37 protein-coding genes, 1 pseudogene and 1 riboswitch are annotated in these 45,718 nt (G+C 69.1%); of the genes and pseudogenes, 26 read left to right on the top strand and 12 right to left on the bottom strand.

Features of this window, described 5'->3' with window-relative positions:
- Positions 1-364 precede the first annotated feature (364 nt).
- Together ACFUEJ_RS20575 and ACFUEJ_RS20580 are read right to left on the bottom strand one after the other, a co-directional pair.
- Positions 365-1,987, bottom strand: a complete 1,623-nt coding sequence (locus tag ACFUEJ_RS20575) for a DUF222 domain-containing protein (RefSeq protein ID WP_388031544.1) — start codon at positions 1,985-1,987, stop codon at positions 365-367.
- Between the two features lie 219 nt (positions 1,988-2,206).
- A complete protein-coding gene (locus ACFUEJ_RS20580; protein WP_259937115.1) occupies positions 2,207-3,130 on the bottom strand; it encodes a manganese-dependent inorganic pyrophosphatase in 924 nt (307 codons plus the stop codon).
- 137 nt (positions 3,131-3,267) lie between these two features.
- Between ACFUEJ_RS20580 and ACFUEJ_RS20585 the strand changes: the two genes are divergently transcribed.
- On the top strand, positions 3,268-4,698 hold the full coding sequence (locus ACFUEJ_RS20585) for an MFS transporter (protein ID WP_388031547.1): 1,431 nt from the start codon (positions 3,268-3,270) through the stop codon (positions 4,696-4,698).
- Here ACFUEJ_RS20585 and ACFUEJ_RS20590 read toward each other — a convergent pair.
- Positions 4,611-5,465, bottom strand: coding sequence for an alpha/beta fold hydrolase (locus ACFUEJ_RS20590; protein WP_259937111.1), 855 nt, complete (start codon positions 5,463-5,465; stop codon positions 4,611-4,613). The genes ACFUEJ_RS20585 and ACFUEJ_RS20590 overlap by 88 nt on opposite strands.
- Before the next feature lie 118 nt (positions 5,466-5,583).
- Between ACFUEJ_RS20590 and ACFUEJ_RS20595 the strand changes: the two genes are divergently transcribed.
- From ACFUEJ_RS20595 to hisG, 5 genes are all read left to right on the top strand, one after another.
- Positions 5,584-6,054 (top strand): CinA family protein, encoded by a 471-nt coding sequence (locus ACFUEJ_RS20595; protein ID WP_137810644.1) that lies wholly within the window; start codon positions 5,584-5,586, stop codon positions 6,052-6,054.
- Positions 6,055-6,118: 64 nt separating this feature from the next.
- On the top strand, positions 6,119-6,919 hold the full coding sequence (locus ACFUEJ_RS20600) for a helix-turn-helix transcriptional regulator (RefSeq protein ID WP_058250424.1): 801 nt from the start codon (positions 6,119-6,121) through the stop codon (positions 6,917-6,919).
- Complete coding sequence (locus tag ACFUEJ_RS20605; protein WP_388031551.1) at positions 6,916-7,671, top strand: HAD family hydrolase; 756 nt, start codon at positions 6,916-6,918, stop codon at positions 7,669-7,671. Before ACFUEJ_RS20600 ends, ACFUEJ_RS20605 begins: the two co-directional genes overlap by 4 nt.
- On the top strand, positions 7,668-7,931 hold the full coding sequence (locus ACFUEJ_RS20610) for a phosphoribosyl-ATP diphosphatase (protein WP_014926729.1): 264 nt from the start codon (positions 7,668-7,670) through the stop codon (positions 7,929-7,931). Before ACFUEJ_RS20605 ends, ACFUEJ_RS20610 begins: the two co-directional genes overlap by 4 nt.
- 89 nt (positions 7,932-8,020) lie before the next feature.
- Positions 8,021-8,866 (top strand): ATP phosphoribosyltransferase, encoded by an 846-nt coding sequence (hisG, locus tag ACFUEJ_RS20615; protein ID WP_058250425.1) that lies wholly within the window; start codon positions 8,021-8,023, stop codon positions 8,864-8,866.
- A gap of 77 nt (positions 8,867-8,943) precedes the next feature.
- Here hisG and ACFUEJ_RS20620 read toward each other — a convergent pair whose 3' ends face one another.
- Both ACFUEJ_RS20620 and ACFUEJ_RS20625 read right to left on the bottom strand, forming a co-directional pair.
- Positions 8,944-9,789, bottom strand: a complete 846-nt coding sequence (locus ACFUEJ_RS20620) for a thioesterase family protein (protein ID WP_068970060.1) — start codon at positions 9,787-9,789, stop codon at positions 8,944-8,946.
- 67 nt (positions 9,790-9,856) lie between these two features.
- Positions 9,857-10,741, bottom strand: a complete 885-nt coding sequence (locus tag ACFUEJ_RS20625; protein ID WP_388031556.1) for a RecB family exonuclease — start codon at positions 10,739-10,741, stop codon at positions 9,857-9,859.
- Positions 10,742-10,944: 203 nt separating this feature from the next.
- Between ACFUEJ_RS20625 and ACFUEJ_RS20630 the strand changes: the two genes are divergently transcribed.
- The 3 genes from ACFUEJ_RS20630 to ACFUEJ_RS20640 all read left to right on the top strand — a co-directional run bounded on the left by ACFUEJ_RS20630 (position 10,945) and on the right by ACFUEJ_RS20640 (position 16,446).
- On the top strand, positions 10,945-11,775 hold the full coding sequence (locus ACFUEJ_RS20630) for a tRNA (adenine-N1)-methyltransferase (protein ID WP_388031559.1): 831 nt from the start codon (positions 10,945-10,947) through the stop codon (positions 11,773-11,775).
- Between the two features lie 201 nt (positions 11,776-11,976).
- Positions 11,977-13,794 carry a proteasome ATPase gene (gene arc / locus ACFUEJ_RS20635; protein ID WP_058250428.1) on the top strand — a complete coding sequence of 606 codons (1,818 nt, stop codon included), beginning with the start codon at positions 11,977-11,979 and terminating at the stop codon, positions 13,792-13,794.
- A gap of 117 nt (positions 13,795-13,911) precedes the next feature.
- The gene (locus tag ACFUEJ_RS20640) at positions 13,912-16,446 is read left to right on the top strand and encodes an FHA domain-containing protein (protein ID WP_388031590.1); all 2,535 of its coding nucleotides are present in this window, start codon (positions 13,912-13,914) and stop codon (positions 16,444-16,446) included.
- Between the two features lie 94 nt (positions 16,447-16,540).
- On the opposite strand, the gene glgP is transcribed toward ACFUEJ_RS20640, so the two are convergent.
- On the bottom strand, positions 16,541-19,135 hold the full coding sequence (gene glgP / locus ACFUEJ_RS20645) for an alpha-glucan family phosphorylase (RefSeq protein WP_247449169.1): 2,595 nt from the start codon (positions 19,133-19,135) through the stop codon (positions 16,541-16,543).
- 67 nt (positions 19,136-19,202) lie between these two features.
- On the opposite strand from glgP, the gene dop reads away from it, so the two are divergent.
- The 11 genes from dop to ACFUEJ_RS20700 all read left to right on the top strand — a co-directional run bounded on the left by dop (position 19,203) and on the right by ACFUEJ_RS20700 (position 31,508).
- Positions 19,203-20,702, top strand: a complete 1,500-nt coding sequence (gene dop, locus ACFUEJ_RS20650; protein WP_058250430.1) for a depupylase/deamidase Dop — start codon at positions 19,203-19,205, stop codon at positions 20,700-20,702.
- A gap of 194 nt (positions 20,703-20,896) precedes the next feature.
- Positions 20,897-21,088 (top strand): ubiquitin-like protein Pup, encoded by a 192-nt coding sequence (locus tag ACFUEJ_RS20655; protein WP_004019064.1) that lies wholly within the window; start codon positions 20,897-20,899, stop codon positions 21,086-21,088.
- Positions 21,085-21,966, top strand: coding sequence for a proteasome subunit beta (prcB, locus tag ACFUEJ_RS20660; RefSeq protein WP_388031564.1), 882 nt, complete (start codon positions 21,085-21,087; stop codon positions 21,964-21,966). The genes ACFUEJ_RS20655 and prcB overlap by 4 nt, the downstream gene beginning before the upstream one ends.
- Positions 21,963-22,754, top strand: coding sequence for a proteasome subunit alpha (gene prcA, locus ACFUEJ_RS20665; RefSeq protein ID WP_388031566.1), 792 nt, complete (start codon positions 21,963-21,965; stop codon positions 22,752-22,754). The genes prcB and prcA overlap by 4 nt, the downstream gene beginning before the upstream one ends.
- Before the next feature lie 75 nt (positions 22,755-22,829).
- Positions 22,830-24,188 carry a Pup--protein ligase gene (gene pafA, locus ACFUEJ_RS20670; RefSeq protein ID WP_004019052.1) on the top strand — a complete coding sequence of 453 codons (1,359 nt, stop codon included), beginning with the start codon at positions 22,830-22,832 and terminating at the stop codon, positions 24,186-24,188.
- 68 nt (positions 24,189-24,256) lie between these two features.
- Positions 24,257-25,249 carry a helix-turn-helix transcriptional regulator gene (locus ACFUEJ_RS20675; RefSeq protein WP_388031569.1) on the top strand — a complete coding sequence of 331 codons (993 nt, stop codon included), beginning with the start codon at positions 24,257-24,259 and terminating at the stop codon, positions 25,247-25,249.
- Positions 25,249-26,220: a YafY family protein gene (locus ACFUEJ_RS20680; protein ID WP_065632213.1), complete on the top strand. Its 972-nt coding sequence runs from the start codon at positions 25,249-25,251 to the stop codon at positions 26,218-26,220. The genes ACFUEJ_RS20675 and ACFUEJ_RS20680 overlap by 1 nt, the downstream gene beginning before the upstream one ends.
- An 83-nt stretch (positions 26,221-26,303) precedes the next feature.
- Entirely contained in the window at positions 26,304-26,576 is a 273-nt protein-coding gene (gene tatA, locus ACFUEJ_RS20685; protein ID WP_065632214.1) for a Sec-independent protein translocase subunit TatA, read from the top strand.
- A 93-nt stretch (positions 26,577-26,669) separates the two neighbouring features.
- Positions 26,670-27,587 (top strand): twin-arginine translocase subunit TatC, encoded by a 918-nt coding sequence (gene tatC, locus ACFUEJ_RS20690; RefSeq protein WP_091344258.1) that lies wholly within the window; start codon positions 26,670-26,672, stop codon positions 27,585-27,587.
- Complete coding sequence (locus ACFUEJ_RS20695) at positions 27,584-30,394, top strand: RNA helicase (RefSeq protein ID WP_159370776.1); 2,811 nt, start codon at positions 27,584-27,586, stop codon at positions 30,392-30,394. The genes tatC and ACFUEJ_RS20695 overlap by 4 nt, the downstream gene beginning before the upstream one ends.
- A 211-nt stretch (positions 30,395-30,605) precedes the next feature.
- Positions 30,606-31,508 carry a DUF4333 domain-containing protein gene (locus ACFUEJ_RS20700; protein WP_159370777.1) on the top strand — a complete coding sequence of 301 codons (903 nt, stop codon included), beginning with the start codon at positions 30,606-30,608 and terminating at the stop codon, positions 31,506-31,508.
- A gap of 70 nt (positions 31,509-31,578) precedes the next feature.
- On the opposite strand, the gene ACFUEJ_RS20705 is transcribed toward ACFUEJ_RS20700, so the two are convergent.
- The gene (locus ACFUEJ_RS20705; protein ID WP_159371904.1) at positions 31,579-32,535 is read right to left on the bottom strand and encodes a 5'-3' exonuclease; all 957 of its coding nucleotides are present in this window, start codon (positions 32,533-32,535) and stop codon (positions 31,579-31,581) included.
- Positions 32,536-32,589: 54 nt separating this feature from the next.
- Here ACFUEJ_RS20705 and ACFUEJ_RS20710 point away from each other — a divergent pair, with 54 nt between their 5' ends.
- On the top strand, positions 32,590-33,756 hold the full coding sequence (locus ACFUEJ_RS20710; protein ID WP_277242857.1) for a Xaa-Pro peptidase family protein: 1,167 nt from the start codon (positions 32,590-32,592) through the stop codon (positions 33,754-33,756).
- Positions 33,757-33,777: 21 nt separating this feature from the next.
- On the opposite strand, the pseudogene ACFUEJ_RS20715 reads toward ACFUEJ_RS20710, so the two are convergent.
- Both ACFUEJ_RS20715 and ACFUEJ_RS20720 read right to left on the bottom strand, forming a co-directional pair.
- A pseudogene (locus ACFUEJ_RS20715) lies at positions 33,778-34,092 on the bottom strand (HNH endonuclease); the annotation flags it as partial.
- A 37-nt stretch (positions 34,093-34,129) separates the two neighbouring features.
- A complete protein-coding gene (locus ACFUEJ_RS20720; protein WP_078112421.1) occupies positions 34,130-34,531 on the bottom strand; it encodes a PPOX class F420-dependent oxidoreductase in 402 nt (133 codons plus the stop codon).
- Between the two features lie 63 nt (positions 34,532-34,594).
- Here ACFUEJ_RS20720 and ACFUEJ_RS20725 point away from each other — a divergent pair, with 63 nt between their 5' ends.
- Genes ACFUEJ_RS20725 through ACFUEJ_RS20740 form a run of 4 tightly spaced genes read left to right on the top strand, consistent with a single transcriptional unit; the run spans position 34,595 to position 38,209 of the window.
- Complete coding sequence (locus ACFUEJ_RS20725; protein ID WP_159370779.1) at positions 34,595-35,392, top strand: SDR family NAD(P)-dependent oxidoreductase; 798 nt, start codon at positions 34,595-34,597, stop codon at positions 35,390-35,392.
- The gene (gene cbiE, locus ACFUEJ_RS20730; protein ID WP_388031576.1) at positions 35,389-36,675 is read left to right on the top strand and encodes a precorrin-6y C5,15-methyltransferase (decarboxylating) subunit CbiE; all 1,287 of its coding nucleotides are present in this window, start codon (positions 35,389-35,391) and stop codon (positions 36,673-36,675) included. Before ACFUEJ_RS20725 ends, cbiE begins: the two co-directional genes overlap by 4 nt.
- A complete protein-coding gene (cobM, locus tag ACFUEJ_RS20735) occupies positions 36,672-37,448 on the top strand; it encodes a precorrin-4 C(11)-methyltransferase (RefSeq protein ID WP_388031578.1) in 777 nt (258 codons plus the stop codon). The genes cbiE and cobM overlap by 4 nt, the downstream gene beginning before the upstream one ends.
- Positions 37,445-38,209 (top strand): cobalt-precorrin-6A reductase, encoded by a 765-nt coding sequence (locus tag ACFUEJ_RS20740; RefSeq protein ID WP_388031581.1) that lies wholly within the window; start codon positions 37,445-37,447, stop codon positions 38,207-38,209. The genes cobM and ACFUEJ_RS20740 overlap by 4 nt, the downstream gene beginning before the upstream one ends.
- Here the strand turns inward: ACFUEJ_RS20740 and ACFUEJ_RS20745 are convergent.
- The 3 genes from ACFUEJ_RS20745 to cobG are packed head-to-tail and all read right to left on the bottom strand — an operon-like array spanning position 38,162 to position 41,572.
- The gene (locus tag ACFUEJ_RS20745; protein ID WP_388031583.1) at positions 38,162-39,763 is read right to left on the bottom strand and encodes a precorrin-2 C(20)-methyltransferase; all 1,602 of its coding nucleotides are present in this window, start codon (positions 39,761-39,763) and stop codon (positions 38,162-38,164) included. The two genes, ACFUEJ_RS20740 and ACFUEJ_RS20745, sit on opposite strands and share 48 nt — an antisense overlap.
- An 11-nt stretch (positions 39,764-39,774) precedes the next feature.
- On the bottom strand, positions 39,775-40,398 hold the full coding sequence (locus ACFUEJ_RS20750) for a precorrin-8X methylmutase (protein ID WP_078112424.1): 624 nt from the start codon (positions 40,396-40,398) through the stop codon (positions 39,775-39,777).
- Between the two features lie 13 nt (positions 40,399-40,411).
- Positions 40,412-41,572 (bottom strand): precorrin-3B synthase, encoded by a 1,161-nt coding sequence (cobG, locus tag ACFUEJ_RS20755; RefSeq protein ID WP_388031585.1) that lies wholly within the window; start codon positions 41,570-41,572, stop codon positions 40,412-40,414.
- Positions 41,573-41,632: 60 nt separating this feature from the next.
- Positions 41,633-41,710, top strand: a riboswitch (cobalamin riboswitch).
- A 71-nt stretch (positions 41,711-41,781) separates the two neighbouring features.
- Between cobG and cobN the strand changes: the two genes are divergently transcribed.
- A complete protein-coding gene (cobN, locus tag ACFUEJ_RS20760; RefSeq protein WP_388031587.1) occupies positions 41,782-45,600 on the top strand; it encodes a cobaltochelatase subunit CobN in 3,819 nt (1,272 codons plus the stop codon).
- Positions 45,601-45,718: the final 118 nt, after the last annotated feature.

Genomic DNA, 45,718 nt, shown 5'->3' on the forward strand with positions numbered 1-45,718 from the left:
CAGGTCAGCGAATACCACACGCCCACAACACAATCAGGCGATCACGCGCCCCAACCCCACCCCACCTGAACTCCTTCCACGGATCCAGGCTGAGGAGCGCCCGGAGCTTGCGGAGGGTGCGTCACGAAGGGTCTTCGCAACCCAACTCACCTGGACCCTTCGTGACGGCCTCCGCAAGCTCCGGCCTCCTCAGGGAGCAGTGATTGGGCTCGCGCCGAGCACAACGGGTTCTTTCGGAGTCCACGACGGCCGGCAGGCCGCAGACACTGAGGTATGAGGAGCGATAGCCGCCGGGCCGAGCAAGCGACGAAGGAGCACGTCGAGGTCGGCGAGCTACGACGGGTCCTCTTGCGTAGCAGCGCAGTCAGTTGCGTGCGAGGAGCTCGGCTAGGAATGCTTCGACGAGGGAGGGTTGGAGCTGTCGTTGGCCGGGTCGGGTTGGTCTCACGTCGATGACGTGGCTGGTTCTCGACCATGAGCGACGCGCGTCGTCGTGGTGCCGGTTGTTCGGGCGCGCGTGATCACCGGACCGCGTTGGTGGTCCGTGGATCTGTTCGCGCACGGTGTTCAGGTGTTGTGTGAATCGCCGGGGTATGTCGGGTCGGCGGTTGAGGCGTTCGGGGTTGGGTGGTGCGCCGGGCTCGGCGTTGAGTCGCCAGAGGCAGCGGCCTTCGTCGGGTCCGGACCGGGCGATGCGGGTGGTGTACTGCCCGGGTTGGTCACCGACCATGCGGTTATGACGGGGACAGGCTGGGGCGAGATCGTCGATGTCGGTGAGACCACCCTTGGCCCAGTCCTTCTGGGCGTGATGAAGCTCGACGTGGGTGGCGGGCTGATCACACCCGGGCGTCGAGCACACCTCGCCGTCAGGGCGGGCGAAGGAGACGAGGCGTTGTTCGCGGGTGGCGAGTCGTTTCCCGCGCCCGAAGTGCAGCGGGACGGCGGTGGCGTTTTTGAAGATCGCCAACCACGGCTGGACCTCACCGGCCATCGCGATCAGGTCCCGGATGGGCAGCACGGTGCCGGTGGCGGTGGTCGCGAGTCCGGCTTCGCGGATGAGGTCGTTGAGGTCGGCTTTGACGATCAGTTGCACGGGCAACCCGCGGTGCGACTTTCCAAGGGTCCCGTCGGCGAAACCTGCGGCCAGGGCGGCGTCGAGCGCGTCGTGATTGATCTGCGCGGGAGTACGGCTGTCACGGTCGGCTGCGGTGGTCAGGGCGTCGGGGTCAGCGGCCCCGGCCGGCCCGCTGGGTGCCTCGGGGTCGTCGGGATTGTTGAGCCCGGGTTTGCCCCATACCGCGAACATCATCGTCAGCCGGGCGGCGAGTTCGGGGGTCAGCGTGCCGGAGATCTTCGCGGTGCCATCAGCGCGTTGGCGGCCGATCCACAGGTTGCGGCGTCGTTTCTGGTCGGTGTCATCAGCCAATGTGCCGTCGGGGTCGAGATGAGCCAGCAGCCGGGCACCGAGTTGAGTGATGTCGGCGGGTGTGTGGTCGGTGGCGATCTCGGCCATCTGCCGTTCGGCCGCGACTTTCACGTCGTGGTCGATTCCGTGGGGGATCTGGTCGAGGACATCGAGGGCGGCCTGCACGTGTGCGGAACCGACCGCTCCTGCGGCGAAAGCCTCGGCCAGGGTGGGGTGTTCGGGTTCCAGTTTGTCGCCGCCGAGGCTGGTGCGGGTGGCGGTGGCGTCCATCTGCTTACGGCGTCGCATCGGGTTGGAGACGCGTAGCCGGTGGGTCATGTACTGCATGAGTGTTCGGCACCCGGCTTTGCGGGGCAGGTCGCGGGCCTCGACCTGATCGATCTGCCGGTCACCGGCAACAGTCAACCGTGCGATCGCTTTCTCGGTATCGGCTGCCACTTCGGCCAACTCGGCATCGGTGCACGGCCCCAGGTCGACCGTCTGCAACTCGTCCACGATGCGGTGGAGGTCGGCAATCAACTCGACGGCACGCGGCTGCGGCGTCGCTGATCCGTCAGACATGGCCACCCCCCCCAAGAACCGTAGCTGCGAATGTACGTTCGAGTGTACACCACAGCCGGCATCTCGCAACTCGAAAGTTTCTGTTGTGCAACGGTATTCGGCGACAGCAACTTGTCGGTGCGTTGTGGTAGGTGGGGGCGCCGGTTTGCGTTGTCCTCGAATTATGTTGTTACGAGTCCTCTCTCGACTGCGGATGTGCGCGGGGAGGCCAGAGACCGCTCAGACGTCCAGCACTTCGGTCAACTGCGGGACGATCTGCTTCTTGCGCGAGACGACGCCTTTGCCGAAGGCGTGGCCGTCGGCGACGGTGACACCCAGCGCCTGCTCGATGGCCGAGGCGGGTTCGCCGACCACGAGCAGGTCCGAGTCGGCCTTGATCACATCGGTGATGAGCAGGAGGTAGAGGTCGTAGCCGGCTGCCTCCTTCTCGGCGGTCATCGCCGTCAGGAACTCGTCGCGACGGTCGAGTATCTCGGCGGAGTCGACCGTGGTGATCTGCGAGACCCGCACCGTCTTCGGCCCCATTTCGAAGCTCTTGGAGTCCCGTCCGATGATCGCCGACACCGGCTCGTCGCCGAGCGCGGTCCCGGCCCGTAGAAGCGCGTCGCCGTACTCGTCGACGTCGACGCCCGCGATGTCGGCAAGCTCGGCGGCAGCGGCGCGATCGGCGTCGGTGCAGGTGGGGGAGTTGAACAAGAGGGTGTCGGAGATGATCGCCGACAGCATGATGCCCGCCTGCGGACGCGGGATCTCGACCCCGTTCTCCGCGTACATCCGGGTGAGAATCGTGCAGGTGCATCCGACCGGCTCGACGCGCATGTACAGCGGCGCCGCCGTCTCGAAATTGGCGATCCGATGGTGGTCGATGACCTTCAGGACGGTCACGTCGGTGATGTCGGCGACGCTCTGCTGGCGCTCGTTGTGGTCGACGAGCATCACCTCCGCCGGCGCGGCCGTCTCGATGACGCGCGGCGCGTCGAGTCCGAAATGCTCCAGTGCGAAGGCGGTTTCGAGACTCGGCCGGCCCAGGGCGACGGCCTCGACATCGCTGCCCAGCGCGGCTTCGAGGTGGGCGAGGCCGATCGCCGCCCCGATGGCATCGGTGTCGGGGTTGCGGTGTCCGAACACCAGGATCTTCGACATGGGAGCTCGGCTTTCTCCTCGGCGGTGCGCGTGGGCCCAGACTACGACGATCCCGGCGCCTCGCGGGTCTCGTTCCCGGTGAGCATGATCCTCAGCCGGTCGGCGCCGCCCCGGGGTCGGGGTTCTACATTGGCTCCATGTCCACGACCGGGCGTCGACGCGTCATCCTGGTCGTCTGCTGTCTGAGCATGTTCCTCGTCGGCCTCGACATCTCCGCGGTCAACGTGGCGCTGCCGTCGATCGGTGCCGATCTCGACGCCACGCCGTCTCAGCTCCAGTGGGTGGTCGACTCGTACACGCTGGTCGTCGCGAGCCTGCTCATTCTCGGTGGCACCACCGGCGACCGGCTCGGTCGCAGACGCATCTTCGGGGTCGGCCTCGCGGTTTTCGGAACCGGGTCGGTGCTCTGCGCGGTGTCGCCGACAGCGGAGGTGCTCATCGCGGCCCGGGCCGTCCAGGCGGTCGGTGGCTCGATGCTGAACCCGGTGGCCCTGTCGATCGTGACCACTGTGTTCACCGAGCCGAAGGCGCGTGCGCGGGCGATCGGGTTGTGGGGAAGTGCATTCGGGGCGAGTCTGGCCTTCGGCCCGGTCGTCGGTGGTGCGCTCGTCTCCGGCCTGGGCTGGCAGGCGATCTTCGTGCTCAATGTCCCGGTGTGCGTGCTCGCCCTCGTTCTCAGCCGGCGGTACGTCCCTGAGTCGAGGGCGCCACAGCCTCGACGGGCCGATGTGGTGGGTCAGCTGCTGATCCTCGTGCTGTTGGGAACCGTGACGTTCGGGATCATCGAAGGGCATGTGCTGGGCTGGAGGTCCGGCGTCATCGTCGGCTGTTTCGCGGTCGCTGCGTGCTCGTCTGCGATCCTGATCTGCTACGAATTGCGCCGCGACGAGCCGCTCCTGGACCCGCGGTTCTTCAGCAGTGTGCCGTTCACCGTCGCGGTCGTGTGCGCGGTCATCGCGTTCGCGGCGACCGGCGGGTTCCTCTTCCTCAACACCCTGTACCTGCAAGAAGTCCGCGGGCTGAGTCCGTTCGGCGCGGGTCTGATGCTGATCCCGATGGCTCTGGCCGCCGCGTGCTGCGCTCCGGTCTCAGGACGCCTCGTGGCCGCGCGGGGGTCCCGGCCGTCACTGTTCGCAGGCGGGATCGGGATGGCGGCGGGCGGAATGCTGCTCCTCGGCGTCGGACCCAATACCCCGTTCACCTACCTCGGCGCGGCCTACCTCGTGTTCGGCATCGGCTTCGGACTGGTCAACGCGCCCATCACGAATGCCGCGGTCTCGGGCATGCCGCGGACCCAGGCGGGGCTCGCCTCCGCGATGGCCTCCACCGGGCGGCAGGTCGGGACGGCGCTGGGCGTGGCGGTGTCCGGTGCCATCGCGTTCTCCGGACGGGTGGAAACTGTGGCCGACGACCTGAGCGCCACCGCACGACCGTTCTGGATGGTGGTGACATCGTGCGGCGTGGCGATCGCCGTGCTGGCCTACCTCGCTACCGGCGCCTGGGCGGAACGAACCGGCGTGCGCACACGCGACCGCGTCGAGTCCCGATCGGGCTCCTGGACGGCGTGAGATTCCCACCATCGCGCGATCAGCTCGACGATCCCGTCAGGCGTCCGCGTCCATCCGAGGTGCGTCGCGACGCCCCCGGCCGGACCGTCGGAGGCCCGGTAACACAGTGCCGACATCGCGTCCTTGTCGAACGCCGCGTCGTAGGCGTCCGCGGCGCGGCCGGACACGACCTCGTCGTCGTGCAACCGGATCGACAACGCCGGCAACCGCATTCGGGAGTCGAGTGCGAACGGCGCCCACCCGGTCAGCACCATGCGCGCCCATTCCCGCATCAGCGTGCGCGGCGTCGGACCGCCGAAGCCGCGTCGTGGCCACCGGCCGAGCACCGCCGCGACCGGCGTCACCGACGCGGCCAGTGCGGCGAGCGGGATCCCGCGTGCGCCGTAGTGGCGGAAGTGGGGGACCGATGCACCGATCGCCACGACCCCGTCGGGAGCTTGGTCGGTCCGTGACGCCACCACCGCCGCCAGCTGTGCACCCAGGCTGTGACCGAGCACCAGAACCCTCACCTCCGGGGTTTCGTTCCGCGCGGCGGTCACGGCGTCGGCCAGGTCGTCCGCCTCGTCGGCATAGGACCAGTCGGAACGTCGAGACGGTGGCTCGCTTCCCTCCTCGATCCCTCGCCGAGGGACGATCACGACGTCGAAACCGGCTCTGGTCAGGGCCTCCGTCAAGCGCCGGTACACACGCGCCGGCACTCCCATCGCCGGCGAGATCAACACCGTCGTGTGCCGTGTGCGAACGGGGTCGTTCTCTATGCGGGTCATGTCCCCAACGTCTCGCACCCACGCCGCCGGCACCACTACCTACCAGGTAGTCGTTTCAGGGCGCGGCCCTGTGGATACCAACCAGCGATGGTCGACGCGGACACGAAGGGAGCGACACATGTCGGATGTGAGTGACTTCTCGGAAACCTGCAAGCGCGTGGCGGACGCCGCGATGGAAGCGGGCGTCCGGATCGCGGTCGCCGAATCGCTGACCGGCGGGAACCTGGCAACCGAACTGAGCAAGGCGCCGAACGCGGGTACGTGGTTCCGCGGCGGGGTCGTGGCCTACCACAAGGACGTCAAGTACGACCTGCTCGACGTGCCCGAGGGGCCGGTCGTGAGCGAGACCGCGGCGCGCGCGATGGTGGCGTCGACCGCCCGGTTGTTCGACGCCGACCTCGTCGTCGCGGTGACCGGTGAGGCCGGTCCCGAACCCGACGAGGCGGCACCGGGAACGGTGTGGTTCGGACTGGATCACCGCGGCCGCGTCAGCGCCTCCCGGGAAGTGTTCGACGGTGAACCCGAAGAGGTCCTCGCCCAGACGATCGGACACTCGTTGGAGTTGATCGAGTCCTGTCTGCGGTCTTGATCGCCGGACGACCGTTACCCGTGAGGTAGTCGCCGCGCTCCCGCCCGGGACCTACCATGACCCCATGACCGTCGAGGTGGGAAGCATGCTGCGGCAGTGGCGCTCTCGCCGCTCGCTGAGCCAGCTGGATCTCGCCTACGAGGTCGGTGTCTCGCCGCGTCACCTCAGTTTTGTCGAGACCGGCCGGTCACGCCCGAGTCCGGCGCTGCTCGAGGCGCTCTCCGAGCGGCTCGATGTTCCACTGCGAGAGAGAAATTCGCTGCTCCTCGCTGCCGGGCACGCACCTCGCTACAGCGAGGAACCGCTCGACTCGGACACGATGGCCCACGTCCGGTCGTCGGTCCAGCGATTGCTCGACGCCCACAACCCGAACATGGGCATGGCGCTCGACCGGACCTGGAACGTCGTGCTGGCCAACGACACCGCGCTCACCCTTCTCGAGTTGTTGCCGCCCGAACTGCAGACCGGACCGGTCAACCTGTTCCGGGTGTCGCTGCATCCGGACGGATTCGCGCGGGCCACGCACAACTTCGACGAGTGGGCGACCTACCTGCTCGAGTTGCTCCGGCGGATGGCGCGGATCACCGGCGATCCGCGCCTCGCCGACCTCGAACGGGAGGTCTCGGGATATCCGACCGTCGCCGCACTCGACGGACGTCTCGCCCGCGACCGTGCCGGAGTCGGGGGACAACCGCAGTTGCTGGTGCCGTTCCGGCTCGCCCTCGGCGACCAGGTGCTGTCGTTTTTCAGCACCCTCACGACGTTCGGCTCCCCACGCGATGTCACCCTCGAGGAGCTGACCATCGAGCTGTTCTACCCCGCCGACGAGCCCACCGAGCGGTGGGTTGCGATGATGCAGGGGTGACCGACACCGCCCCCACCGTCTCCACCGCCGGCCCCACCTCACCGTCGGGTGCGCGACTCCCCGCTGCCGTGCTGTGGGACATGGACGGCACGCTGCTCGACTCCGAACCGATCTGGGACGTCGCGATGGCGGAACTGGCCGCCCGGCACGGCATCGTCATGTCACCGGAACTCCGCGAATCCACTCTCGGGAACTCGCTGGCGGACGCATTGGCGAAGGTGCATGACGCGGCCGGTCTGTCCGCCGCGGAGCGCGATCCCGATGCCGACGGACGCTGGACTCTCGATCGGGTCGCCGAACTGTTCGCCGACGACCTGCCGTGGCGTCCCGGCGCAGCCGAAGCACTCGACCTGGTGGCCGGGGCAGGGATCCCCATGGTGCTGGTGACGAACACGGTGCGGGAGTTGACCGAGGTGGCCCTGGAGACCATCGGGCGTGGACGATTCACCACGACGGTCTGCGGCGACGAGGTGGCGGTGGGCAAACCCGCGCCCGACCCCTACCTGCGCGCGGCGGAACTGCTCGGTGTCCCGTCGGCCGACTGTCTGGCCGTCGAGGACTCGCCGACCGGCGCCCAGGCGGCATCGGCGGCCGGATGTCCGACGCTCGTCGTCGAGTCCGCGGCACCGGTCGAGCCGGGCCGGTTGCGCGTCTTCCGGACCAGTCTTGTCGGGCTGGACCTCGACGATGTCGCCGGTGCATGGACCGGCGGTCTCGCGCGCATCTCCACATGCAAAAATGAGGAATCGTGAAGACTTTCGAGGAGCTGTTCGCCGAACTCAGCGACAAGGCGCAGAGCCGTCCCGAGGGTTCGGGTACCGTCGCCGCCCTCGACTCCGGCGTCCACACCCTGGGCAAGAAGATCATCGAAGAGGCGGGTGAGGTCTGGCTCGCCGCCGAACACGAATCCGACGAGTCGCTCGGCGAGGAGATCTCGCAGCTCGTCTACTGGCTGCAGGTGATGATGATCAAGCGGGGACTGACGCTGCAGGACGTGTACCGACATCTGTGACCGGTTGACCCGGTCCGGACACAGTCCACACGACACAGTTCTGCTCCATCCCCGCGCCCGCAGGCGCACTCCACGAAAAGGACAACGAGATGCTGAGAGTGGCCGTACCCAACAAGGGTGCGCTCTCCGAATCCGCGTCGGCCATCCTCTCCGAGGCCGGCTATCGCCGCCGGACCGACGCCAAGGACCTCACGGTCCTCGACAACAACAACGACGTCGAGTTCTTCTTCCTGCGTCCCAAGGACATCGCGATCTACGTCGCCTCCGGCCGGCTCGACCTGGGCATCACCGGACGTGACCTCGCCCGCGACTCCGGCGCCGAGGTGGGCGAACAGCTGGCCATGGGCTTCGGCTCGTCGACCTTCCGTTACGCGGCTCCGGCCGACCAGCAGTGGGCGGTGGCCGATCTCGCGGGCAAACGCATCGCCACGTCGTACCCGAACCTCGTGCGCGAGGACCTGGCCGGTCATGGCATCACCGCCGACATCATCCGGCTCGACGGTGCGGTCGAGATCTCGATCCAGCTCGGTGTCGCCGACGCGATCGCCGACGTCGTCGGTTCCGGTCGCACGTTGCGTCAGCACGGCCTGGTGGCGTTCGGTGAATCGCTGTGCGATTCCGAGGCGGTCCTGATCTCCCGGCGCGACGCCGACCTCACCAAGGCCGAACGGCAGTTCGTCGCCCGAGTGCAGGGCGTGGTGTTCGGACAGCAGTACGTGATGATCGACTACGACTGCCCCCGTTCGCTTCTCGATCGGGCGTCGGCGCTCACGCCGGGCCTCGAGTCGCCGACCGTGGCGCCCATGGCCGACCCGGACTGGGTCGCGGTCCGCGCAATGGTGCCCCGCAAGGACCACCAGAACCTCATGGACGAGCTGTCCGAGCTCGGCGCCAAGGCCATCCTGGCGACGGACATCCGGTCCTGCCGGTTCTAGCGGAGGCAGATCCACCCATTTCGTCAAACCCACCAGCTGCGAGCTGGTGGGTTTGCCGATTAGTGGTGGGTTTGTGGCTACTGCACCGCGCTGAGCATCACCGTCTGGGCCGACCGGCCGATGTGGCCGGAGGCGTCGTAGAGGTCGGCGAAGGTGCTGCCGAACCCGTCCGGACCGGCGATCATGTGGGCGTCGATGCCGACCCACGGTCCGCTCGGGACGCGCGTCAGGTGCACGGTGGTGTCGGTGTTCATCCACGTCCACCGATTCGGGCGGAGTCGGGTGCCCAACCCGTTGGCGACGTCGATGACGGTGAACATCGATTCCAGGTCCTCGGTCTTCTCGTCGGCGACGAGCGGGATCGCCGGCCGCAGCCATACCGCGGGAGTCGAGCCGTTGCGTCCCTCGGCCCGGACCGACTCGATGGTGCCGATGAACCCGAGGGTGCCCCAGTCGACGGCCTCGCCGTTATCGTCGGAGAAGCCGATCACCGCCTTCGACTCGTCCGGTCCGGGCGTCAGGGGATCGGGACCGTTCGCAATCTCGGCGGTGTCGGCGACGCGGAGCCGCCACCCCACCGAGCGGGCGGCGGCGCGGAACGTCCCGTCGGCCTGCTGCACCTGCAGTTCGGTCTCGACGAGGCTGATCTGGCGGCCCGGCCGCACGACCCGGGCGGCGACCCGGTTGACGCCCAGCCCGACCGGGCCGAGGATCTCGGTGGTCACACGCGTGAAGTGCTGAGCCGGGTCGGGCTCGCACCGCAGCAACGACCGCATCAGGAGGGCCGACGGGGGACCACCGTGCTGCATCGTCGGCGACCACACGCTCAGCGTCGCCTCGGTCGGGCGGAAGTACTCGAAGTCGCCCTCGTCACGGGCAGCATCCGACGGGGCATCGATGGGTTCGTAGTACGAGTTCTCCACCCGAGTCACTCTATGACTGCCGACATAATGGGTCGGGGCGGGGGCGTCCCGCGGACGTCGGGGCTGCTCAGACTGCGAAACCCGCCGGGGGACCGGGGTACGGCGGGATGACGCCCCCGAACTCCGGACACCGGGCGCGGTGCTCACAGAACTTGCACGACCACGACTTCTTCGGCCGGAAGTCGCCCGAGGCCACGGCCGTGCGGATCGCCTGCCAGATCGCGCGCAGGGTGCGCTCGAAGCGGAGCAGCTCGTCACGGTCCGGGCGATAGATCAGCTGTTGCCCGTCGGAGAGGTACATCAGCTGCAACCGGGCGGGAACGACTCCGCGGGTGCGCAGGATCGCGAGCGCGTAGAACTTCATCTGGAACAACGCCTTGGCTTCGTACGCCTCACCCGGCGACCGCCCGGTCTTGTAGTCGACGACGCGTATCTCGCCGGTCGGCGCGACATCGATGCGGTCGATGAACCCCCGCATGAGCATGTCGTCGGCGTCGATCTCGACGTGTTCCTCCACCGCGTCGGCGTCGAAGGCGGTCGGGTTCTCCATCGTGTAGTAGGTGGCGATGAGCTTGTGCGCATCGGCGAGGAACGCGGCCTGGCCACCTTCGCCGATGACCTTTGCGAGCTCGGGGTCGCCCTCGCACATCGCGGCCCAGGCGCCTTCGACCAGCAACTCGGCCGAGTCCTGCGTGCGGAGCTCGGCCGGGAGGTCGAACAGATTCTCCAGCGCGGCATGGACGACGGTGCCCCTGGTCTGCGCGGTGGTGGGGGTCTCCGGGAAGCGGTCGATCGCACGGTAGCGGTAGAGCAGCGGGCACTGCTTGAAGTCCGCAGCGCGGGACGGCGACAGCGCCAGCGGGCGCCCGACGATCCCTCGCGCCTTCGGGTCGGGGCCGCCCGGGGTCCCTGTCGGGGTCGTGCTGGGGGAGGCGTCTCCGACTCCGGTCATCGTGCTCACCCTTCGCAGGGTAGGCGCCGGGCCCGACAGTCCGAGGTCCCGACACTCGGGTCCGCTCGCCGGCCACCCGGGCGGCGCCCTCCCCGCAGCGACACGAGGCAGGACCGGCCCACCTCGTCGGGTAACGTCCACACGGCCCACGAACCCCTGCGCCGAGTCGCGCGGGTTCGGATCGTTCACGAGAGGAAGCACCAGTGCCCACCACCGGACCGTTCGTCGTCGGCGACCGGGTTCAGCTGACCGATGCCAAGGGGCGCAAGTTCACGGTGCTGCTCGACGAGGGAAAGCAGTTCCACACCCACCGCGGTGCCATCTCCCATGACGACCTCATCGGTTCGCCCGAGGGCAGCATCGTCTCCGCGACCAGCGGTACCCAATATCTGGCGCTGCGCCCGCTGCTCGTCGACTACGTGCTCTCGATGCCGCGCGGGGCCCAGGTCATCTATCCCAAGGACGCCGCCCAGATCGTCCTCGAGGGCGACATCTTCCCGGGTGCCCGCGTCCTCGAAGCCGGTGCCGGCTCCGGGGCGCTGACGTGTTCGCTGCTGCGCGCGGTCGGTGCCGACGGTGAAGTCGTCTCCTTCGAGATCCGGGATGACCACGCCGAGCACGCGATCCGCAACGTCGAGACCTTCTTCGGGGGACGGCCGGACAACTGGCACCTCACCGTCGACGATCTGGCGAACGTGGATCGGGACGAACGGTTCGATCGCGTCATCCTGGACATGCTCGCGCCCTGGGAACCGCTCGACGTCGTGCGGACCGTGTTGAAACCAGGCGGGGTCTTGACGGTCTACGTGACGACCGTCACCCAGTTGTCCCGGGTGATGGAGGCCCTGCGCGAGCAGGAGTGCTGGACCGAGCCCCGGGCCTGGGAGACGCTCCTCCGCGAGTGGAGCGCGGTGGGCCTCGCGGTGCGTCCCGAACACAAAATGCAAGGCCACACCGCGTTTCTGATCACGGCCCGGCGCCTTGCCGACGGCACCACCACGCTGCGTCCGCAGCGCCGTCCGAGCAAGGGCTGAGCGCGGCCGCGGAGCAACGGCCAGTCGCCGGGCTGTGCGGTGAAACATCGCGAATACGTTGCGAAGACGCACATTTAACACACCGTCAACACCGGCGATTGCGCGGTGGACGGCGATTCGCCGTCTCGGCCGGTAGCGTAGGGATACGGCGCGAGCATTCCGATCGAGGGATCGGGTGATTGCCGGCGAGAGGAGTCAGCAATGACCGAATCTGACCGCCACGACGCACTGGGGGACCGCGCGGTTCCCGAGGGCGCCAGTGCATCCGACGAGGGCTTCGTCCCCGCCTACACTCCGCCCCCGCCGCGGAGCGGCACCGAGTCGCCGCTGTCGCGGAGCGGTCCGGACTCGTCTGCGCGCGGCGCAGCCGGCCGGCCGGCCGGGGATCTCCAAGAGCGGGTGGACAGCCTCACCGCACGCAACGCGAAGCTGCTCGACACCCTCAAGGAAGCCCGACAGCAACTCGTCGCTCTCCGCGAGGAGGTCGACCGTCTGGGTCAGCCGCCGAGCGGGTACGGCGTCCTGCTGGACGTGCACCCCGACGCCACCGTCGACGTGTTCACCTCGGGCCGCAAGATGCGCCTCACCTGTTCGCCCAACATCGACACCGACCTGCTGACCAAGGGGCAGACCCTGCGTCTGAACGAGGCTCTGACCATCGTCGAGGCCTGCGAATTCGACACCGTCGGCGAGATCAGCACGCTGCGCGAGGTGCTCGGTGACGGCAAACGCGCCCTGGTCGTCGGTCACGCCGACGAGGAGCGGGTGGTCTGGCTGGCCGAACCGCTGCTGGGCGAGGTCGACGGTGAGGACGGTCTGCGTCGCAAGCTGCGTCCCGGCGACTCACTGCTCATCGACACCAAGGCCGGGTTCGCGTTCGAGCGGGTGCCCAAGGCCGAGGTCGAGGATCTCGTCCTGGAGGAGGTCCCGGACGTCGGTTACGAGGACATCGGTGGCCTGGGCCGCCAGATCGAGCAGATCCGCGACGCCGTCGAACTCCCGTTCCTGCACAAGGACCTGTTCCGCGACTACCAGCTGCGTCCCCCGAAGGGCGTGCTGCTCTACGGTCCGCCCGGCTGTGGCAAGACGCTCATCGCCAAGGCCGTGGCCAACTCCCTGGCGAAGAAGATCGCGCAGGTGCGGGGCGACGACGCCAAGGAGGCGAAGTCGTACTTCCTGAACATCAAGGGCCCCGAGCTGCTCAACAAGTTCGTCGGTGAGACCGAACGGCACATCCGGCTGATCTTCCAGCGGGCGCGCGAGAAAGCTTCGGAGGGCACGCCGGTCATCGTCTTCTTCGACGAGATGGACTCGATCTTCCGCACACGCGGATCGGGCGTCTCCTCGGACGTGGAGACCACCGTCGTCCCGCAGCTGCTCAGTGAGATCGACGGCGTCGAGGGCCTCGAGAACGTCATCGTGATCGGTGCGTCGAATCGCGAGGACATGATCGACCCCGCGATCCTGCGCCCAGGGCGCCTCGACGTGAAGATCAAGATCGAGCGTCCCGACGCCGAGTCCGCGATCGACATCTTCTCCAAGTACCTGACCGAGGAGCTGCCCATCCACGCCGACGACATCGGCGAGTTCGGGGGAGATCGCACGGCCTGTGTCAACGCGATGATCGAGAAGGTCGTCGAGCGGATGTACGCCGAGAGCGAGGACAACCGGTTCCTCGAGGTCACCTACGCCAACGGCGACAAAGAGATCATGTACTTCAAGGACTTCAACTCCGGCGCGATGATCCAGAACGTCGTCGACCGGGCCAAGAAGTACGCGATCAAGTCGCAACTGGACACGGGTGCACCGGGTCTGCGCGTCCAGCATCTCTTCGACTCCATCCTCGACGAGTTCGCGGAGAACGAGGACCTGCCCAACACGACCAACCCCGACGACTGGGCCCGGATCTCGGGCAAGAAGGGCGAGCGGATCGTCTACATTCGCACGCTGGTCACGGGCAAGAGTGCGGGCGCGAGCCGGGCCATCGACACCGAGACGAACACGGGTCAGTACCTGTAGCGACAGTGGTCTCGACCGAGCAGACAGCCGACTCCCACGGGGTCGGCTGTCTGCTCGACAGAACCGCGTGAACAGCGCCGTCAAGCACTAGAGTTGTCGGCGATGAACAGCACATCGATGGCGCGTGGACGAGTGATCGTCGACGGTGGGGCGCCGCATCCACTGGGCGGCGCTCCGCGCATCACCCTGGGGCGTGAGCCCGACAACGACATCGTGATCAATCATCCGATGGTGTCGCGTCGGCATCTCGCCATCGAGTGGCGCGGTACGGCCTGGTGTCTCGTCGACATCGGCAGCACCAACGGCTTCTTCTTCAACGGCCGGCGAATGGCCGAGTTCATGGTGCCCGGTACGACCCAGGTACGCCTCGGCGACGTGAACACGGGTCCGGTCGTCGACCTCGTGGTCGACGTGCCCGCATCCGGCGGCCGGCCGCCCTCGAGTGGTCCCGGGCGCAGCGCGCCGTCCCGGCCGGGTCCGCCGGTCTCGCGTCCGATGCAGTCGGGCTACCCGCCGTCAGGTCCTCGCTCGGCGGGGTTCCCGGGCGCGCCTGTCCCGGCCTCAGGCCAGATGCCGGCCCATGCACCGGGCGGGCGACAGTTTCGTGTGGACCCGATGCCGCAGGAAGTCCTGAGCGCGCCGCATCTGCAAGCGCTGCAGCAGAACGTGTCGGCGGTCTACCGCCTGCCCGGGGCGCCGACACCGCCCGAGCGCGAGTCGATCTCGCTCCGCGGAGTCCAGCGGATCGGACGCACGCCCGACAACGACATCGTCGTCAGCGACGTCCTGGCGTCCCGGCACCACGCACAGGTGTCCAGCCGCGGGGCCGCCCTCGTGATCGAGGACCTCGGCAGCGTCAACGGAACGTTCGTCAACGGCCGGCGGGTGTCGAGCGCGCAACTGACCGACGGCGACGTCGTCACCATCGGCAACAGCGACTTCGTGGTGTCCGGCGGCACGCTGATGCGCGGGCAGGAGAGCGCCGCGGTCGCCGACGGCCTCCACGTCCACGGGGTCAGTCTCGTCGTCGACGGCGGGAAGCGTCTGCTCGCCGACGTGGACTTCAGCGCCAGTCCGGGCACGCTGACCGCGGTGATCGGCCCCTCGGGCGCGGGTAAGTCGACGGTGTCGAAGATCGCGGCCGGACTCAACTCACCGACGAGCGGCCTGGTCACCTTCGAGAGCCGCAACGTCCACGCCGAATACGACGCTCTGCGCACCCGCATCGGCATGGTGCCGCAGAAAGATGTGCTGCACCACAAACTCACGCTGCGGCAGGCATTGCGCTACGCCGCAGAACTGCGCCTGCCACCCGACCTCTCGAAGGCCGATCGGGACCGGGTCATCGACGGGGTGCTCAGCGAGCTGCAGCTGACCGAGCACGTCGACACCCGCGTGGAGAAGCTCTCTGGCGGTCAGCAGAAGCGCGCATCGGTCGCGATGGAGTTGCTGACAGGTCCGTCGCTGCTCATCCTCGACGAACCGACCTCCGGTCTCGACCCCGCACTCGACCGGCAGGTGATGGCCACCCTCCGCCGGCTCGCCGACGCCGGGCGTGTGGTCCTCGTGGTCACGCACTCGCTGACCTATCTGTCCATGTGCGACCAGGTGCTGCTGCTGGCGCCCGGCGGCAAGACGTCCTTCTGCGGCCCGCCCGGACAGGTCGAGGGGGAGATGGGCACCTCCGACTGGGCAGAGATCTTCGCGTACGTCGCCGATCAGCCGGACACCGCACACATGCGGTACCTGGACCGGCACCGCCGAGCGCCGAATCCGCCGCCGCCCCAGCGTCCCCCCGGTCCGCCGATACCGGTGCCGCACACGAGCTTCACCCGCCAGTCGTCGACCATCGCCCGACGCCAGGTGCGGCTCATCTTCGCCGACGTCGGCTATCTCGTCTTCCTCGTGCTGCTACCCGTCGTGCTCGGCCTGCTCACCTTGGTGATCCCGGGTTCGAGCGGGTTCGCCCGCCTCGAGGTGATCCCGAACGCGCCGCCACCGAAGGACGGCGCGGAGGCGATCCAGATCCTCGTCGTGCTCGTCGTCGGGGCCGCGTTCATGGGGGCCGCGCTGACCGTGCGCGATCTCGTCGGGGAGCGCGACATCTTCGAACGCGAGCGCGCCGTCGGGTTGCGGCCCGGCGCATACCTTTTCGCCAAGATCGTGGTGTTCTTCATCGCCGCGGTGCTGCAGACGATCATCATGGTCGGCATCACCTTCGCCGGTCGGGGGCTGCCCGACTTCGGCGGTCCGATCCTCCCGCCGCCGCTGGCGTTGCTCGTCGCGGTGGCCGTCCTCGCCTGCGTGAGCACGCTCGTCGGTCTCGCCATCTCGTCGGCGGTCAAATCCAACGAGCAGGTCATGCCGCCGCTGGTCATCGTCGTGATGGTCCAGTTGGTGTTCTGCGGCGGCCTGTTCAAACTCGACGGCATCGGACTCGAACAGCTGTCGTGGATCTTCCCGTCGTTCTGGGGGTATGTCGTCGCGGCCGGCAGCGTGGACCTCTACAACATCAATGTGGCCGCGCCGCAGCGCATCACGCTGTGGGAGACATCGGTCGCGCATACCGCACTCGCATACGGGGTGCTCGCGGTGATCAGCGCGCTGCTGCTCGCCTTCACCTATTCGCGGCTGCGATTGAAGAAGCGCTGACGAGGCCCATCACCGGACGTCGAGCAAGCGAACCCCGGTAGGCGTCGCACATCGTTGCGCCGGACGCAACATCACACGACATCTGCGGACACGCTCAACCGGTCGTCGCCGGAAAGCGTACGAACCCGAGTTCGGACTCCGACGACAACTGCGGATGGCGGGGCAGCACCCGGACGGTGTAGCCGAGATGACCGGAGGCCGACGGCGGCACCAGTGCGGTGAACACCATCCGGCCCGACGCATCGCGGTCGGGTCCGGGGGTCATGTCGGTGAACGTCGGTGCCAGGATCTCGCCGTCGTCGCCGACCCGGCCGAGTACCACCTGCACCGCGACCGACTCGGGCGCGAGATCTCCCAATGCCACATGGGCGGTGATCCAGAGTCCGTCCTCGCGACGCTCGTCCTCGACCCCGGCCACCTGCACCGACGACCATCCGGTCTCCAGGGTCCGGCGATAAGCCGCGAGGTCGCGCGCACCCGCGTAGGAGTCGGCGCATGCGGACTCGTAGGCGCGGGCGGCCGGGCAGTAGAGGTCGGTCGTGTAGTCGCGGACCATGCGCGAGGCGAGTACCTGCGGGCCGAGCCGAGTGAGGGTGTGGCGCATCATCTCCACCCACCGGCGGGGTACACCGTCGTCCGCCCGGCGATAGAAGAGGGGGATCACCGTCTCCTCGAGGAGCGTGTACAGCGCCTGCGCCTCCAGATCGTCGCGACGATGTTCGTCGGTGATCCCCTCCGCGGACGGGATCGCCCACCCGTTGTCGCCGTCGGCCATCTCGTCCCACCAGCCGTCCAGGATCGACAGATTGAGCCCGCCGTTGAGCGCCGATTTCATCCCCGAGGTCCCGCAGGCCTCCATGGGACGGACCGGATTGTTCAGCCACACATCGCAACCGGCGTAGATGAAACGCGCCATCGAGATGTCGTAGTCGGGAAGGAACACGATGCGATCGCGCAGTTCCGGATCCTCGGTGAACCGGACGACCTGCTGGATCAAGGACTTGCCTCCCTCGTCGGCCGGGTGGGCCTTGCCCGCGATGACCAGCTGCACCGGCCGATCGGGATCGGTGAGGATGGCGCGCATGCGCTCGGGATCGCGGAGCATCAGCGTCAGCCGCTTGTAGGTCGCCGCTCGCCGTGCGAATCCGATGGTCAGCACGTGCGGGTCGAACAGGTCGGCGGTCCATGCCAGCTCGGCGTGGGTGAAGCCGCGGTCGAGGCCGCTGGCGAGTGCGCGCCGCCGCACCTCGTCGACGAGTTCCGCGCGCAGCTCCTCGTGCGTTCGCCAGATCGTCTCGTCGGACAGGCCCGCGTACACCTCGGGCGCGGAGTCCTCGTCCCCGTCGGCGAAGTCACGCCACGCCGGGGCCACCCAGGTCGGTCCGTGCACGCCGTTCGTGACCGCGCCGATGGGCACATCGGCGGCGTCGAAACCCGGCCACAGGTCGGCGAACATCTCCCGACTCACCGCACCGTGCAGCTGCGACACCCCGTTGCTGCGTTGCCCGAGCCGAAATCCCATGTGCGCCATGTTGAAGACGCCGGGGTCCGCCTCGTCGCCGAGTTCGGCCACCGTCGCCGCGGCCAGCCCGGGCAGCAGGCGGGATTTGCCGTCGGAGTCGGCGTCGAGGTAACGGGCGACGAGGTCGGCGGGGAAACGGTCGATCCCGGCCGGCACCGGGGTGTGGGTGGTGAACACGTTCGAGGCGCGGACCACCGCTTCCGCGGTGTCGAAGTCGAGCCCGCCGGCCACCAGCTCGCGGATGCGTTCCACGCCGAGGAAGCCCGCGTGTCCCTCGTTCATGTGGAACACCGTCGGCTCGGGCCGGCCGGTGATCCGGACGTACTCGCGGAGCGCGCGGACACCGCCGATGCCGAGCAGGATCTCCTGTGCGATCCGGTGTTCCTGATCCCCGCCGTAGAGCCGGTCGGTCACCGCGCGCAGGGCGGCGCCTTCGGGCTGGTCGTCGTTGCGATCGATGTCGGAGTCGAGGAGCAGCAACGGGATTCGGCCCACCGACGCCACCCACACCTGGGCCGACAGGGTCGCCCCGCCGGGCATCGCGACCTCGACGATCACCGGCTCCGCGCCGTCGCCCGGGGCGAGGAGCGTGAGGGGCAGGTCGGCGGGATCGTTCACGGGATACCGCTCGATCTGCCAGCCGTCGTGATCGAGGCCTTGGCGGAAGTAACCGGAGCGGTACAGCAATCCGACGCCGATCAGCGGCAGCCCGAGGTCGGAGGCCGCCTTGAGATGGTCACCGGCGAGGATGCCGAGGCCGCCGGAGTAGATCGGCAGGACCTCGGAGACGCCGAACTCCATCGAGAAGTACGCGATTCCCGGGGGCACCACCCGGTCATGCGCCGAACCGTCCTGTCCCGATGACTCGGCCGCATACCGCTGGAACCACTGCGGTGCATCGAGATACTGCTCGAGGTCGACGTGGGCCTCGGCGACCCGCGCCACGAAACCCTCGTCGTCGGCCAGCTCGGCCAGACGGGCGGGGTCGGTGTCGGCGAGAACCCGGACCGGATCGCCGGTCGACGACCACAGGCGCGGGTCGATGGTGGCGAACAGCTCCTGGGTGGGGGTGTGCCACGCCCAGCGCAGGTTGTGCGACAACGGCGCGAGGGTCGCGATCGGGTCGGGCAGCGGCACTCGAACGGTGAACCGGCGGAATGCTTTCACGGCGTCGACCGTACTCAGCACGTGCGGTGGTTGCGACCGGTGGCAAGTGAACATCTACCCTCGAAGGATGCAGCGAATCATCGGGACCGAGGTCGAGTACGGAATCTCCGCGCCCGGCGACCCGACCGCGAACCCGATCATGACGTCCACCCAGGCGGTTCTCGCCTACGCCGCGGCCGCCGGTGTACCGCGCGCGAAGCGGACACGCTGGGACTACGAGGTGGAGTCACCGCTTCGCGACGCCCGCGGTTTCGACCTCGGCCGCGGGGCCGGACCCGCACCGATCATCGACGCCGACGAGATCGGCGCGGCCAACATGATCCTCACCAACGGGGCGCGGCTCTACGTCGACCACGCCCACCCCGAGTACTCCGCACCCGAGGTCACCGACCCGATGGACGCGGTCATCTGGGACAAGGCCGGGGAGCGCGTGATGGAGGCCGCGGCTCGTCACGTGGCGAGCGTCCCGGGCGCTCCGAAGCTGCAGCTGTACAAGAACAACATCGACGGCAAGGGCGCCTCCTACGGCACCCACGAGAACTACCTGATGGCGCGGGAGACCCCGTTCACCGCCGTCATCGCCGGGCTCACGACCTTCTTCGCGTCCCGGCAGGTGATCACCGGTTCGGGACGCGTGGGTATCGGCCAGTCCGGCGACGAGGCGGGCTATCAGCTGTCGCAGCGGTCGGACTACATCGAGGTCGAGGTCGGGCTGGAGACCACGCTCAAGCGGGGCATCATCAACACCCGCGACGAGCCGCACGCCGACCCCGAGCGATACCGGCGACTCCACGTCATCATCGGCGACGCCAACCTCGCCGAGACCTCGACCTACCTGAAGGTCGGGACCACCGCGCTCGTCCTCGACCTCATCGAGGCCGGTGTCGACTTCTCCGACATCGAGCTCGCGCGGCCGGTACAGGCCGTACACACCATCAGTCACGACCCGTCGCTGACGGCCACGGTCGCACTCACCGACGGTCGCGAGCTCACCGGCCTCGCTCTGCAGCGCGAGTATCTGGAGCGTTGTCAGAAGTTCCACGACCAGGAGCACTCCGACGACCAGCGCGCCGCACACGTCCTGCAGACGTGGGCGGACGTGCTCGACCGCCTCGAGCGCGACCCGATGGAGTGCGCCGACATCCTCGACTGGCCCGCGAAGCTGCGCATCCTGGAGGGGTTCCGCCAGCGCGAGAACCTGTCCTGGTCGGCACCGCGTCTGCAGCTCATCGACCTGCAGTACTCCGACGTCCGGCTCGACAAGGGGCTGTACAACCGGCTCGTCGCGCGCGGGTCGATGAAGCGTCTGACCGACGAGAACGACGTGCTCGCCGCGATCAGCGAGCCGCCGCGGAACACGCGCGCCTACTTCCGCGGCGAGTGCCTGCGCCGGTTCGGCGCCGACGTCGCGGCGGCGAGCTGGGACTCGGTCATCTTCGATCTCGGCGGGGACTCGCTGGTCCGTATCCCCACCCTCGAACCGCTACGCGGCACCGCGGCGCACGTCGGCAAGCTCCTCGACTCGGTGGACTCGGCCGCCGAACTGGTGGATCAGCTCACCACCTGACAGGCCGCGGCGCCTCGCCGTCTCCGACGGCATGTGCTTCGTTCCGCCACAGTTGTCGTCCCCACAGGTAGTGTGGGAGCACACGATTCCGCAGGGTCGAGACACCGGATCACCGCCGCGACAGCGACACCCGATCCCGACTCCCTCGACCGCGGTAGCCCGCCAAGGGGCGATCGGTTTCAAGGAGGCAGCAGATGGCGCAGGAACAGACCAAGCGTGGTGGCGGCGGCGACGACGAGGGCGTGGGCCCCGATTCCGGCGCCGGACAGGAACGTCGCGAGAAGCTGGCCGAGGACACCGACGACCTGCTCGACGAGATCGACGACGTGCTGGAGGAGAACGCCGAGGACTTCGTGCGCGCCTACGTCCAGAAGGGCGGCCAGTGAGCGACAGGTTCGGTTCACTGCCCCCGCTGTCCCAGTTCCGCCCCGGCGCGTTCGCCGGCGCCGACATCTCGTCGTTCACCGAATTCCTCCGGACGCATGCGCCGGAACAACTCCCGCAGGCCCAGGTCGACCGGGTGGGGTCGTTCGCCGGCGGCGCCGACGGCGCCGGTGACATCCCGCACGGCACGACGATCGTGGCCGTGTCGTACCCGGGTGGGGTCGTCCTCGCCGGGGACCGCCGGGCCACCATGGGCAACCTCATCGCCACGCGCGACGTCAAGAAGGTCTACATCACCGACGAGTACTCGGCGGCCGGGATCGCCGGCACCGCCGGGATCGCGATCGAGATGGTCCGGCTGTTCACCGTCGAACTCGAGCACTACGAGAAGATCGAAGGCGTCCCGCTGACCCTCGACGGCAAGGTCAGCCGGCTGGCCTCGATGGTGCGGGGCAATCTCGGCGCGGCCCTGCAGGGCCTGGCGGCCATTCCGCTGCTCGTCGGCTACGACATCGACCACGACGATCCTAACGAACGCGGACGCATCTTCAGCTTCGACGTCGCGGGTGACCGGCACGAGGAGTTCGGTGGTTACACCGCCATCGGCTCGGGGTCGGTGTTCGCCAAGTCCTCGCTCAAGAAGCTCTACCGACCCGATCTGACCGCCGCCGAGGCGCTCGCGATCGCCGTCGAATCGCTGTACGACGCCGCTGACGACGACTCGGCGACCGGCGGGCCCGATCTGGTCCGCAAGATCTTCCCGATGGCCGCCATCGTCGGCGCCGACGGGGCCCGGGAGGTGGACCCGACCGACATCGAGGCGGCGGCACGTGCCGTCGTCGAACGCCGCAGCGCCGAGCACGAGGGGGGTGCCCGATGACCTTCCCGTACTACGCCAGTGCCGAGCAGATCATGCGCGATCGCTCGGAGCTCGCCCGCAAGGGCATCGCCCGGGGACGCAGCGTCGTGATCCTCACGTTCGCCGACGGTGTGCTGTTCGTCGCGGAGAACCCGTCCAACACGCTCCGCAAGACCAGCGAGATCTACGACCGGATCGGTTTCGCGGCGGTGGGCAAGTACAACGAGTTCGAGAGCCTGCGCAAAGCCGGCATCCAGATCGCGGACATGCGCGGCTACAGCTACGACCGTGCCGACGTGTCCGGGCTGTCGCTGGCCAACACCTACGCCAACGCACTGGGCAGCGTCTTCACCGAGCAGGCGAAGCCGTTCGAGGTCGAGCTCTGCGTCGCCGAGGTCGCCCGTCCGGGCAAGCCGAAACGGTCGCAGCTGTACCGGATCTCCTACGACGGGTCGATCACCGACGAGACCCGCTTCCTGGTGATGGGCGGGGCGACCGAACCGATCGCGGCGGCCCTCAAGGACTGCTACGAGCCCGACATGGAGCTCGGCCGGGCGATCGGCGTCGCGGTCACCGCCCTGACGGCGCCGGCCGACAACGGTGGCGGGACCCCGACCGAACGCCGGGTGCTCGCCGCGGGCGATCTCGAGGTCGCGGTCCTCGACCACAACCGTCCGCGGCGCGCGTTCCGGCGCCTCACGACGTCCACGGTCGAAGGGCTCCTCCCGCAGGCTGCGGCGGCCCAGTCCACGGATACACCGTCCGAGGCGGACGAAGTCCCTGGTGAGACGCCATCCTCCGAACAGTGACGAGAACGCCGCGGCGCGCGGCGGCCGGTGCGTGTCGACCGGTCCGCCGCGGTCCGCGCGAGTAGGGTTGGTCAAGTGCAGCGACGAATCATGGGCATCGAGACCGAGTTCGGTGTCACGTGCACCTTCCACGGCCACCGCCGGCTGAGTCCGGACGAGGTCGCGCGGTACCTCTTCCGCCGGGTCGTGTCGTGGGGCCGGTCCTCGAACGTCTTCCTGCAGAACGGCGCTCGCCTCTATCTCGACGTCGGATCGCATCCCGAATACGCCACCGCGGAGTGCGACAGCCTCATCCAGCTGATCAACCACGACCGCGCAGGCGAACTGGTTCTCGAGGACCTGCTCGTCGATGCCGAACAACGCCTGGCCGACGAGGGCATCGGCGGCGACATCTATCTGTTCAAGAACAACACCGACTCGGCCGGCAACTCCTATGGATGCCACGAGAATTATCTCGTCGTGCGGGCGGGGGAGTTCTCCCGCATCTCCGACGTCCTGTTGCCGTTCCTCGTGACGCGCCAGCTGATCTGTGGTGCGGGCAAGGTTCTGCAGACCCCCAAGGCCGCGACCTTCTGCCTGTCCCAGCGCGCCGAGCACATCTGGGAGGGCGTCTCCTCGGCGACCACCCGGTCGCGCCCGATCATCAACACGCGCGACGAGCCCCACGCCGACGCCGAGAAGTACCGCAGGCTGCACGTCATCGTCGGCGACTCGAACATGTCGGAGATGACCACACTTCTCAAGGTCGGTTCGGCGGCTCTCGTCCTGGAGATGATCGAGGCCGGTGTCGCGTTCCGCGACTTCGCGCTCGACAATCCGATCCGCGCCATCCGCGAGGTCAGCCACGACCCGACAGGGCGGCGCCCGGTGCGCCTCGCCGGCGGTCGGCAGGCCAGCGCCCTCGACATCCAGCGCGAGTACCACGCCCGCGCCGTCGAGCACCTCACCAACCGCCGGCCCGACCCCGAGATGGACATGGTCGTGGACCTGTGGGGACGGATGCTCGATGCCGTGGAGAGCGACGACTTCGCCAAGGTCGACACCGAGGTCGACTGGGTCATCAAGCGCAAGCTGTTCCAGCGCTACCAGGACCGGTACTCGATGGAGCTCTCGGATCCGAAGATCGCGCAGCTCGACCTGGCGTTCCACGACATCAAACGCGGTCGCGGCGTGTTCGACGTCCTGATGCGCAAGGGGCTGGTCGCCCGGGCGACCACCGACGAGGCCATCAAGACCGCGGTCAACGAGCCGCCGCAGACCACACGTGCCAAGCTCCGTGGCGACTTCATCTCGGCCGCGCAGAAAGCCGGGCGTGACTTCACCGTCGACTGGGTTCACCTCAAGCTCAACGACCAGGCCCAGCGGACGGTGCTGTGCAAGGACCCGTTCCGCAGTGTCGACGAGCGCGTCGATCGCCTCATCGCCTCGATGTGAGCGCCGGGTCACCGGCGAACCCAGCGTGCCTCCGCACGCGGTGAACGGCCACGTTCTAACCTGACTCGGTGGCAACCCCCAAAGTCGAGCGTCTGCTCAACCTCGTGATCTGCCTGCTGTGGACGCGGCAGTACGTCACCGCCGACTACATCCGCCGCAACGTCGCGGGCTATTCGGACGACGGGCAGTCCGACGAGGCGTTCAACCGGATGTTCGAGCGGGACAAGAACGAGCTACGAGATCTCGGGATCCCGCTCGTGACCGGCCGGTCGCCGATGGCGGCCGGCGCCGAGGGATATCGCATCGACCGCGACTCCTACGAGTTGCCGGAGATCTCGCTGGAGTCCGACGAGGCCGCGGCGATCGCCATGGCCGCCGCGCTGTGGGACACCCCCGAGGTCTCGACGCTGTCGCAGACGGCGATCCTCAAGCTCCGGGCCGCCGGGCTCGATGTCCGCTCCGAGGACGATCTGGGGATCACCTCGGGCGGGTCGTCGCGATCGCTCGGTTCCGAAGAGGTCATCGCCGGCCTGCTCGCCGCGGTCCAGGACCGCCGTGCCGTCGAGTTCCAGCATCGATCGTCTGCCGCGGCCGCCCCGACCACCCGACGCGTCGAACCGTGGGGGGTCGTGTCGCATCGGGGCCGCTGGTACGTCGTCGGCCACGATCGCGACCGCGACGCCACCCGGACCTTCCGGCTGTCGCGGATCACGGCGGTCGCCGCGGTCGGTGCCGCCGACGCGGTCGTGGTCCCGGCCGGCACCGATCTCCAGCAGATCGTCTCCGCGGCGGTCGATTCCGCTGCCGGTTCGGACGGACGGACCGCGCGGATCTGGGTCGCGGCCGACCGCGCATTCGGCCTCCGCCGGGCCGCGACGACGACCGAACCCGCCGACTGCGACGGCGAACCCGGCGACATCGTGACCCTCGACGTCCACTCGCTGACGGCGGTGGCACGGATGGTGCTGGGTGTGGGCCCAGATGCGGTCGTCCTCGACCCACCCGAGCTGCGCGAGCTCGTCATCGCGAGCCTCGACCGTCTGATGGGGGTGAACGTCTGATGGCCGCGGCAGCGCCGTCGAGACTCAACCGGCTGCTGGCGATGGTCCCGTACTTCCAGGCGCGGCGGGGCATTTCGGTTGCTCAGGCCGCCGACGAACTCGGGGTCACGCAAGCGCAGCTCACGAAGGACCTCGAGCTGCTCTTCGTCTGCGGGCTTCCGGGCTATTACCCCGACGACCTGATCGAGCTCGAGTTCAGCGAGGGTTACGTCACGGTCGGGTTCACCGCGGGCATGGACCGGCCACTGCGGCTGACGACCGTGGAGGCGAGTACGCTCCTCGTCGCACTGCGGGCGCTGGTCGAGACCCCGGGCGTCGTCGACGTCGCGGCGGCCAGGCGGGCGATCGCCAAGATCGAGCAGGCGGTGGGTGCGACGGTGCCGGGGCTCGCAGGCGCGTCCGACACACCCGCCGGCCCGTCGGGGGAGAACCCCACGTACACGACGATCCGGGAGGCCACCAAGAAAGCGCGGGCATTGCGGCTGCGCTACTACTCGGCCGGACGCGACAGCGTCACCGACCGCGTGGTCGACCCCATCCGCCTGCAGGTCATGGACCAGCACACCTATCTCGAGGCCTGGTGCCGGATGGCCGAAGGCGTGCGGTTGTTCCGGTTCGACCGCGTCGACACCGCGACCGCCCTCGACGAGCCGAGTCGTCCGCCGGCCGAGGCGGCGGCGTCGAATCAGTCGGTGCTCGTCGCCGAGGACCCCGACCTCCCGGCCGTCGAGATCGAGATCGACGCCGATCACCTGTGGATTCTCGATTACTACCCGCTCGAACCCCTCGAGACCGTCGAGGACCGGCCCGATCCAGGTCTCCCCGTCCGCGCCCGGTTGGTCTACGGCTCGCCGGAATGGCTCACCCGATTCCTGCTCGGATTCGCCGGCGCCGTGCGGGTCGTCGATGACCCGGCGGTCGCCGCCGCGGTCGCCGACACCGCGGCGGCCGCCCGCGGACGTTATCGCTGAGACCGGCCACGGCTGGGCCCCTCCGGCTCGGCGTGTGTCGGGTAGCATTGGACACTGTCTGCTCCGAACTGAAGGGTGATCTCATGGGCTTCACGTCATGGTGGCACTGGGCGATCGTCGCCATCGTGCTGCTGATCCTGTTCGGCTCGAAGAAGCTGCCGGACGCCGCCCGTGGTCTGGGACAGTCGCTGCGCATCTTCAAGAGCGAGGTCAAGGAGATGCAGAAGGACGACGACAAGGACGCGCCGGCCACCACCGACGCGGCAGCGAACGATCCGGCACGACGCGAGCTGCCCGTGGGTGACTCGACCCAGCCGGCCACGCAGCGCGACGCCGACGCCAAGAAATCGGCTTAGGGGCGCGTCGGAGCATCGCCAGTGCGCACTCTCCCGATTCCCCGACGCCTCGACCCGCGGCAACGCAAGCGAAAACTCAATCCCGACGGCACCATGTCGTTGGTCGAGCACCTGTACGAGTTGCGCACTCGTATGGTCATCTCGCTGCTGGCCATCATCGCCACCACCATCTTCGGGTTCGTCTGGTACAGCCACGGCTTCCTGGGCATCCCGTCGCTCGGCGACGTGCTGCGCGGGCCGTACTGCGATCTGCCCGCGTCGTCGCGCGCGACGCTGACCCCGGATGATTCGTGTCGCCTTCTGGCGACCGGTCCGTTCGACCAGTTCATGCTCCGGTTGAAGGTCGCGCTGACCGCGGGTGTGGTTCTCGCCTGTCCGGTGTGGATCTACCAGATCTGGCAGTTCATCACGCCGGGTCTGCACGCCCACGAACGTCGCTACGGCATCATGTTCGTCGCTATGGCGACGACCCTGTTCGTCAGCGGCGCGGTGCTTGCCTATCTGGTGGTGGCCAAGGCCTTCGACTTCCTGCTCACGGTCGGCAACGAGGTCCAGGTCACGGCACTCGCGGGTGACCAGTACTTCGGCTTCATGCTCAACGTCCTGGTGATCTTCGGCGTCAGCTTCGAACTCCCGCTCCTGATCATCGCGCTGAACGTCGTCGGCGTGCTGACCTACGCCCGGTTGAAGAGCTGGCGCCGCGGGCTCATCTTCGCGGTCTTCGTCTTCGCCGCCATCGCGACACCGGGCCAGGATCCGTTCACGATGCTCGCACTGGCCCTCGCGCTCACCGTGCTGCTCGAGTTCGCGATCCAGTTCGCGCGGATCTTCGACCGACGCAAGGCGAAGAAGGCGCCCGCATGGGCGGGCCTCTCCGATGACGAGGCCAGCCCACTGCCGCCGACGAAACCGATCGCCCCGGCATCGCCGATCCCGGCGCCGGCGAACGCGGTCGCCAACGCCACCCGTACGTCGACGCGGGCACGCGAGACCTTCGACGACGTCCTGTGACCCAACTCGACTCGTTCACGTCGAGACTCGCTTTCCGCCTCGACGACTTCCAGCGCCGCGCGTGTGAGGCGCTCGAGGGCGGCCACGGTGTGCTGGTGTGCGCACCGACCGGCGCGGGTAAGACCATCGTCGGCGAGTTCGGCGTCCATCTGGCCCTGGCCGGTGGCTCGAAGTGCTTCTACACCACGCCGATCAAGGCGCTCAGCAACCAGAAGTACAACGATCTCGTGGCCGTCCATGGGCACGAGTCGGTCGGGCTGCTGACCGGCGACAGTTCGATCAATCCCGATGCCCCGGTCGTCGTCATGACGACCGAGGTCGTCCGCAACATGATCTACGCCGAATCACGGGCCCTGGACGGTCTGTCCCACGTCGTCATGGACGAGGTCCACTTCCTGGCGGACCGGTTCCGCGGGGCGGTGTGGGAAGAGGTGATCCTGCACCTCGAACCGTCGGTGCGGGTCGTCAGTCTGTCGGCGACGGTGAGCAACGCCGAGGAGTTCGGCGACTGGATCCAGACGGTTCGCGGTGACACCTCGGTGATCGTCGACGAACACCGTCCGGTGCCGCTGTCCCAGCACATGCTCGTCGGGCAGCGACTGTTCGACCTGTTCGATCCGGCCGACACCGGTCCGGCCCGCAAGGCCGGAACGCGACCGCGCGTCAATCCGGAGCTCAAACGCCAGATCCGGCACCGGATCCTGATGGCCGACGACGAGCGGGAGTCGTCGCGCGGCCGTGGCCGAGGACGTGGCGGCGCGCCCCGTCGACGCGACGGACGGGGACCCGCGCTCTCCCGGCCGAACCTCGTCACGCGACTCGACCGCGAGGGGCTGCTCCCCGCGATCGGTTTCATCTTCTCCCGTGTCGGTTGCGACGCCGCCCTGGCGCAGTGTCTGCGATCCGGGATCTCGCTTCTGACTCCCGCAGAGATCGGCGAGGTCGACGCGATCGTCGACCGCCACCTCACCGAACTGGCGCCGGCCGACCTCGACGTGCTCGGGGTGCATGAGTGGCGTGAGGGGCTGCGACGCGGACTGGCCTCGCACCATGCGGGGATGCTCCCGACCTTCCGGCACACGGTCGAGGAACTTTTCGTGCGCGGCCTGGTCCGGATGGTGTTCGCCACCGAGACGCTCGCGCTCGGCATCAACATGCCCGCTCGCTCGGTGGTTCTCGAGCGTCTCGTGAAGTACAACGGCGAATCGCACGTCGACCTGACGCCCGGCGAGTTCACGCAGCTGACCGGTCGCGCCGGCCGTCGCGGGATCGACGTCGAGGGTCACGCCGTCGTGGTGTGGACACCCGAGGTGGTGCCGGAGGAGGTCGCCGGCCTCGCCGGCGCGCGGACGTTCCCGCTGCGGAGTTCGTTCTCCCCGGAATACAACATGGCGGTCAACCTGCTCGGCCGATTGGGCCTGGACGGCGCGCGTGAGCTGCTCCATCGGTCGTTCGCCCAGTTCCAGGCCGATCGATCGGTCGTCGGTCAGGCGCGGAAGCTGGACGAGGCGCAACGGGCGCTGCGCAAGCTCGACGGCGAGCTGGCCCGCGCCGCACAGGCGCGGGGGGTGGAACCTGGTGGCGCCGAATCGGATTCGGACGACGGTCCGTACGCGGGCTTCCTCGGTTACATCACTTTGCGCGAGGACATCCGCCGCCGCGAACGAGATCTGAAGTACCGCAAGCGGGTCAATACACACGACGCCATCACCGCTGACCTGGCCGCACTCAAACGCGGTCATGTCATCGGCGTACCCGTCGGCCGGCACCGCGGTCTGGCTGTCATCATCGAACCGGCCACGCAAGCGCAGGATCCGAAGCCGCTCGTACTGACCGAGGACGCCTGGTGCGGACGCGTCGGTACCCGCGATTTCGTCAACCCGCCCGAGGTGCTGGGCAACATGCGGATGCCGAAGAACGCCGACCGACGCAGCGGGCGCGGTCGCCGCGACCTGGCGTCGGCGTTGCGATCGACCGGCATCGAGATGCCGCGCGGACGTCAGAAGAAGCGCGCCGACGCCGCCGACGACACCGAACTCGCGAACCTTCGGCGAACCCTGCGCGCGCACCCGGCACATCAGCTGTCCAACGGTGACGAGCTGTTCCGGCTCGCCGAACGCCGTAACCGGCTGGTGCGCGACATCGTCAACGCCGAGCGGAGCATCGGGGAGCGGACGTCCACCCTCGGGGTCACCTTCGATCACATCGTCGGCGTCCTCAGCGAGCTGGGATATCTCGAGCGCGTCGCCGAGTCGACCGAGTCCACCGGGCACACGATGATGGTGACCGATTCGGGCAAGCTCCTCGGCCGTATCTACAGCGAGAGCGACCTGGTCGTGACCGAGTGCATCCGAGCCGGGGTCTGGGACGAGTTGTCACCCGCCGACCTCGCCGCGGTCGTCGCCGCACTCGTCTACGAGAGCCGGCGCGACAGTTACAGCGGGGTCGACGCCCTGCCCGGCAGCAGCTCGATGCGTGCGGCGATGGCCGCGACCGTCGAGATCTGGTCGCGGGTCACCGCGGTCGAGCAGCGTCATCGGGTCAGTCCGACACGCGAACCGGACACCGGTTTCTCGGTCGCCGTGGCCACGTGGGCGTCGGGTCGTTCGCTCGGCGAGGCCCTGTTGCTGGCGGGCGAACGCGGACAGCTGCTCTCTCCGGGCGACTTCGTGCGATGGAACCGGCAGGTCGTGGACCTGCTCGAACAGATCCGACTCGGGGTGGGCTCCGACACGCGCCTCGGTGGGACGGCGCGGGCAGCGGTCAAGGCCATCCGCCGCGGCGTGGTCGCCGCCGAGCTCGGCTGAACCGCGCCGTCGACCTCCGCCGACGAGTGTGGGCCGGTGTCGGTTCACCGGACGACGCGACGCCGGGCCACGCGCGATGTTCGCTGATAGTCCCAGGCCGCTGAGGTAACGTTCATCCCGCATTCGGTGTCGGCGTGTCCTGCCCCGATACTGCCGCGACGTCACAGTTCGCCGGCACCCGTCCGGGTGAACGGCCGAGTGGGAGGGACTCATGACCGACCCGTACAACCCCAACCCGTCCCAGCCGAATCCCTCCGGTGATCAGTCCGGTCCCGACGGCAAGACCGAGATCGTGAACCTCCCCGGCGCCACTCCGACGGGCGCCCCGCAGGCCGACCCGACCACGATGGCCCCCAACCCGGGCTCCGCCAACCCCGGGTCACAGAACCCGGGTTATGGTCAGCCGCAACAGAATCCGTACCAACAGAATCCCTACCAGCAAAACCCGTACCAGCAGCCGGGTGGGCCGACGGGCCAGCCGCCCCAGTCGGCCCCGTCTCAGTCCCAGCCGACTCAGGTCGGTCATCCCGGCGGACAACCGGGGCAGTACGGACAACCGGCCGGTCAGCCCTACGGGCAGCCCGGCGGTCAGTATGGCGCCGAGCAATATGGAGCCGGTCAGTACGGGAGACCGGGTCAGTACGGGGCGGGTCAGTACGGGGCACCCGGACAGTACGGCCAGCAGCCCGCCGGCCAGGACCCGTACGCCCAGAACCAATACGGGCAGAACCAATACGGGCAGAACCAGTACGGGGGCGGCGACCAGTTCAGCGGAATGGCGACCGGGAAGTCGAACAAGACCGCCCGGACGCTGATGTTCGTCGGCGGCGGGGCGCTGCTCCTCATCGCCGCGATCGTGCTGATCACCGCATTCCTCTTCCCCGGATGGGCACCGAAGAACCTCGATCAGCAGGCGGCGCAGGACGGCGTGCAGAAGATCCTCACCGAGGACTACCAGGCCAGCGACGTCTCCGACGTCCAGTGCCCGTCGGGGCAGCGGGTGGAGACCGGAGCGTCGTTCACGTGCTCGGTCACCGTCGGCGGGCAGCAGCAGCAGGTCACCGTCACGTTCATCGACGACGACGGCCGCTACGAGGTCTCGCGCCCCAGCTGACTCGACCGGCTGTGACGTCCGGCCTCAGCAGGCTGTCACGTCCGGCCTCAGCCGGCTGCTACATGCGGCCTCAGCCGGCCTGGGGCCAGCCGAGAGCCTTGGCCAGCCTCCCCACCGACGCTCCGATACCCAGCTCCTCGACGAGTTCCGCGAGGGCCGCGGGGTCGGCGGGCTCGGCCGGGAGGATGTCCGAACCGCTGTCGATCGTCTCGGCGTCGGTGCGCACGGAGACGACGGTCCGCGCCGCCTGCAGGTACTCGACCGAGGCGAGCAGTGCTTTGCGGCTCCGCGTCGGAACCGACGACGACGGGTCGGCGGCAGCCGTCTCCAGGGCGTCGAGGCTGCCGTACTCGGTGATCAGTTTCGCCGCGGTCTTCTCGCCGATACCGGCCACGCCCGGCAGACCGTCCGAGGGATCTCCGCGCAACATCGACATCTCCGCGTAGCCGATACCCGCGCGCTCGACCGGCACGCCGTATTTCTCGGCGACCTCCACCGGGCCCATCATCTCGGCCTTCGCCAGACCGCGGCCGACGTACAGGATGCGCACCGGGACGGGATCGTCGGCGACCACCTGCAGCAGGTCCCGGTCACCGCTGACCACGATCACCGGATCGTTCGCCTCGTCGTAGGCGAGCGTGCCGATCACGTCGTCGGCCTCACAACCGACGGCGCCCGAGGTGGCGATGCCCGCTGCCGCGAGAACGGCCATGATCATGTCGACCTGCGGGGTGAGGGTGTCGGGTACCTCTTCGACGTCGATGTCCCGGCCCTCGACGTCGGTCCCACCGTCGGGGACCGCGACGCGATGGGCCTTGTAGGTGGGGATCAGGTCGGTGCGGAACTCGGGGCGCCAGTCGAGATCGAGGCACACCACCAAGCGTGTGGGGCGTTCGCGCACCACGAGATTGGCGATCGTGTCGACGAAACCGCGTACGGCGTTGACCGGTCGCCCATCCGGGCTGGTCATCTTCTCCGGCAGCGCGAAGAACGATCGGAACCACAGGCTGGCGCCGTCGAGCAGCATCAACGAATCCGTCACCCCCACACTCTGTCATGAGTCGGCGGTAGTGTTCGTCGCATGGCATCTGGGAGTGGGGCAGCACGGGTCGCGACGGCGGGCGAGGGGACCGGAGCCGGGCCACTCTTCGAGGCGCAGGTCTATCGCGACCGGGTCCGCCGCGCCGCCGAACTCACCCGCGCCGCGGAGTTGGACGCGCTGGTCGTCGCCCCCGGGCCGGACCTGCGGTACCTCATCGGTTCCCGGGCGGAGACCTTCGAACGGCTCACGGCGCTCGTGATCCCCGCGACCAGTGATCCCCGATTGGTGATCGCGCGGCTCGAGGTCCCGTCGCTGTCGTCCTCCGCGGTCGGTGATCTCGACATCGAGGTGGCCGACTGGGTCGACGGCGACGACGCCCACGCTCTCTCATTGGCCGGATTGCCGTCGCAGCCGCGGATCGCGGTCTCCGACTCCATGCCCGCCCTCCACGTCATCCCGCTGGCCCGACACACCGGCGCCACACCGCAATTGGCGACCGACGTGCTCCGCGAACTGCGAATGATCAAAGACGCCGCGGAGGTCGACGCGCTCCGCCGCGCGGGTGCCGCGATCGACCGGGTGCACTCGCGGATGGGGGACTGGCTGATCCCCGGCCGCACCGAACGCGAGGTCGCCGCCGACATCGCCGCCGCGATCCTCGAGGAGGGACACACCGAGGCGGCCTTCATCATCGTCGGGTCGGGACCGAATGGAGCCGATCCCCACCACGAATTCTCCGACCGGGTCATCGAGCGGTCCGACATCGTCGTGATCGACATCGGCGGCCCGGTAGAGCCGGGCTACAACTCCGATTCCACGCGCACCTACTGCTTCGACGATCCGCCCGCCGACATCGCCGACGCCTACGCCGCCCTGCTCGCGGCCCAACGCGCGGCGGTGGCCGCCGTCCGGCCGGGGGTGAGCGCGTCCTCGATCGATGCGGCGGCGCGTGATCTTCTCGCCGAGCGCGGCCTGGCCGATCGGTTCATTCACCGGACGGGCCACGGGATCGGGCTGTCGGTACACGAGGAGCCGTACATCGTCGGCGGCAACGACATCCCGTTGCGCACCGGCATGGCGTTCAGCGTCGAGCCGGGGGTGTACGTGCCCGGTCACTGGGGTGCCCGCATCGAGGACATCGTCGTCGTGACTGATGACGGCTGCGAGTCGCTGAACAACCGCCCGCACGAACTCGTCCGGTTGTAGGCGAAATTCGACCGGTGAACCTCATTTCGACTGCTGGACTTCGATCGAGGTCCAGCAGTCGAGTTGAAGTTCGCTGGTTGGCGGGTTTGAATCCGGGGGCGCGTCACGAAGGGTCCGGCGACCGAGCCTGCCAAACCGTCGGGTGGTAGGTCCGTGGATCTCATCGCGCCCGGTGTTCAGATGTTCTGCGAACCGTCGGAGTATGTCGGGTCGGCGGTTGATGTGTTCGGGGTTGGGTGGTGCGCCGGGTTCAGGGTTGAGTCGCCAGGCGCAGCGGCCTTCGTCGGGTCCGTTGCGGACCACCCGGGTGGTGTATTGGCCGGGCCGGTGCCGGACGGCTCCGCAAGAAGCATCCGACTTCCGACGCGCGTCACTAGCTGAACAGCGACGCCGAACCCAGCACCCGGCTCACGCTGATCTCGATCACGACGCGGCGCGGGTTCGGCCTGGGCTCCCGGTATCGCTGCGCGTAGCGCTGCTCGGCCTCGCGCACGCGCTCGGGCTCACGACTCACCGTCGCGGGTCCCTCCAGGGTCAGCCATCGCGGGCCGTCGACGTTGGTGACAGCCGCGTAGCCACCACGCTCGGTGTTGCGGACCTTCTGATTGCCGTCCGAGGTGATGACCCTCGCCAGGCCGGCGTCGGGATCCCAGGTGAAGCCGACGGCCACGGCGTGGGGGGTGCCGTCGGCGCGCAGCGTGGTGAGGGTCCCGAGGTGGCGTTCGACGAGGAAGGCGAGCGCATCGGGCCCGAGATCGGCGGCGGTACGAGGCATGACACCAAACTAGCCGCGACGCCGCACACGGTCGGTCGCGGGGCCGATGCGATACTGGCAGCCATGGCGTCACGCAGCAGAGGGGCATCAGCGCGTCCGGACACCGACCCGTCCGGTGCCCTCGTGCTGTTCGGCGGCCGCAGCGAGATCGGCGTCGCCACGGCGGCGCGCCTCGCACCCGGGCGGACCGTCGTCCTGGCGGCCCGCCGTCCCGACGACCTCGTGGTCGAGTCCGCACGACTGCTTGATGCCGGTGCAACCGAGGTACACACCGTCGCCTTCGACGCGAACGACACCGACAGCCATCCAACGCTGGTCGCGTCGCTGGCCGAACGACACGGGCCGATCGGGATCGCGATCATCGCGTTCGGCATCCTCGGCGACCAGGCCCGCGCCGAAACCGATGTGGCGCATGCACTTCAGATCGCCCACACCGACTACTACGCCCACATCAGCGTGCTGACCCCGCTCGCTTCGGTACTGCGCACGCAGGGCTCCGGAACCATCATCGTCTTCTCCTCGGTCGCCGGTGTCCGGGTGCGCCGCGCCAACTACGTCTACGGGTCGACCAAGGCGGGCCTCGACGGATTCGCGAGCGGACTCGCGGATGCGCTGCACGGCACCGGCGCTCGCCTGCTGCTGGCCCGCCCGGGCTTCGTGATCGGCGCGATGACCCGCGACCTGATGGCGTCCGGGGTGAAGCCGGCCCCGCTGTCGCGGGATGCCGAGCAGGTCGCCGACGCGGTGGCTCATGCCTTTCGCAAGGGCCGCGGCGAGGTCTGGATCCCGGGGACCTTGCGTCCGTTGTTCTTCGGGATGCGACTGCTGCCGCGTGCCGTGTGGCGGAGACTGCCCCGATGACCTCCGCGGAATCCACTGCGGTGGCGTCCGCATTCGTCGTGGTGGGTATCGGCGCCGACGGTTGGTCCGGTCTGGGCGAGACCGTCCGCAACGAACTTCGGCGCGCTCGCGTGATCTACGGCGCTGCGCGGCAGTTGGCGCTCCTCGACGGCGCGGTGCCCGAACTGGACGCCGAACTGCGACCGTGGCGGTCGCCGATGTCTGAACACCTCGCAGAAGTGGTCGAGAGCGAGGCCGCGGACGCCGTTCACCCGGACACGATCCACATCCTGGCGAGCGGCGACCCGATGTTCCACGGCGTCGGTGCGAGCATCATCGCGCGCGTCGGTGCCGACCGGGTACGGGTGTATCCGGCAGTGTCGAGCGCGAGCCTCGCCTGTGCGCGTCTGGGCTGGGACCTCGCCACGACCCGGATCGTCAGTGCGGTGCGCGCCGAGCCGGGCGTGGTGCTCGGCGAGGTCACCGACGGGGCTCGCGTACTGGTCTTGAGCCGCGACGAGACCACACCCGCCGCACTCGCCGGCATCCTGGTCGACGCCGGTTTCGGTGCGTCCACGATGACCGTCCTCGAGCAGCTCGGTGGGCCCGCCGAACAGATCGCCACCGGTACGGCCGAGACCTGGCGCCGCCGGGCCGGGGACCCGCTCAACATCGTCGCCGTCGACTGCGTCGGACCCCGCCGGTCCCGGCTCCCGGGCCGGCCGGACGACACCTATGAACACGACGGTCAGATCACCAAGTCGACGATCCGTGCCCTCTCCGTGTGCGCGTTGGAACCGGCCGGCGCGCAGGTCCTCTGGGACATCGGGGCCGGGTCGGGCAGTGTGACGATCGAGTGGTTGCGCGCGGACGACCGGGGAGTGGTCGTCGCCTTCGAACGCGATCCCGATCGCGCTGATCGATTGCGACGCAACGCCACCCGACACGGGGTGGCGCATCGGCTCTCGGTGCGGGGCCCGGCTCCCGTCGGCCTGTCCGACGCACCGCAACCGGATGCCGTCTTCATCGGTGGCGGACTGGACGAGGAGATCCTCTCGCTCGTCTGGACCAGGCTGCCGGACTCGGGGCGGCTCGTCGTGAACGCGGTGACCGTGGAGAACCAGACGCTCGTCACGCGCTGGCACGCCCGACACGGCGGTGACCTACGACGCCTGTCGGTCGAAACCGTGGCACCGCTCGGCACGATGCACACCTGGCGCCCCGCGCTGCCGATCGTGCAGTGGGCCGTCGCGAAGACGGCACCCCACGCTGCCGCCGCGGATTCGACGGAGGCGCTCCGTTGACCGTCTACTTCATCGGGGCCGGCCCGGGTTCGCCCGATCTCATCACGGTGCGCGGAGCGCGGCTGCTGGGGGAGTGCCAGACCTGTGTCTATGCCGGGTCACTGGTGCCCCCGGAACTGCTCGACCTGTGTCCCGACGGTGCCGAACTGATCGACACGGCGCGGATGCCGTTGTCGGACATCATCGATGTCATCGCGGCGGCCGTCGGCAAGGGGCACGACGTGGCCCGCCTCCACTCGGGTGACCTCTCAGTGTACTCGGCGATGTCCGAGCAGCAGCGTGAGCTGACCGCGCGTGGAATCGATCATGAGATCGTGCCCGGTGTCCCGGCGTTCGCGGCTGCCGCGGCGGCACTCGACACCGAACTCACCATCCCCGGTGTCGGCCAGAGCCTGCTGATCACGAGGGTCTCCACCCTGTCGACGGACATGCCGCCGGGGGAGGACCTCGCGACCCTGGCCCGGACGGGGGTGACACTCGCGCTGCATCTCGCAGCCCATCGGGCCGAGGAGATCGTGGCGGCGCTAGCCCCGCACTACGGTGGTGACTGCCCCACCGCCACAGTCGCTTTCGCCAGTCGGGAGAACGAGCAGATCGTGCGGTGTCCGCTCAACCGGTTGCCCGAGGCCCTCGACGCCGCCGACATCCGGAGGACCGCGGTCATCTTCGTCGGCCACGTGCTCGGCCCGCGCCGGTCGGACGTCACCGACAGCTATCTGTACTCGCACGCGCGGATGACCAAACTCCGCGCTGATCGCGACTCGACGCCGTGACCAAACAGATCCCGCCGGATCCTGTCCCGCACGTCCTGATCCTCGGCGGGACCGGGGAGGCGCGAGCGCTCGCCTCGACCCTCGCCGACACCGACATCGCGTTCATCAGTTCCCTCGCCGGCCGGGTGAAACACCCCCGCCTACCGGTCGGTCCGGTGCGCATCGGCGGGTTCGGCGGACCCGACGGGCTACGGGAATGGTTGCAGAGCAACCGCATTCAGGCAGTGGTCGATGCGACCCATCCGTTTGCCGCGACGATCACCCGTAGCGCGGCGCGGGCCGCAGCCGATGCGGGTGTGCCGCTGTTGCGCCTGCGCCGGGACCCCTGGGTGCCCGGAGACATCGACACCTGGATCCGTGTGCCCGACCTGCCCGCTGCCGCTCGTGAAGTGGCCGCCCGCGGCAGACGTGTCTTCCTGACCACCGGCCGCCAGGACGTCGGTGTCTTCGCGGGGATCGATTCGGCGTGGTTCCTGATCCGGGTCGTCGACGCCCCGACCGGAGCGCTTCCGCCGCATCACGAGGTGCTGCGCTCGCGGGGGCCCTATGACCACCGGTCGGAGCGAGAGCTGCTGCGTGACAACGACATCGATCTGCTGGTCACGAAGAACAGCGGCGGAACGCTGACCTCGGCCAAGCTGGCGGCCGCGGCCGAACTCGGGATCGAGGTCATCATGGTCGACCGGCCCGCCGAACCCGACACGCCGGTCGTCTCAGATGTCGGTGCCGCCCGGAACTGGCTCGAGGAGCTGTCCGGCTGAGTGGTCGGCGGTGTGATCGTCGCTGTCGACCGGGTGGTGACTGCGCGGCGTGAACACCAACGTTCCGGCCGCGCGCGACACGACCTTTGTCGCCGACGACCCGATGATGATCATCGTGCGCATGTCGACGACCGCGGGATCGAAGTCCGCGACCGTGGTGGTGGTGAGTTGCTGCTCTGGACCACCGACGTCCCGTCCGAGGACGACGATGCGATCGGGCGACACCGTCTGCGAGAGAGTGTGTTTGAGGGCGCCGACCTGCCAGGTGCGGCTCGCCGAGCCCGGGTTGTAGATGGCGATCACCAGGTCGGCACCGAGTGCGGCTCGGATGCGCCGTTCGATGACCGACCACGGCTTCAACCGGTCGGAGAGCGAGATGATCGCGAAGTCGTGCCCGAGGGGCGCTCCCACGGCAGCGGCGACCGCGGTCGCGGCCGTGACGCCGGGCACCACACGGACGGGCACCTCGTGCCACCGGGGCTGTGCGGCGACCTCGGCGACCGCGGCGGCCATCGCGAACACGCCGGGATCACCGGACGAGACGACGGCGACGCGAGCGCCGCGTCGAGCGAGGTCGAGCGCGAACTCGGCCCGCTCGGCCTCGACCCGGTTGTCGCTGGCGTGTACTCGCTGCCCCGGCCGAGGGGTGACGCGCTTGAGATAGGTGGTGTAACCGACGAGGTCGGTGGCCGTGGCCAGTTCGGCGCGGACCTCCGGGGTGGTCCAGCTGTCGTGACCCGGTCCGAGGCCCACGACGACGAGTTCACCGGGCACGGGCTCAGGTTCGAACATCGGATTGTTGCGGCGTCCGGGGACGACGAGGATCGAGAAGTACGGCACCTCCGCGGGATTCACGTCGGCGGCCGGCAGCACCCGCTCGACGGTCGTCGACGCGCGTTCGACGTAGAAGGCCTCGTCGAGACGCCCGGCCTCGCGGAGGGCGTCGCGCACCCGCTCGAAGGTCCGACCGAGTTTCATGACCACGATCGCGTCCGCGGACCGGAAACGGAAGAGCAGCTCCGAGGTCGACGCGGTGCCGGGCACGACGGTCAACGTCTCCTCGCCCTCGACGAGCGGGACCCCGGTCGCCGCGGACGCCGCGCTGACCGAGGTGACGCCGGGCACGATCTCGGCGTCGAAGTGCGGTGCCAGGCGCTTATGCATGTGCATGTAGGAGCTGTAGAAGAGCGGATCGCCCTCGGCGAGCAAGACGACATCGCGGCCCGCACGCAGGTGCACCGCGAGGCGTTCGGCACTCTCGGCGTAGAAGTCGTCTAGCGCGCCCTGATATCCGCCGGGGTGGTCGGTCGTCTCGGTGGTGACCGGGTACATGAGACGTTCCTCGGTCTGGCCGTCGCGCAGGTAGGGTGCGGCCACCGATCGCGCGATGCTGTTGCCGTGTCGCGCAGAGTGATACGCGATCACGTCCGCGGTGCTGATCAGGCGGGCGGCCTTGACGGTCATCAGCTCGCTGTCACCCGGGCCGAGTCCGATGCCGTAGAGCGTGCCCGGCCATGACTCCCGTCCGGCCGCTGCGGTGCTGTCAGAGTTCATGTGATCCACCATCATTCCTGCGGGGTCGCGAGCGCGTTGACCGCGGCCGCGGTGATCGCCGACCCGCCGCGCCGGCCCGTGACCGTGATGAATTCGAGGTCGTCGCGTTCGGCCAGTGCCGCGCAGGATTCGACCGCGCCGACGAAACCGACGGGTGCCCCGACGACGGCGGCGGGACGCGGTGCGCCGTCGTCGATCATGTCCAGGAGCGCGAACAGTGCGGTCGGCGCGTTGCCGATCGCGACCACGGCACCTTCCAGGCGCGGCCGCCAGAACTCCAGTGCCGCAGCGGTCCTCGTGGTTCCCATCTTCTCGGCGAGGGCCGGGAGGGTGGGTTCGGACAGGTGGCAGAGCACCTCGTTGTCCGCGGGGAGACGCTTGCGCGTGATCCCGGACGCCACCATGTTGGCGTCGCAGAGGATCGGGGCGCCGGCCTCGAGTGCACTGCGTGCGGCGGCCACGACGCCGGGCGTCGCGACCACGTCGTGCGTCAGGTCGGTCTGGCCGCACGCGTGGATCATGCGGACGACAACGGTCGCGACGTCGGGCGCGAACGCGGAGAGGTCGGACTCGGCGCGGATCGTGGCGAAGGACTGGCGGTAGATCGCGGCGCCGTCACGCAGGTACTCGGTCATGGTGGGAACGAGCCTAACGGCGCCGCCGTTCGTATCCGCCGTCGGGCGTGGCCTGCACCGACAGGTGCGATTCGGCCGGCGACCCGCAGCCACGGGCGCAGCCCACCCAGTGTTCGCGCTCCTCGACGGGGTCGCCGTCCTGCACTCGGGCCATCAGGTCGTCCCGGACCGGCGCGTGCGCGGACGAGCAACCCGGGGCTCCCACGCAGCAGCTGACCTGGGCCCATGGCGAAGCGGCGTCGAAGATCAGACCCATCGGTGCGAGCACGCGGACGACGGTCTCGGCCACCCCTTCGCCGAGGTCGCACAGGAGGATCTCGCGGTCGGGGGTGAACACGACCGGCGCCTGCACAGCCGCGATGAATTCCGCCAGCCGGGCCGGCAAGCGTCCGAGTTCGACGACCGCGCCGAGCAGCACCGCGCCGTCGTCCTGGTCGAACCAGCCGACGATCGGTTCCTCCGAGGCGACCGGTGCCGAGCCCGGGTCGGCCCCGATGACGGGATCCAGCGTCGAGGCGATGAGTTCCGCGAGCCGGAGCCGGGAGTCGTCGTCGAGGTCGCGGACCCGCCAGGCGCCGGGCGAGACCTCGCCCAGACCCGCGGCCACCGCGATGAGCGCGCGGACGATCGCCTCCGTACCGGTGGCCGATCCGACGGCCGTCCCGCCGATGAGCACATCTGCGGCCAGGGGAGTGTCGCCCCGGATCACCGCGCACGCGTCGGGTCGTCGTCCGGCGATGTCACCGCGCCCGTCGTCGATGCCGAACAGGAACCGGCCGGACAGGGTGGCCGCGGCCGGGTCGGCCCGCAGGGCGTCGTCGAGGGCCGCGGCGAGCGGACGCGCGTCGGCGTCGCCGCCGATGCGACCGGTCAGGGGGCTGAGCTCGATGTTGCGCACCTTGTCGTGGCTGCTGCTCGGCGCGAGCCCGGCGGCGACGACGGCCTGCGCGACGGCTTCGACGTCGGTGATCCCGCGCAGCTGGAGGTTGCCGCGCACCGTCAGTTCCAGGTGCCCGTCGGCGTGGTCGGCGGCGGCCCGGGCGAGCATCTCCAGCTGGTCCGGACGGATCCGTCCGCCCGGCAGCCGGACACGGGCCAACGCGCCGTCGGCCGCCGGGTGCGTGTCGAAGACGCCTGGGCAACGGTCGGTGGCGGCCCGGGCTGGCTGGTTCATCCCACCAGCCTACGACCGGCGGGCGCGGTGGCCGTAGGCTGAACGCACCGCGAGCGGGCTGAAGCCGGTGCGATTCCGGCGCGGTCGCGCCACTGTGACCGGGGGTCGGCATCGGCCGGACATCCGGAAGTCAGACCAGACCCTCGCACTGCACCCGCCACTCACGGCACCGACACGCACCGGGCGCGACAACCCGGCGAGGAGACACGATGATCCTGCTGCTCTCGACCTCGGACACCGACCTGCTCACGGCCTCGGCTGCCGACGAGGGCACCGCGTCGCCCGACGCGTCGGTGTCCTACCGCGGCGCGAATCCCTCTCGCATCCTGATCGAGGACATCCCGCGCCTTGCCGCCGACGCCGATCTCATCGTCGTGCGCATCCTGGGCGGCGTACGCGCCTGGGAGGACGGGCTGGCTGCGGTCGAGGCGACCGGCAAGCCGCTCGTCGTCTGCTCCGGTGAGCAGCAGCCCGACCCCGATCTGATGGCGCACTCCACCGTGCCTTCCGGCGTCGCCGCCCAGGCCCACGACTATCTCGCCGCGGGCGGTGTCGCCAACCTCGTGAACCTGCACCACTTCCTGTCCGACACCGTCCTGCTGACCGGCAACGGTTTCGAACTCCCGCAGCAGACCCCCGCGTGGGGCGTGCTCGAACGTTCCTCGCGCCCCGAGGCTTCTGCGCTGCCTGACGTTTCTCCGCTCCCTGAGGGTTCGGCTCTGCTCCCTGAGGTGCGAGGAGCGCAAGCCGGCCCTTCTCTGCTCCCTGAGGTGCGAGGAGCGCAAGCCGCCGGGCCGAGCGAGCGACGAAGGAGCGCGTCGAGGTCGACGAGCCACGAAGGGCCCGACGCCCCGACCATCGCGGTCCTCTACTACCGCGCCCAGCACCTGGCGGGCAACACGCGGTACATCGCCGCGCTGTGCGATGCGATCGAGGACCGCGGGGCCCGCGCGCTGCCGATCTTCTGCGCGTCGCTGCGGACCGCCCCCGACGACCTCCTCGAGCTGCTCGGTACCGCCGACGCCCTCGTGGTCACGGTGCTGGCCGCCGGCGGCGCCACCCCGGCCACCGCATCGGCCGGCGGCGACGACGAGGCGTGGAACATCGAACGGCTGGCCGCCCTCGACATCCCGATCCTGCAGGGTCTCTGCCTCACCGGGTCCCGCGCGGACTGGGAGGACAGCGATGACGGCCTGTCGCCACTCGACGTCGCCACCCAGGTGGCGGTGCCCGAGTTCGACGGCCGCATCATCACCGTGCCGTTCTCCTTCAAGGAGTTCGACGACGACGGATTGCCGTGGTACCAGCCGGATCTCGAGCGCTGCGCACGGGTGGCGGGGATCGCCACCGCGCACGCCCGGCTGCGTCGGACCCCGGCCGCCGACAAGCGGATCGCAGTCATGCTGTCGGCCTACCCGACCAAGCACGCGCGGATCGGCAACGCCGTCGGTCTCGACACCCCGCGCAGCCTGCTGCGCCTGCTCGCCGCAATGCGCGACGCCGGCTACGACATCGGCCCGGAGGCCGGCCCGGACGCGATCCCCGGTCTCGCCGAAGATGATTCGGATGCGCTGATCCACCAGATCATCGCCACCGGCGGTCAGGATGCCGACTGGCTCACCGAGGAGACCCTCGCGGCCAACCCGATCCGCCTGTCGGCGCGCGACTACCGATCGTGGTTCGACACCCTGCCCGAGGGGCTGCGCTCGGCGGTCACCGAACACTGGGGACCCGCACCGGGCGACCTGTTCGTCGACCGCACGCACAATCCCGACGGCGACATCGTCATCGCGGCATTGACCTTCGGCAACATCGCGATCATGGTGCAGCCGCCGCGCGGGTTCGGCGAGAACCCGGTCGCGATCTACCACGATCCGGATCTGCCGCCGTCGCACCACTATCTGGCCTCGTACCGGTGGATCGCGGCGCACGACACCGGCTTCGGCGCCGACGCCATCGTGCACGTCGGCAAACACGGCAACCTCGAGTGGCTGCCCGGCAAGAACCTCGGCATGTCGGCGGACTGCGGGACCGACGCCGCCCTCGGCGACCTCCCGCTCGTCTACCCGTTCCTGGTGAACGACCCGGGCGAGGGGACGCAGGCCAAGCGCCGCGCTCATGCGGTTCTCGTCGACCATCTGATCCCGCCGATGGCACGCGCCGAGTCCTACGGCGACATCGCCCGGCTGGAACAGCTTCTCGACGAGCACGCCAACATCTCCGCACTCGACCCGGCGAAGCTGCCCGCGATCCGCCAGCAGATCTGGACACTGCTGACCGCGGCGAAGATGGACTCCGACCTCGGGCTCACCGAACGGCCCGACGAAGAGGTCTTCGACGACATGCTGCTGCACGTCGACGGGTGGCTGTGCGAGATCAAGGACGTGCAGATCCGTGACGGGCTGCACGTGCTCGGCGAGCCCCCGCGCGACGACGCCGAGGTCGACCTCGTCCTCGCCATGCTGCGCGCACGCCAGCTCTGGGGTGGCACGTCGGCCCTGCCCGGCCTGCGCGAGGCCCTCGGACTCGTCGAAGACGGCTCGGCCGAACGCGGTTCCGTCGACGCCGTCGAGGCGCAGGCCCGCGAACTCGTCGCCGCCTGCGCCAAGGACGACTGGTCGACCGAAGCAGTTGCCGCGGCCACCGCGGGACTGCCCAGCGCGGTCGGGGATGTGCTCACTTTCGCGGCGACCGAGGTCGTCCCGCGCCTGCGTCAGACGACCGCCGAGGTCCCGCGGGTGCTGCACGCACTGGACGGCGGGTTCATCCCGGCCGGACCGAGCGGGTCACCGCTGCGCGGGCTGATCAACGTGCTGCCGACCGGACGCAACTTCTACTCGGTCGACCCGAAGGCCGTGCCCTCACGGCTGGCGTGGGAGACCGGCCGCGCGATGGCCGACTCCCTGCTCGAGCGCTACCTGACCGACCACGGCGAATACCCGGCGTCGGTGGGGCTGTCGGTGTGGGGGACCAGCGCCATGCGCACCTCGGGTGACGACGTCGCCGAGGTGCTCGCGCTGCTCGGGGTCATGCCGGTGTGGGACGAGATGTCGCGGCGGGTCTCCTCGCTCGAGCTCATCGGCCTCGAGGAACTCGGACGTCCCCGCATCGATGTCACCGTCCGCATCTCCGGCTTCTTCCGGGATGCCTTCCCGCACGTCGTCACGATGCTCGACGACGCGGTCGCGCTCGCCGCGGCCGCCGATGACGAGTCCGACGAGCAGAACTTCGTCGCCGCCCACGTGCGCGCCGCGATGTCCGAGCACGGCGACCGGCGTCGGGCCGTGACACGTGTCTTCGGTTCCAAGCCCGGCACCTACGGCGCCGGCATCCTGCAACTCATCGACTCACGGGACTGGCGCAGCGATGAGGACCTGGCCCGCGTCTACACCGAGTGGGGCGGTTACGCCTACGGACGCGACCTCGACGGGGTGCCCGCGGTCGACGACATGCGCGCCGCGTACAAGCGGATCGCCGTGGCGGCCAAGAACACCGACACCCGCGAACACGACATCGCCGACTCCGACGACTACTTCCAGTACCACGGCGGCATGGTCGCGACCGTTCGCGCTTTGACCGGTTCCTCGCCGGAGGCCTACATCGGCGACGGCACCCGCCCCGACTCCGTCCGCACCCGCACGCTGTCGGAGGAGACCAGCCGGGTGTTCCGCGCCCGCGTCGTCAACCCGCGCTGGATCTCGGCCATGCAGCGCCACGGATACAAGGGGGCCTTCGAGATGGCTGCCACCGTCGACTATCTCTTCGGTTACGACGCCACCACCGACGTCGTCGCCGACTGGATGTACGAGAAGCTCACCGAGTCCTATGTCCTCGACGAGACGAACCAGCAGTTCATGCAGCAGTCCAACCCCTGGGCGTTGCACGGCATCGCCGAACGTCTCCTCGAGGCCGTCGAACGCGACATGTGGCGCGAACCGCCGGCCGAGCTCCTCGACGCCCTCCGCACCGTCTACCTCCAGACCGAGGGCGACATCGAGGGCCGCGGCGAGGACGCCTCTGCCGGCTGAGCCGCCCACCGCTGGTTGAGCCGCCCACCGCTGGTTTCAGTGTCAGGGTTGTCTAGCCACTTCGGTGGTGGTTGGGTTCTGACCATCAGGCATCTGGCTCTACCGCTGGTTACCGCCC

The organism is Gordonia sp. NPDC057258, from assembly GCF_042668985.1.
GTDB lineage: Bacteria > Actinomycetota > Actinomycetes > Mycobacteriales > Mycobacteriaceae > Gordonia > Gordonia hongkongensis.

What these genes read in the sequence shown, in the direction of transcription:
- ACFUEJ_RS20710 (WP_277242857.1), top strand. Translation starts at nt 32,590, where the DNA reads ATGGCATCTGGGAGTGGGGCAGCACGGGTCGCGACGGCGGGCGAGGGG.
- ACFUEJ_RS20745 (WP_388031583.1), bottom strand. Translation starts at nt 39,763, where the DNA reads ATGAACTCTGACAGCACCGCAGCGGCCGGACGGGAGTCATGGCCGGGC.
- ACFUEJ_RS20585 (WP_388031547.1), top strand. Translation starts at nt 3,268, where the DNA reads ATGTCCACGACCGGGCGTCGACGCGTCATCCTGGTCGTCTGCTGTCTG.
- ACFUEJ_RS20640 (WP_388031590.1), top strand. Translation starts at nt 13,912, where the DNA reads ATGGCGCGTGGACGAGTGATCGTCGACGGTGGGGCGCCGCATCCACTG.
- prcA (WP_388031566.1), top strand. Translation starts at nt 21,963, where the DNA reads ATGACCTTCCCGTACTACGCCAGTGCCGAGCAGATCATGCGCGATCGC.
- ACFUEJ_RS20705 (WP_159371904.1), bottom strand. Translation starts at nt 32,535, where the DNA reads ATGCTGCTCGACGGCGCCAGCCTGTGGTTCCGATCGTTCTTCGCGCTG.
- ACFUEJ_RS20750 (WP_078112424.1), bottom strand. Translation starts at nt 40,398, where the DNA reads ATGACCGAGTACCTGCGTGACGGCGCCGCGATCTACCGCCAGTCCTTC.
- arc (WP_058250428.1), top strand. Translation starts at nt 11,977, where the DNA reads ATGACCGAATCTGACCGCCACGACGCACTGGGGGACCGCGCGGTTCCC.
- ACFUEJ_RS20720 (WP_078112421.1), bottom strand. Translation starts at nt 34,531, where the DNA reads ATGCCTCGTACCGCCGCCGATCTCGGGCCCGATGCGCTCGCCTTCCTC.
- ACFUEJ_RS20680 (WP_065632213.1), top strand. Translation starts at nt 25,249, where the DNA reads ATGGCCGCGGCAGCGCCGTCGAGACTCAACCGGCTGCTGGCGATGGTC.
- cbiE (WP_388031576.1), top strand. Translation starts at nt 35,389, where the DNA reads ATGACCTCCGCGGAATCCACTGCGGTGGCGTCCGCATTCGTCGTGGTG.
- tatA (WP_065632214.1), top strand. Translation starts at nt 26,304, where the DNA reads ATGGGCTTCACGTCATGGTGGCACTGGGCGATCGTCGCCATCGTGCTG.
- cobN (WP_388031587.1), top strand. Translation starts at nt 41,782, where the DNA reads ATGATCCTGCTGCTCTCGACCTCGGACACCGACCTGCTCACGGCCTCG.
- cobG (WP_388031585.1), bottom strand. Translation starts at nt 41,572, where the DNA reads ATGAACCAGCCAGCCCGGGCCGCCACCGACCGTTGCCCAGGCGTCTTC.
- ACFUEJ_RS20595 (WP_137810644.1), top strand. Translation starts at nt 5,584, where the DNA reads ATGTCGGATGTGAGTGACTTCTCGGAAACCTGCAAGCGCGTGGCGGAC.
- ACFUEJ_RS20580 (WP_259937115.1), bottom strand. Translation starts at nt 3,130, where the DNA reads ATGTCGAAGATCCTGGTGTTCGGACACCGCAACCCCGACACCGATGCC.
- hisG (WP_058250425.1), top strand. Translation starts at nt 8,021, where the DNA reads ATGCTGAGAGTGGCCGTACCCAACAAGGGTGCGCTCTCCGAATCCGCG.
- ACFUEJ_RS20655 (WP_004019064.1), top strand. Translation starts at nt 20,897, where the DNA reads ATGGCGCAGGAACAGACCAAGCGTGGTGGCGGCGGCGACGACGAGGGC.
- ACFUEJ_RS20590 (WP_259937111.1), bottom strand. Translation starts at nt 5,465, where the DNA reads ATGACCCGCATAGAGAACGACCCCGTTCGCACACGGCACACGACGGTG.
- ACFUEJ_RS20600 (WP_058250424.1), top strand. Translation starts at nt 6,119, where the DNA reads ATGACCGTCGAGGTGGGAAGCATGCTGCGGCAGTGGCGCTCTCGCCGC.
- ACFUEJ_RS20575 (WP_388031544.1), bottom strand. Translation starts at nt 1,987, where the DNA reads ATGTCTGACGGATCAGCGACGCCGCAGCCGCGTGCCGTCGAGTTGATT.
- tatC (WP_091344258.1), top strand. Translation starts at nt 26,670, where the DNA reads ATGTCGTTGGTCGAGCACCTGTACGAGTTGCGCACTCGTATGGTCATC.
- ACFUEJ_RS20725 (WP_159370779.1), top strand. Translation starts at nt 34,595, where the DNA reads ATGGCGTCACGCAGCAGAGGGGCATCAGCGCGTCCGGACACCGACCCG.
- ACFUEJ_RS20700 (WP_159370777.1), top strand. Translation starts at nt 30,606, where the DNA reads ATGACCGACCCGTACAACCCCAACCCGTCCCAGCCGAATCCCTCCGGT.
- dop (WP_058250430.1), top strand. Translation starts at nt 19,203, where the DNA reads ATGCAGCGAATCATCGGGACCGAGGTCGAGTACGGAATCTCCGCGCCC.
- ACFUEJ_RS20625 (WP_388031556.1), bottom strand. Translation starts at nt 10,741, where the DNA reads ATGACCGGAGTCGGAGACGCCTCCCCCAGCACGACCCCGACAGGGACC.